The 56,602-nt window shown below is 70.8% G+C and carries 51 protein-coding genes (1 of these 51 cut by a window edge); 22 read left to right on the top strand and 29 right to left on the bottom strand.

The features are described 5' to 3' along the window. Positions 1–415: 415 nt before the first annotated feature. The gene (locus tag ACIBG7_RS29745; RefSeq protein WP_397338365.1) at positions 416–868 is read right to left on the bottom strand and encodes a hypothetical protein; all 453 of its coding nucleotides are present in this window, start codon (positions 866–868) and stop codon (positions 416–418) included. 745 nt (positions 869–1,613) lie between these two features. Beyond that, positions 1,614–3,239, bottom strand: a complete 1,626-nt coding sequence (locus ACIBG7_RS29750; protein WP_397338366.1) for an RICIN domain-containing protein — start codon at positions 3,237–3,239, stop codon at positions 1,614–1,616. Between the two features lie 459 nt (positions 3,240–3,698). On the opposite strand from ACIBG7_RS29750, the gene ACIBG7_RS29755 reads away from it, so the two are divergent. Then, entirely contained in the window at positions 3,699–5,513 is a 1,815-nt protein-coding gene (locus ACIBG7_RS29755; RefSeq protein WP_397338367.1) for a M4 family metallopeptidase, read from the top strand. Positions 5,514–5,524: 11 nt separating this feature from the next. Here ACIBG7_RS29755 and ACIBG7_RS29760 read toward each other — a convergent pair whose 3' ends face one another. From ACIBG7_RS29760 to ACIBG7_RS29770, 3 genes are all read right to left on the bottom strand, one after another. Then, complete coding sequence (locus ACIBG7_RS29760; protein ID WP_397338368.1) at positions 5,525–6,073, bottom strand: YbhB/YbcL family Raf kinase inhibitor-like protein; 549 nt, start codon at positions 6,071–6,073, stop codon at positions 5,525–5,527. Positions 6,074–6,349: 276 nt separating this feature from the next. Further along, entirely contained in the window at positions 6,350–6,514 is a 165-nt protein-coding gene (locus ACIBG7_RS29765; protein WP_357919183.1) for a hypothetical protein, read from the bottom strand. Positions 6,515–6,588: 74 nt separating this feature from the next. Then, entirely contained in the window at positions 6,589–6,954 is a 366-nt protein-coding gene (locus ACIBG7_RS29770; protein WP_357919186.1) for an STAS domain-containing protein, read from the bottom strand. A gap of 214 nt (positions 6,955–7,168) precedes the next feature. Between ACIBG7_RS29770 and ACIBG7_RS29775 the strand changes: the two genes are divergently transcribed. Further along, on the top strand, positions 7,169–7,426 hold the full coding sequence (locus ACIBG7_RS29775) for a helix-turn-helix domain-containing protein (protein WP_357919189.1): 258 nt from the start codon (positions 7,169–7,171) through the stop codon (positions 7,424–7,426). 3 nt (positions 7,427–7,429) lie between these two features. On the opposite strand, the gene ACIBG7_RS29780 is transcribed toward ACIBG7_RS29775, so the two are convergent. Further along, positions 7,430–8,233, bottom strand: a complete 804-nt coding sequence (locus ACIBG7_RS29780; RefSeq protein WP_397338369.1) for a hypothetical protein — start codon at positions 8,231–8,233, stop codon at positions 7,430–7,432. A gap of 43 nt (positions 8,234–8,276) precedes the next feature. Here ACIBG7_RS29780 and ACIBG7_RS29785 point away from each other — a divergent pair, with 43 nt between their 5' ends. Next, positions 8,277–9,209 (top strand): hypothetical protein, encoded by a 933-nt coding sequence (locus ACIBG7_RS29785; protein WP_397338370.1) that lies wholly within the window; start codon positions 8,277–8,279, stop codon positions 9,207–9,209. On the opposite strand, the gene ACIBG7_RS29790 is transcribed toward ACIBG7_RS29785, so the two are convergent. Next, positions 9,199–9,738 (bottom strand): TetR/AcrR family transcriptional regulator, encoded by a 540-nt coding sequence (locus ACIBG7_RS29790; protein ID WP_397338371.1) that lies wholly within the window; start codon positions 9,736–9,738, stop codon positions 9,199–9,201. The genes ACIBG7_RS29785 and ACIBG7_RS29790 overlap by 11 nt on opposite strands. A gap of 74 nt (positions 9,739–9,812) precedes the next feature. Between ACIBG7_RS29790 and ACIBG7_RS29795 the strand changes: the two genes are divergently transcribed. The 5 genes from ACIBG7_RS29795 (at position 9,813) to ACIBG7_RS29815 (ending at position 15,031) form a co-directional block, all read left to right on the top strand. Next, on the top strand, positions 9,813–11,348 hold the full coding sequence (locus ACIBG7_RS29795) for an MDR family MFS transporter (protein WP_397338372.1): 1,536 nt from the start codon (positions 9,813–9,815) through the stop codon (positions 11,346–11,348). A 73-nt stretch (positions 11,349–11,421) separates the two neighbouring features. Continuing rightward, a complete protein-coding gene (locus ACIBG7_RS29800; protein WP_357919201.1) occupies positions 11,422–11,859 on the top strand; it encodes a hypothetical protein in 438 nt (145 codons plus the stop codon). A 79-nt stretch (positions 11,860–11,938) separates the two neighbouring features. Then, entirely contained in the window at positions 11,939–12,505 is a 567-nt protein-coding gene (locus tag ACIBG7_RS29805) for a DUF998 domain-containing protein (protein WP_357919203.1), read from the top strand. 76 nt (positions 12,506–12,581) lie between these two features. Beyond that, positions 12,582–14,681: a nitrate- and nitrite sensing domain-containing protein gene (locus ACIBG7_RS29810; protein ID WP_397338373.1), complete on the top strand. Its 2,100-nt coding sequence runs from the start codon at positions 12,582–12,584 to the stop codon at positions 14,679–14,681. Next, the gene (locus ACIBG7_RS29815) at positions 14,678–15,031 is read left to right on the top strand and encodes a DUF742 domain-containing protein (protein WP_357919208.1); all 354 of its coding nucleotides are present in this window, start codon (positions 14,678–14,680) and stop codon (positions 15,029–15,031) included. Before ACIBG7_RS29810 ends, ACIBG7_RS29815 begins: the two co-directional genes overlap by 4 nt. Here the strand turns inward: ACIBG7_RS29815 and ACIBG7_RS29820 are convergent. The 6 genes from ACIBG7_RS29820 to ACIBG7_RS29845 form a co-directional block, all read right to left on the bottom strand. Beyond that, positions 15,028–15,600 (bottom strand): ATP/GTP-binding protein, encoded by a 573-nt coding sequence (locus ACIBG7_RS29820; protein WP_357919211.1) that lies wholly within the window; start codon positions 15,598–15,600, stop codon positions 15,028–15,030. The two genes, ACIBG7_RS29815 and ACIBG7_RS29820, sit on opposite strands and share 4 nt — an antisense overlap. After that, positions 15,581–15,928 (bottom strand): DUF742 domain-containing protein, encoded by a 348-nt coding sequence (locus ACIBG7_RS29825; protein ID WP_397338374.1) that lies wholly within the window; start codon positions 15,926–15,928, stop codon positions 15,581–15,583. Before ACIBG7_RS29825 ends, ACIBG7_RS29820 begins: the two co-directional genes overlap by 20 nt. Then, positions 15,925–16,329 (bottom strand): roadblock/LC7 domain-containing protein, encoded by a 405-nt coding sequence (locus tag ACIBG7_RS29830; protein ID WP_357919217.1) that lies wholly within the window; start codon positions 16,327–16,329, stop codon positions 15,925–15,927. The genes ACIBG7_RS29825 and ACIBG7_RS29830 overlap by 4 nt, the downstream gene beginning before the upstream one ends. After that, on the bottom strand, positions 16,326–18,410 hold the full coding sequence (locus ACIBG7_RS29835) for a nitrate- and nitrite sensing domain-containing protein (RefSeq protein WP_397338375.1): 2,085 nt from the start codon (positions 18,408–18,410) through the stop codon (positions 16,326–16,328). Before ACIBG7_RS29835 ends, ACIBG7_RS29830 begins: the two co-directional genes overlap by 4 nt. Positions 18,411–18,548: 138 nt before the next feature. Continuing rightward, positions 18,549–19,385: a PrsW family glutamic-type intramembrane protease gene (locus ACIBG7_RS29840; protein ID WP_357919221.1), complete on the bottom strand. Its 837-nt coding sequence runs from the start codon at positions 19,383–19,385 to the stop codon at positions 18,549–18,551. Then, entirely contained in the window at positions 19,382–21,346 is a 1,965-nt protein-coding gene (locus ACIBG7_RS29845; RefSeq protein WP_357919223.1) for an NAD(P)-binding protein, read from the bottom strand. Before ACIBG7_RS29845 ends, ACIBG7_RS29840 begins: the two co-directional genes overlap by 4 nt. 201 nt (positions 21,347–21,547) lie before the next feature. Here ACIBG7_RS29845 and ACIBG7_RS29850 point away from each other — a divergent pair, with 201 nt between their 5' ends. Beyond that, complete coding sequence (locus ACIBG7_RS29850) at positions 21,548–22,246, top strand: hypothetical protein (RefSeq protein WP_357919225.1); 699 nt, start codon at positions 21,548–21,550, stop codon at positions 22,244–22,246. Between the two features lie 13 nt (positions 22,247–22,259). Here the strand turns inward: ACIBG7_RS29850 and ACIBG7_RS29855 are convergent, their stop codons facing one another. Both ACIBG7_RS29855 and wecB read right to left on the bottom strand, forming a co-directional pair. Beyond that, the gene (locus ACIBG7_RS29855; RefSeq protein ID WP_357919228.1) at positions 22,260–24,296 is read right to left on the bottom strand and encodes a glycosyltransferase; all 2,037 of its coding nucleotides are present in this window, start codon (positions 24,294–24,296) and stop codon (positions 22,260–22,262) included. A 44-nt stretch (positions 24,297–24,340) separates the two neighbouring features. After that, positions 24,341–25,471 carry a non-hydrolyzing UDP-N-acetylglucosamine 2-epimerase gene (gene wecB / locus ACIBG7_RS29860; RefSeq protein ID WP_397338376.1) on the bottom strand — a complete coding sequence of 377 codons (1,131 nt, stop codon included), beginning with the start codon at positions 25,469–25,471 and terminating at the stop codon, positions 24,341–24,343. Positions 25,472–25,588: 117 nt separating this feature from the next. On the opposite strand from wecB, the gene ACIBG7_RS29865 reads away from it, so the two are divergent. The 5 genes from ACIBG7_RS29865 (at position 25,589) to ACIBG7_RS29885 (ending at position 32,128) form a co-directional block, all read left to right on the top strand. After that, positions 25,589–27,193: a glycosyltransferase family 4 protein gene (locus ACIBG7_RS29865; protein WP_397338377.1), complete on the top strand. Its 1,605-nt coding sequence runs from the start codon at positions 25,589–25,591 to the stop codon at positions 27,191–27,193. Between the two features lie 108 nt (positions 27,194–27,301). Beyond that, positions 27,302–28,564: a nucleotide sugar dehydrogenase gene (locus tag ACIBG7_RS29870; RefSeq protein WP_357919239.1), complete on the top strand. Its 1,263-nt coding sequence runs from the start codon at positions 27,302–27,304 to the stop codon at positions 28,562–28,564. 20 nt (positions 28,565–28,584) lie between these two features. Beyond that, complete coding sequence (locus ACIBG7_RS29875) at positions 28,585–29,670, top strand: glycosyltransferase (protein ID WP_397338378.1); 1,086 nt, start codon at positions 28,585–28,587, stop codon at positions 29,668–29,670. Positions 29,671–29,673: 3 nt separating this feature from the next. After that, positions 29,674–31,449 carry a DUF4434 domain-containing protein gene (locus tag ACIBG7_RS29880; protein WP_397338379.1) on the top strand — a complete coding sequence of 592 codons (1,776 nt, stop codon included), beginning with the start codon at positions 29,674–29,676 and terminating at the stop codon, positions 31,447–31,449. Between the two features lie 10 nt (positions 31,450–31,459). Continuing rightward, positions 31,460–32,128 (top strand): NUDIX hydrolase, encoded by a 669-nt coding sequence (locus tag ACIBG7_RS29885; protein ID WP_397338380.1) that lies wholly within the window; start codon positions 31,460–31,462, stop codon positions 32,126–32,128. Here the strand turns inward: ACIBG7_RS29885 and ACIBG7_RS29890 are convergent. Then, positions 32,115–33,059: a helix-turn-helix transcriptional regulator gene (locus ACIBG7_RS29890; protein WP_397338381.1), complete on the bottom strand. Its 945-nt coding sequence runs from the start codon at positions 33,057–33,059 to the stop codon at positions 32,115–32,117. The genes ACIBG7_RS29885 and ACIBG7_RS29890 overlap by 14 nt on opposite strands. A gap of 56 nt (positions 33,060–33,115) precedes the next feature. Here ACIBG7_RS29890 and ACIBG7_RS29895 point away from each other — a divergent pair, with 56 nt between their 5' ends. Continuing rightward, complete coding sequence (locus tag ACIBG7_RS29895) at positions 33,116–35,332, top strand: ATP-binding cassette domain-containing protein (RefSeq protein ID WP_397338382.1); 2,217 nt, start codon at positions 33,116–33,118, stop codon at positions 35,330–35,332. On the opposite strand, the gene ACIBG7_RS29900 is transcribed toward ACIBG7_RS29895, so the two are convergent. Next, on the bottom strand, positions 35,322–35,963 hold the full coding sequence (locus ACIBG7_RS29900) for an SAM-dependent methyltransferase (RefSeq protein ID WP_357919256.1): 642 nt from the start codon (positions 35,961–35,963) through the stop codon (positions 35,322–35,324). The genes ACIBG7_RS29895 and ACIBG7_RS29900 overlap by 11 nt on opposite strands. Before the next feature lie 10 nt (positions 35,964–35,973). Then, positions 35,974–36,558 (bottom strand): helix-turn-helix domain-containing protein, encoded by a 585-nt coding sequence (locus ACIBG7_RS29905; RefSeq protein WP_357919259.1) that lies wholly within the window; start codon positions 36,556–36,558, stop codon positions 35,974–35,976. A gap of 56 nt (positions 36,559–36,614) precedes the next feature. Here ACIBG7_RS29905 and ACIBG7_RS29910 point away from each other — a divergent pair, with 56 nt between their 5' ends. Next, complete coding sequence (locus ACIBG7_RS29910; RefSeq protein WP_397338383.1) at positions 36,615–37,409, top strand: alpha/beta hydrolase family protein; 795 nt, start codon at positions 36,615–36,617, stop codon at positions 37,407–37,409. 118 nt (positions 37,410–37,527) lie between these two features. After that, positions 37,528–38,589 (top strand): histidinol-phosphate transaminase, encoded by a 1,062-nt coding sequence (hisC, locus tag ACIBG7_RS29915; protein WP_357919265.1) that lies wholly within the window; start codon positions 37,528–37,530, stop codon positions 38,587–38,589. A 3-nt stretch (positions 38,590–38,592) separates the two neighbouring features. Here the strand turns inward: hisC and ACIBG7_RS29920 are convergent, their stop codons facing one another. From ACIBG7_RS29920 to purD, 5 genes are all read right to left on the bottom strand, one after another. After that, positions 38,593–39,525 carry an EamA family transporter gene (locus ACIBG7_RS29920; RefSeq protein ID WP_357919268.1) on the bottom strand — a complete coding sequence of 311 codons (933 nt, stop codon included), beginning with the start codon at positions 39,523–39,525 and terminating at the stop codon, positions 38,593–38,595. A gap of 101 nt (positions 39,526–39,626) precedes the next feature. Next, positions 39,627–40,916, bottom strand: coding sequence for a GTP cyclohydrolase IIa (locus ACIBG7_RS29925; RefSeq protein ID WP_357919271.1), 1,290 nt, complete (start codon positions 40,914–40,916; stop codon positions 39,627–39,629). Between the two features lie 234 nt (positions 40,917–41,150). Continuing rightward, entirely contained in the window at positions 41,151–42,416 is a 1,266-nt protein-coding gene (murA, locus tag ACIBG7_RS29930; protein ID WP_357919274.1) for a UDP-N-acetylglucosamine 1-carboxyvinyltransferase, read from the bottom strand. Positions 42,417–42,489: 73 nt separating this feature from the next. Further along, the gene (locus ACIBG7_RS29935) at positions 42,490–43,326 is read right to left on the bottom strand and encodes a phosphoribosylaminoimidazolesuccinocarboxamide synthase (RefSeq protein ID WP_357919277.1); all 837 of its coding nucleotides are present in this window, start codon (positions 43,324–43,326) and stop codon (positions 42,490–42,492) included. Further along, positions 43,323–44,537 carry a phosphoribosylamine--glycine ligase gene (gene purD / locus ACIBG7_RS29940; protein WP_357919280.1) on the bottom strand — a complete coding sequence of 405 codons (1,215 nt, stop codon included), beginning with the start codon at positions 44,535–44,537 and terminating at the stop codon, positions 43,323–43,325. Before purD ends, ACIBG7_RS29935 begins: the two co-directional genes overlap by 4 nt. A gap of 400 nt (positions 44,538–44,937) precedes the next feature. On the opposite strand from purD, the gene corA reads away from it, so the two are divergent. Further along, positions 44,938–45,975, top strand: a complete 1,038-nt coding sequence (gene corA / locus ACIBG7_RS29945; protein WP_397338384.1) for a magnesium/cobalt transporter CorA — start codon at positions 44,938–44,940, stop codon at positions 45,973–45,975. On the opposite strand, the gene ACIBG7_RS29950 is transcribed toward corA, so the two are convergent. From ACIBG7_RS29950 to fbaA, 4 genes are all read right to left on the bottom strand, one after another. Continuing rightward, positions 45,972–46,871 (bottom strand): glycerophosphodiester phosphodiesterase family protein, encoded by a 900-nt coding sequence (locus ACIBG7_RS29950; protein WP_397338385.1) that lies wholly within the window; start codon positions 46,869–46,871, stop codon positions 45,972–45,974. The two genes, corA and ACIBG7_RS29950, sit on opposite strands and share 4 nt — an antisense overlap. A 50-nt stretch (positions 46,872–46,921) precedes the next feature. Beyond that, positions 46,922–48,208 carry an adenylosuccinate synthase gene (locus tag ACIBG7_RS29955; RefSeq protein ID WP_397338386.1) on the bottom strand — a complete coding sequence of 429 codons (1,287 nt, stop codon included), beginning with the start codon at positions 48,206–48,208 and terminating at the stop codon, positions 46,922–46,924. Between the two features lie 77 nt (positions 48,209–48,285). Then, positions 48,286–48,696 carry a DUF3151 domain-containing protein gene (locus ACIBG7_RS29960; protein WP_357919291.1) on the bottom strand — a complete coding sequence of 137 codons (411 nt, stop codon included), beginning with the start codon at positions 48,694–48,696 and terminating at the stop codon, positions 48,286–48,288. Between the two features lie 34 nt (positions 48,697–48,730). After that, a complete protein-coding gene (gene fbaA, locus ACIBG7_RS29965) occupies positions 48,731–49,750 on the bottom strand; it encodes a class II fructose-bisphosphate aldolase (RefSeq protein WP_357919294.1) in 1,020 nt (339 codons plus the stop codon). Between the two features lie 84 nt (positions 49,751–49,834). Here fbaA and ACIBG7_RS29970 point away from each other — a divergent pair, with 84 nt between their 5' ends. Next, positions 49,835–50,545 (top strand): DedA family protein, encoded by a 711-nt coding sequence (locus tag ACIBG7_RS29970; protein WP_357919297.1) that lies wholly within the window; start codon positions 49,835–49,837, stop codon positions 50,543–50,545. 467 nt (positions 50,546–51,012) lie between these two features. On the opposite strand, the gene ACIBG7_RS29975 is transcribed toward ACIBG7_RS29970, so the two are convergent. Continuing rightward, positions 51,013–51,978 carry an ABC transporter substrate-binding protein gene (locus ACIBG7_RS29975; protein ID WP_397338387.1) on the bottom strand — a complete coding sequence of 322 codons (966 nt, stop codon included), beginning with the start codon at positions 51,976–51,978 and terminating at the stop codon, positions 51,013–51,015. A gap of 51 nt (positions 51,979–52,029) precedes the next feature. On the opposite strand from ACIBG7_RS29975, the gene ACIBG7_RS29980 reads away from it, so the two are divergent. The 3 genes from ACIBG7_RS29980 to ACIBG7_RS29990 are packed head-to-tail and all read left to right on the top strand — an operon-like array spanning position 52,030 to position 56,435. Next, positions 52,030–54,162, top strand: a complete 2,133-nt coding sequence (locus tag ACIBG7_RS29980) for an iron chelate uptake ABC transporter family permease subunit (protein ID WP_357919303.1) — start codon at positions 52,030–52,032, stop codon at positions 54,160–54,162. After that, positions 54,163–55,302 (top strand): alpha/beta hydrolase-fold protein, encoded by a 1,140-nt coding sequence (locus ACIBG7_RS29985; RefSeq protein WP_397338388.1) that lies wholly within the window; start codon positions 54,163–54,165, stop codon positions 55,300–55,302. Next, positions 55,293–56,435 (top strand): amidohydrolase, encoded by a 1,143-nt coding sequence (locus ACIBG7_RS29990; RefSeq protein ID WP_397338389.1) that lies wholly within the window; start codon positions 55,293–55,295, stop codon positions 56,433–56,435. The genes ACIBG7_RS29985 and ACIBG7_RS29990 overlap by 10 nt, the downstream gene beginning before the upstream one ends. An 18-nt stretch (positions 56,436–56,453) precedes the next feature. On the opposite strand, the gene ACIBG7_RS29995 is transcribed toward ACIBG7_RS29990, so the two are convergent. Next, positions 56,454–56,602: the 3' portion of an MFS transporter gene (locus ACIBG7_RS29995; protein ID WP_397338390.1), read on the bottom strand. 1,018 nt of this gene lie beyond the right edge of the window; the window shows 149 of its 1,167 coding nt (coding positions 1,019–1,167); the start codon falls outside the window, past its right edge; the stop codon is at positions 56,454–56,456.

A 56,602-nucleotide genomic window follows, 5' to 3' on the forward strand; every position in this document is an offset into this window, starting at 1 on the left:
TGGTCGATGGCAATCGATCACATGCCTCAGGGGACTGCTAATGCGGTTTGGGTTTACCGCCCATCCGGGGTTCAAATCCCCGAGCCTCCGCAGGACAGAGGCCCTCTCCTTCATTGAAGGGGAGGGCCTTTTTGATGTCTGAGAAGTGGCGTGGTTGCAGACCCAGTTGCCATGGCCCCGGCTGCAGAAGCGGTGGGCGAACCCGCTGCCGAAAACCAGCCAGGTCGTGAAAGTCAGTGCCCCTGGCGTAGTGGTAGAGGGAGTTGGCTTCCCTTCCGGGAGGGGGCTAACGGGTCTGCTATCCGGAGCTGCCGGTTGCCTCGGCAAGCGCTTCGGTCGCCCGCCGAAGGAGCCACGGCCGCCCGGACGGTAAGGCCACCCGGCGGCCAGGTTCGGGCACCCTACGTTGGAGGGTCTATTGCTCTTCGATCTCGATCACCTTGGCCTTGAGCGTGCTTCCGGATGATGGCGTGCTCGCGAACTCCTCTTCCTGGCGGGTGACGTCAGTGCCCTGAACTGTGAAGGTATTGATGATCGGGTCGTCAGCTCCGGTCACCTTGTAGGTCACCTGGTAGGCGACGTCCGGGTCCAACTCGGGACCGTCGTAGCCGACCTTGATCGAGTAGGTGACGTTGCAGCCGGCGCTCCCGAAGCACTGCTTCTTGAGGGTTTTCACCCGCAACTCGAACTGGGTGGGCTCCGGGGCCTGGGCCGGAGTCTCTGGCTGGCTCGTGCCGGACGCTGCCGCACGCGAGGGCGCGACCGGCCCTGCGGCGTCAGGTCGGGTGATGGTTGTCGTGGAGGGGGCAGTGCAGCCAGCCATGAAGGCGACGGCGAGCATGAGGGTGGGGATCTGCAGGGGGCGCATGCTGGCTCCTTGATGTGTTCTGAGTACGGAGCGTGAGCCACGACGCCTGCGGGCCGCTTACGTGCACCTTTCCGAGCGGACAAGCCGGGCAATTGGGGTGACCTGCGGGGAAAGGCCGGGCTGGGCGAGACTGACGAGAATCGTGGAAGGCGGATTGCACTGCTACCTGGTTCGGTGCCGCGAGGGACACTGTTCGCAGAGCTTTCTTGTTTCTGAACGCCGTGGCTGAGAGCGTCCGCGCCGGTCGTCTCGCGCTCGCTAATCCTCGGGCCGGAGGCCGCGTCGTGCGGTTCGCAGCCTGCTCGGCCGGAATGTGGCACGGTCACGGTTCATGAGGCGTCCGATCTGATGATTTTGGTCAGCGACAGCACTACGGGGTCCCGCTTCTGCGAACAGTGGGGCGGCCGGTGGAAGCTTTGGCCGCCTCACGGGCCGACGGAACCCTCACGCCTCCACGCACCGACCGGTTCTGGGCACTGGGCCTCGCCGGTCCGATGTCGTGTCCAAGGCCCCGGCCTCCGAAGTGAGGCTCACCTCGGAGCCTGGCACGTTGGACGTCGTGGAGCGGTTCGCTTCGCCGGCGGATGGCTGCCGTGTTTACGCCGATCTCGCCCGAGTGTGATTCGCCTAAGCCAGTCGCAGCGGGTCGCTTGTCCGGTGTTGGAAGCCTCGAGCCTCCGCAGAGCAGAGGCCCTCTCCTTCGTCCGAAGGAGAGGGCCTTCTTGCCGTCCGGAACCGGGTGGAGTCAGCCGATCTGGTGGTTGGTCCAGCGCTGGGATGGGGTTGAGGTGTTGCAGGGGGCGAGGACGAGTGGGGTGCCGCCGCTGGTTCCGCCGCCGCTGGACTGGATGCACTGGTTGGTGCCCACGCCGGCCTTGATCTGGTAGGTGACGCCGGTGATCAAGGGGAAGGTCCACTTCTGGGAGGCGGCGCCGGTGCACGGGAGTTGGACGATGGCCGTGCCGGGGGTGGCGGAGCCGCCCAGCGTGGACAGGCATTTGCGGCTGTGGACGGAGGAGATGGTGAACGCGCCGCCGCCGGCGTCGGCGATGCGCCAGCGCTGGTTGCGGACGCTGTTCTGCGGCCACTGCACGATGGGGGCGTTGTCGGCGCCGGAGAAGGAGTAGAGGTCGAGGGCCTGGTTGGGGCCGGTGGAGTCGACGACGTCGTTGGTGAAGACGGAGGTGGTGCCGGCCTCGACGGTGCCGGCGGTGGCGCCGCCGACGGGGTCGGTCAGCACGATGAGGTTGGGGGACCAGGCGGTGGTCCGGGTGACGCCGCCCTGGGTGACGTGCTCGCGGAAGGTGTAGTAGGCACTGCTGTTGGCCGGCAGGCCGGTGACGCGGATGGACTGCTTCCAGGTGGGGACGGTCGCGATGGTGACGCCGTCACGGGCGAGCTCGACCTGGTGGGTGATGCCGCTGCCGTACGTCTTGGTGCTGGGGGTGTAGGTGAAGACGATCTCGGTGCCTTCGACGTCCACGGCCTGGAGCACCTGCGGGGTGAGGGGCGGGATGGTCGTCATCGTGGGTACGGCGGAGCCGTGCTCGATGTACTTGCTGTCCTTGGCGGCGTTCCAGCGGGTGTTGAGGTAGGTGCCCACGGGGACGACGCCGAAGTAGTCGTCCTTGCCGCAGTCCATGAGGCGGACGGCGAGCGGGTCGGGGCAGACGACGGTGGAGCCGCCCTGGCAGACGGCCTCGTTGGTGTCGCTGCAGTGGCCGACGGCGACGTAGTTGGGGGCGTTCGGCATGACGCCGCCGAGGGCGTGGGCGAGTTCGTGGGTCATCTCGTGACCGGTGGCGCAGTGCGGGGCGAGGCTGACCCACGAGGGGTACAGGTTGTGGCGGTTGGTGACGCCGGCGGAGTCGTCGTCGGCGATGTCGTCGTGGGTCACTGCTCCGCCGCAGTTGGTGGCGCTCTCGAAGTAGCCGATGTAGATGCGGTCGGAGGCGGTGTAGCCGAGCGCCTTCAGGGCTCCGACGCCGTCGTTGGAGGTGCCGCTCGGGATCACGCGCACGTCGATGTCGAGGTCGCAGCCGGTGGAGCCGGTGGTGGCGTAGCGGATCCAGCGCTCGGCGCCGTCGCGGCGGGCGCTGTCGTTGACGTTCTGCTGGGTGACCCAGGCGGCGGCGCGGATGAGGGGTTCGGCCTCGTCGTAGCGGTAGTTGTCCGCCTCGTAGGCATAGACGAACTTGACGCGGTGGCCGCTGGAGCCGTCGCCCACGCAGGTGACCTGCGGGACGATCGGCACCGTCGAGGTGGCGGTGGCGGGCACGGCAGACGTGAGGCCGAGCAGGACGAGTGCCGGTAAGACGAGGGTGAGCGTGCGGGCCCAGACCCCTCCGCGGCTACGGGTGATGAATGGCATCGGACAATGACCTCCCCGTTGCTTCCGGAATTCCGCGCATGCCGAATACGGCTCGGGAGAATGGGATTCGGCTGGCGGTCGGCCGGAACTGGCTTGTCGGTCCCCACCCTAAGCAGAAAAGTATGTTCCGTGGAATGTATCGAATGTCACAGTAAAGAAAACTTACTGAAGGGAATTGGAGAACATATTCCAGGGTGGATGTCAACTCATTTTCTGGCGCAGAGGGTTTGTTCGGGGTGGCCGATAAGTGGTTCTGCTGCCGGGTTTAATTGGCTGGTCGGACGTCTTCGCAGGTGGCCGGGGGATAGCAGGGTGATATAGGGAAACGGGTGCTACTTGAACGGCCATTTCCGGTGCAGGGTGGGGGCACTGTATGGCTGAGAGGAACCACGAATGCACAGCGTGTTCAAATCCCTTGCTCTCGCGCTGTTACCCGTCCTGGTGATGGTCCCTCCGCCCATGCCACCCGCCCTTGCGGGGCCCCAGGAGAGCTTCACCCTCGCCAAGACCGTCGAGGGCGCGCACGGCCTGCAGTACCTCAGCTACGAACGCGAGTACGCCGGGCTCCCGGTGTACGGCGGCGACGTAGTGGTCAACACCGACGGCGCCACCGTCCTCGACGTGGTCACCGGCCAGCGCGGCACCATCACCGTCGGCACCGACCCCACCCTGTCCGCCGCCGATGCACTCACCAGGGCCAAGACGCAGGTGGCCAGTGTCGAGGAGGTCGCCGAGCCGGTCCTCGCGGTGCACGCCGCCACCCTCACCCCACGCCTGGCCTGGGACGTCACCGTCACCGGTCGCACCAGGGACGGCAAGCCGACCGCCTTACGGGTCTTCGTCGACGCCGAGGACGGGAGCATCGTCGACGTCATCCAGAACGTCAGAAACCTCCAGGTCGAGGCCGAAGGCGAACACAACGGCCGCGTCCTCATCGACGTGACCGGCACCCCCGAGGACTACACCCTCGTCGACCCCACCCGTCCCGGCGTCGCCTGCGGCGGCCAGGACGGCCGGCCGTACCGCATCCTCCCCGAGCAGCCGCCCGCCCTCGTCCGCGCCTGCGTCGACGTCATGTACGGCCAGCAGCGCCAATGGGACATGTTGCGCACCTGGCTCGGCCGACACGGCATCGACGGCCAGGGCCGCGGCTTCCCGGGACGGGTCGGCTTCGTCGCCCCCGGCGCCTGGTGGGCCACCAAGTACGCGCTGTTCGGCGCCAACACCGACGGCACCTTTCAGATGACCTCGATGGACGTCGTCGCCCACGAGTACGGCCACGCCATCTTCCAGACCACCCCCGGCGGCCCCGGCAGCGGCGAGGAGACCGCCGCGCTCAACGAGTCCACGGGCGACATCTTCGGCGCTCTCACCGAGCACTACGCCGGCAACCCGGTCGACCCGCCCGACTACGAGGTCGGCGAGAAGGTGGACTTCGAGGGCAAGGGGCCGCTGCGCTACATGTACGACCCGTCCAAGGCCGGCGACCCCAACTGCTACACCGGCGAGCACCCGGAGCCGCACGCCGGGGCCGGGGTGCAGAACCACTGGTTCTACCTGCTGGCCGAGGGCACCAACCCGCCCGGCAAGCCGGCCAGCCCGGTCTGCCAGGGGCGGCCGAGCTTGAACGGCATCGGCATCCAGAACGCCGGCAAGATCTACATGGCCGCGCTCAACATGAAGACGCTGCCGTGGACGCACCAAAAGGCCAGGGCGGCGACGATCCAGGCGGCCCGCGCCCTGTTCCCGCAGAACTGCTCCATGATCTCGGCGGTGCAGGACGCGTGGAACGCGGTGAGCGTCCCGGCCGCGGCGGGCGAGCCGGCCTGCTTCGACCTGTGGCTCGAACCCGCCTCGCGCAGCGTCGAGCAGGGCGCGGTCGCGGTCGCCCGGGTCGACACCTCCACCACCTCAACCCCGGCCCCGGCTGTGCTCCTGTCGGCGGGGGCGTTGCCGCCAGGTGTGAGCGCGGCGCTCTCGCCTTCGACCGTGCAGGGCGGGCAGTCGGCGACGCTGACGTTAGCCACCTCTGCCGCGACTCCGGCGGGGACGCACGTCATCGAGGTGCGGGCCGTCTCGGGGGCGATCACCCGGACCAGGACCTTCAGCCTCACCGTGACCGTGCCGCAGGGGCCGTCCGCCTGGGTGCCGTGGAAGCGGTACTCGGTGGGCGACCAGGTCACCTATCGGAGCACCGTGTACACCTGCCGCATCGCGCACACCTCGCAGCCGGACTGGGTGCCGCCTGCCGTACCGGCTCTGTGGAGACGATGACCTTTCAGGGGTTACGACTCGCCGGATACGCGGGCCGTGCCCAGGGTCGCTGCGGTGATCACCCGTGCGGCGGTCGAGGTGGATGAGCTGGAGGTCAGCTCGGAGAGCGTCGCACGGTTGAGGGCGTGGACGGTGAACTCGTAGGTGTTGACCGTGCGTGGCGAGCAGGGGCCCTGGTAGCCGTACAGGCTGGCGCTGCCTCGGTAATACACCTGCCGTGCCCCCGCGGGGACGGATGGGCGGTAGGTGTGGTCGACGTTCTGCGGCAGGGACGTGACGCCGGCGGGAATGTCGTAGATGACCCAGTGGATGAGCTGGGAATTGTCGAGGTCGCGCATGACGACGGCGTAACTGCGGGCGCCGGTGGGGGCGCCTGACCAGGACAATGGAACGGATTCGTTCTTTTGGCGGGGGTCGTTGGTGCCGCTGCTAGTGCATTCGTGCACCTTCGGTATTAACCCGCCGGGGGCGAAGGCGCTGCTGGTCACGGTGAATGCTGCGGACGGGCTTGCGGCTGATCCGGCGAGAAGTGCGGTCAGCACGAAGTGCTTGACGGCCATCAGGCCTCCTGAACGGTTTTCGTCTGCTCGTTTCTGCTGGAGGTCCTCTAATGGCACCGTACGAAGCGGTCCTTTTGTCGGCTACCGTTCACTTCTCCATAACATCGGCTTATCCCTGTTGGTGGTGGCGGGGGATTGCCAGAGGTAGGCGTCGAAGTCCATCACCATGCCGTGGAGGTCGGTGCCCGCGCTGGGGCGGGCCTCGGCCATCAGGCGGTGCTTGGTGGTGAGGAACGGGGGCTTCAGTCTGCCGCCGGGGTTCCCCAGCGCAGGGGGTCAGGAGGGCTTCTTGCCCATGGTCATGGCCAGGGCGACGCCGAAGCAGACGGCCAGCGAGATGCCCAGGGCCAGGTTGCCGAGGGCCAGGCCGACGGCGATGCCGATGGCGAGTCCGGCGGGGAGGCCGACGGTCCAGTTGGGGGTGGTGTCGTTGTTCGTCATGGTTAGATCATCGGCCCGAACACAGGGGCCGAGGTAGACGCCGCTGTCACGGGGTGCGGATGACAGAAGTCATGTCAGGGGGCGGTGCTGTTCACCAGACCGGCGGCGTGGAGCGCTTCCTCGGGGGTGGCGTACACGGTGAGCCGCGGCAGGACACCGGTGATCTCCAGGACCCGGGCGGCACGCGGGTGGAGGTCGGCGAGGAGCAGGGGGCAGCCGCTACGCCGCGCGAGCTCGTGCAGGCGGAGCAGGAGCTGCAGACCGGAGCTGTCCATGAAGGTCATGCCGCCGAGATCGAGGACGAGCGGCCGGGTCAAGTCGGGGTGGACCTCGGCGCGGTAGGCCTCGAGGAGCTGAGCGTTGGTGGAGTCGAGCTCACCGGTCACCGTGATCATGGTGCCGCCGGTGAACTGCGAGCAGCTCAGGAGCAACGGGGTCATCGGGCGTCCGCCACCTCGCCCCGAGCTCGTGGGAAAGACACTGGACACGCACCCCCGGACGATCCGCTGACTACCGAAGGACAATACCTGAAATATAGTTCAACCAATGGCTGCTGCATAAGGCTACGCCCCCGCAGACATGAGAGTGTGAGTCGCCGTGCGCCGAGATGACCCGGAAACACCGACGTGGACGTTCCTCACGCACCATGCCCGGGTGCTTCTGGAGATCGCTCGAGATCCGGAGGTCCGGCTGCGTGACATCGCCGCGAGCATCGGGGTGACCGAGCGGACCGTGCAGGGGATCGTCAACGACCTGCACGAAGCCGGTTATCTGACGCGGGAGCGCGTGGGGCGCCGCAATCGGTACGGGCTCAACCCGGACCTGAGTTTCCGCTATCCGACGGAGGCGGGGACGCCGGTGCGGCACTTGATCGAGATCTTCGCCGACCGGCACCTGGCCGGTGAACGCTGACCGTCAGCCGCGGAGCCGTGGGTGGTCCGGGCAGAGGAGCCGGGCGGCGGGGTCCTGTTCGATGTCCCGGGTGAGCTGGGCGCAGACGAGGTAGAGCCAGTCGACATCCACGTCGCTGGGCGGGGCGGCTCGCAGGGCCGTGACTTCGGTACGGCTCAGCGAGGCCACGCGGCGCACGTCGTCGCACTCTTTGGGCTTCGCCGCCCAGGCGGCGCGGAAGTCCGGGCGGCCGTCGGTGACCCGTACGGTGACCCGCCGGGGCGAGCACTCCACGACCACGGTGTACGAGGGCGGCGGTGCGAGGTCGTCGAGGGTGTAGGCGTCCTTGCGCACGACGGTGCGCCAAAAGCCGCGGAAGGGATGGTCCGGGCACAACCGCAGCGCGGCGGCGAGGGAGTCGGGCGGGGGCGGCCGCCGTTCGCCGGTGGCGGTTTCGAACTCCTCCAGCGTGTCGGTGCTCCCGCAGCGGGCGTAGAGCTCGCCCAGCGTCTCCAGGTGGTTGCCCTGCCAGGGGTGGCCGCCGGTGTAGGCGTAGAACTCGAAGGGAGAGATCGGCACGCCCAGGTGGCTGAGCTCGTTACAGTCCGTGGCCCCGGCCTCCCACAGCGCCGTGAAGTCCGGCCGGCCGGCGCGGTCGAGGGACAGCTCGAAGGTCTCGTCGCAGTCCAGGGAGATCGTCGGTGGCGCGGTGAGCGACGTGGTCATCGCGGTCGGGGTGGCGATGGCTCGCGGCTGCGCGGTGGCGCAGCCGGACAGGACGGCGACCACGGCGCCCGCCGCCAGGACCACTCGCAGGAGATGTCGCACGAGATCTCGCCTCCGGTGGCCGATCTTATGGTGAGATTCGCGTATGTGGCGGGCCTTGATCGCCTTCGTGCTGATTTTCCTGTTCTGCGGCTGGTTCACCGCGCTCGCGGTCGCCGCCGAGACGGTCGATCTCTCCACGCGCGAACAGACGGCGCTGCAGTATGGCGCGGCCGACGCGGTGGTCGCAGACCGCGGCAGCGTGGGCGCGGAGCCGAAAATGCGGCCCTTCCTCACCGCCGCTCAGGTCACCGCGCTGCTGCCTGAGGGCAGCCGGGTGATGTGGCTGGACAGCCGGACATGGGACGGCGAGATGGTGATCGACATGCGAGATCGGCTGACCCGCGGCATGTTCACCCTGGTGAGCGGCCGGTTTCCGGAGAAGGAGGGGGAGGCGGTCGTCCAGGAGGGCGTCGGGCCGGAGGTGCTGGAGCGGGCCAGGGAGCAGTGGACGGTCGTGGGCACGATGGCGGCCGTCGAGCGGTCCTGGTATCCGCAGGTGGTGGTCCTCGGGTGGTTGCCCACGGAGCCGGACGAGATGGACTGGCTGGTGGAGGCGGGACCCGCCGGGATCGGGCCGGACGTGGTGCGACGGCTCGAACAGGCCGGACTGGACGTGCGGACCCGGGCGGCGCTCCTGGCCGATGACGAGGGGCTCGAATGGCGGGCGCTGCCCTCACCCGGGTTCCTGGGCGGGGCGCTGGTGTTGTTCGTCGCCGTACTCGTGCTCCAGCCGCACGCGTCGGGCCGAAAGGGGCGGGTCTGGGTGGTGCGCGGGATGGTCTGTGCCGCGGTGCCGCTCGGGGTGGGGGCGGGGATCGCGGTGGCCGCGTGGGGGCCGGTCGGGTGGCTGGCGGGGTCGGAGCAGACGCCGGGGGCGTTCGACGTGCCGGTCCCGCAGGTGCTGACGGTCGCCGCGGTGTCCTTCCTGGTCGCCCTCCTGGTCCTGTTGCCGACCTACCGACGTGTCACGGAGTGAGGGCCTGTTCGAACACCGCGGTCAGGCGGTCCACCTCGGCGGTGCTGGGGACGTGTGGGCCGACCATGCGGCGGACCGTCCCGATGCCGAGGAAGATCGCGGTGACCAGCCGGGCGCGCTCCACCGCGTGAGCCCCGCCGAGGTGCCGCGCCAGCGGCTCCATGATCGCGTTGCGCAGCCGCTCGCGGATGATCGCCTGCACCTCGGGGTGTCCGGCCGAGCGTTCGAGTGAGCGCAGGATCGGGCTCTCGGGCTCCAGGTGCATCCGGGTGGCCGCGTACTCCGCCACCCGGCGGGACAGCGTGGCGGGGTCGCCGCCGAAGACCCGGCGGATGCCCGGTTCGCCCATGACGACCTCGCCGAACAGTTCGGCCTTGGAGCCGAAGTAGCGGGCCACGAGGGCGACGTTAGCGTCCGCGGCGGTGGCGATCATCCGGACGGTGACCTGCTCGTAGCCGTGCTCGGCGAAGAGCGTGCGGGCGGCGTCGAGCAGGCGCTGCCGCGTCGCCTCGCGGTCACGTGTCTTCACCGGCCCATTCTATCTGGATGTAAACGGGCGTATACTTAGCTGCTCTAACCATTTGTCCGAGGATGAGGGGCTTAGTGGAGACCCGGACCGAGCAGCAGTCAGACCAGCAGTCCGAACAGCGGCACTACACCCACCGGCAGATCCTGGAGATCCTCTCCGGGCTCATGATCGCCATGCTGACGTCGATGATCTCGATGTCCGTGGTGGGCACCGCGCTGCCGACCATCGTCGGTGAGCTCGGCGGCCAGGATCAGTACTCGTGGGTGGCGACCGCCAGCATGCTCACGATGACGGTCTCGACGCCGCTCTGGGGCAAGCTGTCCGACCTGTACGGCCGCAAGCTGCTCTTCCAGATCTCCATGGCGATCTTCGTGCTCTCCTCGATCGCCGCCGGGCTGTCGCAGGACATGGGCCAGCTCATCGCGGCGCGTGCCGTACAGGGGCTGGGTGTCGGCGGGCTCGGCGCGCTCGCGCAGGTCATCCTGGCCGACATCGTGCCCCCGCGCGAGCGGGGCCGCTACTCGGGGTACATGGGCGCGGTCTTCGGCATCTCGACCGTCGCCGGGCCGCTGATCGGCGGCTTCATCGTCGACACCGACTGGCTCGGCTGGCGCTGGTGCTTCTACGTCTGCGTGCCGTTCGCGCTGGTCTCCTTCGTGGTGATCCAGAAGGTGCTGCGCATCCCGCGGATCCGCCGGGACGCCAGCATCGACATCTGGGGCGCCTTCACCATCACGGCCAGCGCCAGCGCGCTGATGCTGCTGCTGTCCTTCGGCGGCCACGAGTTCGAGTGGAACTCGCCCTGGACCTACATCCTCGGCGCGGTGACCGTGGTCATGCTGCTGCTCGCCGTCGTGGCCGAGCGGCGGGCCAAGGAGCCGATCCTGCCGCCGCGGCTGTTCGGGAACCGGACCTTCGTGCTCACCAGCCTCGCCTCGCTCTTCGTCGGCGTCGCGCTCTTCGGGGCGATGATCTTCCTGCCGCAGTACCTGCAGATCGTCAAGGGCATGAGCCCCACGGCCTCCGGTCTGATGACGCTGCCCATGGTCATCGCGATGTTCCTGTCCGGCGTCATCTCCGGGAAGGTCGTCACTTCGACCGGGCGGTGGAAACTCTTCCCGGTCGTCGGCCTGGTGCTGGTCGCCGTGGCGCTCTATCTGCTGTCGCGGCTGCAGGTCGACTCCTCGCCCTGGCTGATCGGGCTCGACGTCGGCATCCTCGGTGTCGGACTCGGCCTGACCATGCAGATGCTCATCCTCGCCGCCCAGAACGGCTCCGAGCTGCGCGACCTGGCGGCCACCACCTCGGGCGTCTCCTTCTTCCGTTCGCTCGGCGGCGCGGTCGGCGTGGCCGCCTTCGGTGCGATCCTCACCAACCGGCTGAAGGACGAGCTGCTGTCACGGCTGCCCGCCGGGGCCGGTGGCGGGGCGGCCAATCTGCAGCTCGGCAGCCCCGAGGCCATCCAGCGGCTGCCGGAGCCGATCCGCGGCGTGATCCTGGAGTCCTTCACCCGGGCGCTGGAGACCGTCTTCCTGGTCGGCGTCCCGATCGCCGTGCTCGGCTTCCTGGCCGTCCTCTTCCTGAAGGAGTTGCCCCTGAGAGGGCGCTGACCCTGACAGGCGGCGGTCGCGGGGTTACCGTGGAGATGTCGACTCGGAGTGCGCCAGTCGATTGGAGAAGGCCATGCCCAACGACCCGGACCACGTCCTCGACGCCATCGACGGCGCCGTAGAGGACTGGGAGACAGTGAGCGCGGACGCCATGCGGTGGGCTCCTCCCGAGGAGAAACCGGCGCCGCCGTCACCCGCCGGCGACCTGCTGAAGGACCTCGGCGAGATCTTCGCCCCGCTCACGGCCGTCTTCAGGACGCTGGGCGCCACGGTCCTGGAGGCGCCGCCGGTGCGGCGGTTCATCGAGCTGGTGGAGGAGCCGCTGTCCGCCGAGCCCGCCCTCGAGGTGGACGAGGAGCAGACCAGTTGCCACTGCCTGTGCTTCCGGCACGCCGACCGCCCGGGCATCTGCACCGGCCAGGTCGACGGCAGGCTGGCCGGCGTGCAGATGTGCGAACCCTGCCTGGACGCGGCCGCCGAGCCGGCCACCCGCCTCGCGCATAAGGAGTAGCGGCCCTCAGGGGGCTCTCAGGGTCGTCTAGGGGACGGCACCGGATGTCCGGGCGGGCCTGACGCGGGACCCTCGGAGTATGCCGGTCTTCGTGTCCTTCGCCAAGAGATGCTTCCCGCTGGCCGCCATCGGCGGCGCCGCGGTGGCGGCGCTCGCGCAGCTCGCCTCCGCCCCCGATCTCGGGTGGATGGACGAGTACTCGGCGGCGAGCTGGGTGCTGGCCGTGCTGGGCGTGGGTTCTTTCGCCCTGGTCGGCGGGCTGAAGCAGGCCGGGGCGCCGATCCAGGGCGCGCCGGAGCGGTTGCTCCTCGGCTGGAGCGGCGCGCTGGTGCTGGCCGCGGTGAGCCCGGTGACCGAGCTGGCGCTGGCGGCCGAGGCGGCGGCCTTCGTGAGCCTGCTGGTGGCCGCGGTGCTGATGGTCCCCAGGCTGGCCGCCGACGAGACCTGGCGCGCGGTGGCGAGGCCGGTGGAGTGGCTGGCGCTGGCGGCCGGATTCGGCCTGCTGGCCCTGACCTACGTGGCCCTTCCGGGTGAGCAGGTGCTGATCGGGCTGGTGGAGCGACTGCTGCTCGGAGCCGAGGTGGCCTTGGTCGCGGTGCTCGCCGGGTGGCTGGTGAGGCTGACGCGACCCCTGTCGGTTTCTTGACATCTGGCGTTCGACAGTCAATTGCTGTGATTTATGGTGCTATTCTCTGCCGCGATCTTCTATCCGGGAGCAGGGTATGGCATCGGGCAGATCCATCAGGTTCAAGATCACAGTTCTGCTCGTCCTCCCCCTCGTCTCCCTCGTCGTGCTCTGGATCTTCGCGGCGAGCGCGACCACGGGCGAGGCGCTCAACCTGCTGCGCGTCGAATCGGTCTGGCGCGGTCTCATCGACCCCTCCGACGGTCTCGTCTCGGCGCTCCAGAAGGAGCGGCTGGCTTCCGCCGAGCGCAAGAACCTGCCCGCGCGGCGCGCCGAGACCGAGAAGGCCCGCGCCACCCTCAGCCGGAGCGTCAAGGAGCTCGACGACCTCAGGCCGGAGACGCGGGAGCGGCTGGCCGACGTCTTCACCGCGCTCGACCGGCTGCCGGAGATCCGCCAGGGCGTCGACGAGCGCACCCTCGACCCGGCCGACATGGTCGCCCAGTACGCGACCGTCTCCGACGCCGTGCACACGCTCTACTCCACCGTCGCGCTCAGCACCGACCTGGAGCTCTACCGCCGAGCCAACGCCGTGATCGCCACCGACCAGGTGCGTGAGCTGCTCAGCCGCGAGCACGCCCTGGTCGTCGCCGCGGGCGCGCGGCTGAGCGACGCCGACCGGCGGGCGCTGGCCAAGCTCGACGGGTCGCGCACCTGGTTGCAGCGCCGGGCGTTCGGCGACCTCGACGAGGCGTTGCGCCTGCCGTACGACAAGGTGGACTTCGGGCCCTTCGACCGCGCGGTGACCACCCTCCTGGAGGAGCAGGCGCTGACCGCCGACACCTGGCGGCGCATCGCCGACCCGCTGGTCGAGGACTACACCAAGGCGGTCTGGGCGTCCAGCGACGTGCTGCTGAGCCGGATGGAGCCCGCCGGCCGGCTGATCATCGTGCGCGCGGGCCTGGCCGGCGTGCTGGGCCTGATCGCCGTGCTGGCCTCGCTCTTCCTGGCCCTGCGGATGGGCCGCCGGCTCACCCGCGAGCTGGCCGGGCTGCGCGCCGCCGCCATCGAACTGGCGTCGGTACGGCTGCCGCAGCTCGTCGCCCGGCTGAAGAAGGGCGAGCAGGCCGAGATCCTGCCCGTCTCCATCCCGACCGGCGGCACCACCGAGATCGCCGACGTCGCCGCCGCCTTCGAGAGCGTCCAGAACACCGCCGTCGACGCCGCGGTCGGCCAGGCCGAGCTGCGCGAGGGCATCGCCGAGGCGCTGCGCAACCTCGCCCGCCGCACCCAGGGGCTGGTGCAGCGCCAGCTCAAGCTCCTGGAGGACATGCAGGGACAGACCGAGGACCCGGACGCGCTGTCCAGGCTCTTCAAGCTCGACCACCTCACCACCCGGATGCGCCGGCACGCCGAGGGCCTGGTGCTGCTCTCCGGCGGCTCCGGCGGCCGAGTCTGGCGGCGTACGGTCGCCGTCGAGGAGGTCCTCACCGGCGCCGCGGCGCAGGTCGAGGAGTACACCCGGGTGCGCATCTACCCGATGCCCGAGATCGGGGTGGTCGGCGCGGCCGTGGCCGACCTGATGCACCTGTTCGCCGAGCTGGTGGAGAACGCCACCACCTTCTCCGCCAACGAGGTCTCGGTCCGGGGCGAGTGCGTGGGCCGCGGCTTCGTCATCGAGGTCGAGGACCGCGGCTTCGGGATGAGCCCGGAGGAGCGCGAGGAGGTCAACGCGCGCTTCGCCGGACCGGCCGACTTCGACCCCGCCAACTCCGAACGGCTGGGCTTCGCCGTCGTCGCCATGCTGGCGGCCCGGCACCGGGTGCAGGTGACGTTGAAGGCTTCGCCGTACGGGGGGACCACGGCGATCGTGTTGCTCCCCTCCGAGCTGGTCGAGCCGATGGCGCCGCCGCCGGAGCCCGACGGGGACCTGCTGCCGCGGCGCACCCGCAAGGCCGGTCTGGAATCCGTCCCGGCCGTCCGGGACACCGCCCCCGAGACCCCAGCCGTGCCGGCCGTCTCGGCCGTGCCCCTCGGCCTGGCGTCCGTCCCCGACGTGCCGGCCCCGAACCTGACGCCGGCCCCCAACCTGGCCCCGAACCTGACGCCGGTGCCGGACGGGGCGCCGGCGCCCGACCTGCCACGCCGCGTCCGGCCCGGCCGGCTCCAGCAGGGCCGCATCGAGGAGAAGGCATGAGCGAGCCGCACGAGTGGGTGGACGAGCCGGTCGTGCGGCCCTACGCGCTCACGCGCGGCCGCACCCGGCCCACCGCCGAACTGGACCTGCTGGCCACGGTCGCCCGCACCGGCCGGCCGGTGCCCGAGCGCGCCGAACTCGGCGTCTCGCACCGCCGCCTGCTGGCCGCGCTGGCCCTGCCGCGCCCGGTCGCCGAGCTCGCCTCGGAGCTGGGCCTGCCGGTCGGCGTCGCCCGCGTGCTGCTGGCCGACCTCATGGACCAGGACCTCGTGCAGGTACGGCAGGCCGCCCCCGCCTCGGCCATGGAAGGCCTGCTGCGCGAGGTGATCGACGGCCTGCGAGCGCTCTAGGAGGCCGTGGTGAGCGTCCGGAGCGAGTGCTCGACCAGCGCGATCAGCACCTCCTTGGCCGACGCGCGCCGCCGGACGTCGCACATCAGCACCGGCACGTGGTCCTCCAGGTCGAGCGCGATCTTCACGTCCTGGATGCTGTGCGTCGGCTCGCCGTCGAAGCAGTTGACCGCGACCACGAACGGCGTCCCGCGCTGCTCGAAGTAGTCGATCGAGGGGAAGCAGTCGGTCAGCCGCCGGGTGTCGGCGATCACGACCGCGCCGAGCGCCCCGTAGGACAGCTCGTCCCACATGAACCAGAACCGCTCCTGGCCGGGCGTGCCGAACAGGTACACCACCAGGCCCTCGCGGATGGTGATGCGGCCGAAGTCCATGGCGACCGTGGTCGTCGTCTTGCCCTCGACCCCGTCGAGGTCGTCCACCCCGATCCCGCGGTCGGACAGCACCTCCTCGGTCTTCAACGGCTTGATCTCGCTGATCGAGCCCACGAGGGTGGTCTTGCCCACGCCAAAGCCCCCGGCAATGAGGATCTTGAGCGCGACGGGGTCTTCAGAGAGCCCGGAGTCCATTGATCACTTCCTTGAGAATGCGCTCGCTCGAGCGCGGCCCCACCTGGGACGTCACCGTGAGGAGTCCGTGGTCACGCAGGTCGCCGAGCAGCACCCGGACGACGCCCACGGGCAGGTCTAGCTCGACGGCCAGGTCGGCCACCGAGATGGGCGAGCGTGAGGCGCGCAGGATCGCCTCGTGCTCCGGCCCCACGCCGGAGGCGGGCTCGCCCGTGGCCCTGACCATGGCGACCAGGTCCAGGGTCTCGCCCGCGGCCCGCGTCCGGCCCTTGGTCAGTGCGTAAGGCCGGACTATGGGCCCGGCCTCCTCGTCCATCCATTCGGTCACAGGTTCACCGCCCTCCGTGGATTGGTGGTGATGTGCTGGCCGACCCGCTTGACGAGCATCGCCATCTCGTAGGCGATGTGGCCGACGTCGGCGTCGCCGTCGGCCAGCACGGCCAGGCAGGTGCCCTGGCCGGCGGCGGTGACGAACAGGAAGGCGGAGTCCAGTTCGACGATGGTCTGCCGGACGTCGCCGCCGCCGAAGTGGCGTCCGGCGCCTCTGGCCAGGCTCTGGAACCCGGCCGCGAGCGCGGACAGGTGCTCGGCGTCCTCGCGGATCAGGCCCTTGGAGTAGCCGACCGCCAGGCCGTCCGTGGACAGGATCACCGCCTGCCGTACCGAGCCGACCCGGCTGGTCAGATCATCGAGAAGCCAGTTCAGCTCTCCCACGTTCGTCGGGTTCATGAGTCCCCCTCTTCCTGCCTGCCACGTTGGGTACCGCGCTGGAACGCGGAGAAAAGGTCCCGTACCTGCTCGGGAGAGCGTTCCGGTTCCGGCTCTGGGTCCGGCGCCCGGAGCTGGGGCGCCAGGTTCGCCTGCCGTACACGCCGGGGCAAACCGGCGTGGGAGTCGGCGCTGACGACGGCGATCGGCTTGCGAGGCGCCTCGGGCAGGGCCCGGGGCCGGTCGACGCGCTCCACCACCACCGGCTCCGCCGCGGGCTCCTCCGGCTCGGCGATGAGGCGGCTGGGCACGAGCACGATCGCAGTGGTCCCGCCGTACGGCGAGGCGCGCAGCACGACCTGCACCCCGTGCCGCTGGGCCAGGGTGGCGACCACGAACAGGCCGAGCCGGTCGCTGTCGGCCAGGTCGAACTCGGGCGGCTCGGCCAGCAACGCGTTGATCGCCGCGTACCGGTCGGTGGGCAGGCCGAGCCCGCGGTCCTCGACCTCGATCGCGTAGCCGTTGGCCACCGAGTCGCCGCCGATCCGCACGGCGGTGGACGGGGCGGAGTAGAGGGTGGCGTTCTCCACCAGCTCGGCGAGCAGGTGGGTGAGGTCGGCCGCGGCGGAGCCGTCGACGGCGGCGAGCGGCATCGACTCGACGTCCACGCGCGTGTAGTCCTCGACCTCGGCGACCGCGGCGCGGACGATGTCCAGCACCGGCACCGGCCGCCGCCAGATGCGGCCGGGGGTCGCCCCGGACAGCGTGATCAGGCCCTCGGCGTGCCGCCGCATGCGGGTGGTCAGGTGGTCCAGCCGGAAGAGCTCCTCCAGCCGGTCAGGATCGTGCGTACGGCGCTGCAAGCCGTCCAGGAGCCCGAGCTGGCGGTGCAGCAGCCCCTGCTTGCGCCGCGCGAGGTTGAGGAAGACCTGGGCGACGCCGCGCCGGATGGCCGCCTGGCCGACCGCCGCCTCGACCGCGGTGCGCTGCACCGAGGCGAAGGCCCGGCCCACGTCGATGATCTCGGTCGAGCCGCTCACGTTGAGGGTGCGGGTCTCGGCCTTGACGTCGACCTCCTCGCCCAGGCGCAACCGCTCGACCAGCCGCGGCAGCCGTACCTCGGCCAGTTCGAGGGCGTTGGTGCGCAGGTCGGCCAGCTCGCGCGACAGGCGGCGGCCGAAGCGGACGGAGATCACGATGGAGGCGAGCACGGCGAGCAGTCCCGCGCCGCCGGCGACGGCGATGCGGGTGGCGACGCCGGTCGCGGCGTCGGAGGTGCGCTGGGCCAGCAGCCGGGAGGAGGCCGCGCCGAGCTGGTCGAACTGCGCCATGGCCGCGTTGACCGCGGCGCCCCATTCGGGGGCGGGCGTCCCGCTCTCGCGCACCCGGGCCTCGACGATGGCGAAGTCGAGGAAGGTGCGGCTGCCGAAGGCCAGCTCGTACGGCTGGCGCAGCTCCAGGTCGAGCGCGGCCAGCGCGCGGGCCTGGAGGAACTTGCGGGTGGTGACGTACTCGGCCAGCGCCGCGACCTCGAGGGTGGTGAGCCGGCCGTCGAGGTGCGCCGCGCCCACCAGGGCCTGCTCGCGGGCGAGGAAGTCGCGCGCCTTGGCCATGGTCTGCAGCGCGGAGGCCTGCTGGAAGAGCGAGAGGTCGGGCAGCGCGATGAGCTGGTCGTAGACCGGGAAGAGCGCGTCGATCACCCGGTCGTACTCGGTCAGCCCGTCGAGCCGGGAGCGGAACCCGCTGTCCACGGTGTCACGGATGAACCCGAGCCGCCCGGTGTGCGTCGCGAGCTGGCCGAGCGCGGCCCGCAGGTCGGCGCCGACCAGGTCGCCGGCCTCGGCGACGGAGGCGTTGAGCTCGTTGATCGCCTGGTCGGTGCGGACGCGCTGGGCGCCGAGCTCGGCGGTGGGCTTGCGGGTGGTGAGCGCCTCGGCCGAGCGGCTGCGCTCGGCCTGGAGCTGCACGCCCAGCTCGGTGGAGGTGACACCGATGGTGTCGTAGAGGTCTTCGGCCCGCCGCAGCGCCTGCCCCTCGGACACGGTGAGGTTGAGTACGAATCCCCACAGCGCGCTGAGGGAAACGAGCGGCAGAAGCAGCAATAAGAAGATCTTTCGCCGAATCGACCGGTTTCTCGAGCTCATGTCCCAACCTCGGAGTCCTGGGCGCTCGTGCGAAGACACCTCCGGAAGATCGCACAGGAGACTAGCACTTTTGTACCTTCCTGTGCATTGGGATGCCTATGGGGATACGGGTTTCTTCAACAGCCTGCTGAGGCAGAAGATCGCGATTATCGAGATCAATGCGAGGCCGCCCCAGTTCAGGATGGTGTAGAGGTGGGTCTGGGCGTCGGTGACGCCGGGGAGCTCGCCGAGTTCGAGTTGGTGGAACTGCCACTGCTTGCCGGTCAGGATGAGCGTGATGGCGACCGCGAGGCCGCTCATCGAGTCCCAGAGGCCGTGCAGGAGCGAGACGCCGAGGTAGGCCAGCAGGAACCGGGCGGTGAGCCGGCCGCCCTGGGAGAAGAGCACCGCGCCCAGGATGGCCGACCACAGGCCGTGCCCGACCGGGGCCAGCACGCCGCGCAGGATCTCGGTCTCGACCATCTGGATCAGCGACAGGCCGTCGTCGGTGAACAGCGCGTTGAAGGCGTACCCGGCGCTCTCGAAGGAGGCGAAGCCGAAGCCGACCGTGGCGCCGAGCACCGCGCCGTCGCGCAGCCGGTTCTTGACGATGCCCCGGGCGACCAGCAGCAGCGCGGCGACCTTGACGCCCTCCTCGATCAATCCGACCGCGAAGTACATCCACAGGCTCTGGCCGAGGTAGCTCTCCAGGACCGAGGCGCCGAGCACGCCCAGCACGCCGCCGATGACGAAGCACTTGAACAGCAGCTCGACGGTGACCACGTTGTCGCGGCCGTGCTCGTAGGCCCAGACCACGAAGGTGACCGGGACCAGGAAGCTGCCCAGGAGCACGATGGTCGGGATCAGGTTGGAGTTGGCGGTCACGACCGTGACCACGACCGTGGCCGCCCAGAGCGCGGCGCCGGTGAGGAAGACCTTCCAGTGCGGTCTCACTTGCGCAGCTCTCCCACGGCTCGGTAGGCGGCCGTGATGGCCGCGTCGGCGTAGGCGGCCGGCACGGAGTCGGAGTTGGCGATGGCGATCCGGCCGAACGGCTTCCTGGCGGTCTCGGCCGGGAACGGGCCGTCGGGGTAGAACTTGTTCCACGGCCGGCAGTACTCGGGCGCGTAGCCGTGGCCCCAGCGGTTGACGGTGATCGCCTCGATGTCGCGCCCGGGGTCGAAGCCGCCCGGCCCGAGCAGGCGGGTGAGCTGGTCCCTGATGGAGTACTCCATGTACCCGTAGTCGGTCTTGATCAGCGTGTGCCGGCCCGCGACCGCGCCCTCGGCGGGGCCGGCGTCCGACTGGCAGGGCGTGGCGATCATGTGCACGTTGATCGGCTGGCTCGGGTCGCTGGGGAACTCGTAGCCGGGCATGCTGACCGGGTAGTCCAGCTCGGAGACGCACCAGTAGGCGCCGGTCCAGCGGACGTGGTTGATCCCCACCTTCTTCCAGGCCTGCCAGTCGCGAAGCTGCACCATCGCGTAGAGCAGCGGCATCTTGATCGCCTGGTGCATCGCCTGCTGCTGGGGCCCGGGCAGCGACGGGATCAGGTAGGGGATGACCATGTTCCAGCAGGCCATCACCACCGCGCCGGCCCGGACCGTGCGGATCTTGTTGCCGTCGTAGTAGCCGACCGTGGCGGTGCGGGCGGTGTCGGGGCTGCCGTCGTTGGCGACCGAGACCACCGGGCTCGACAGCCGGAAGCGGACCCGGTTGGTGGGCAGGTCGAGGCGGCTGTAGTCGAACCGCGCGGTGGTGATCCCGTCCATGTCGGTGGCGCTGGCGAAGCCCGGGATCATCCGGCCCACCATCATCCGCACGATCGCCTGGTTGCCCTCGGGGAAGTGGTAGATGTACGGGTCCTCGGCCGTCCACTCCTTCTTCATCGACGGCGAGTTGTACTTCGAGGGCCGGTCGCTGTTGAGCTTCAGGCCCTGGAAGCCGGGGTAGTCCCAGCCGTCGGCGCTGCCCCAGGCGTCGATCGCGCCGAAGGCCCGGGTGTCGTAGGCCCACTCGTCGCTCGACATCGTCCGGCAGAAGCGCTCCACGTCCGGGTGGACCTTGCAGACCTCCAGCAGGAACTGCGAGTAGGTCATGCCCGCCAGGCGCTCCTCCTTCTGCGCCTGGCTGAGCCCCGCGAACCAGTCGGGCGGGCTGGTGTAGAGCCTGAGCAGGTCCTTCTTGGCCTGCTCGGCGATCGGGAGCTGGGCGACGAACTGCGGGGCCTTCAGATTGGGCATCAGGCGCACCAGCCGGTCGGCGGCGAAGGTCTCCTTGTCGCACATCACGCTGTCGGTCAGGCCGAGGCGCTCGTAGAGCTTCTGGTCGAAGTACTTCTCGAACTTCTGCACCTCGACGCCGAGCTGCTTGAGCAGGTCCTTGCCCTCGGCGGTCCAGACGCTCGGCGCCTCCAGCGACTGGGAGCCGCCGTAGCCGATCAGGCCGCCCTGACGGCCCTTGGGATAGAACTCGTTGCGCCGGGCGTGGCCGCCGAGCTCGTCGTGGTTGTCCAGGATCAGGACGCGGGCCGACGGGTCGCGGCGCAGCCACTCGTGGGCCGCGCTCACCCCGCTGATCCCGCCGCCGACCACGACCAGGTCGTAGTTCTCGCCGGTCGCCTCGGGCGAGCCCGCGTACTGCCAGAAGCGGTCGTCGCGCAGCGCATGCGCCACGCTCAGCGCCTGCGGGGTGTTGCCCTGGAGACCGGTGAGGGCGGGCGGGAACTTCGCGTCCCCGGGCACCTCCAGGTGATCGGTGCCGATCAGGCTCGGACCGCTGCCCAGCCCGCCGCAGCCGGCCAGCGAGCCGAGCGCCGCGGCCCCGGCGGCCATCGCCACCCCGTCGAAGAAGTCCCGGCGCGAGATGCGGCGGTCCATCCCGAGTTCGCGCGCCCGGCGCGGATCGATCTCCATGGCGCGATCATGGGGAGGGGTGGCAATTGTCGCTGTACGGCACGCAGTGTTTCGGCGAACATTTGCGCGAGGTATTACGCATACGGGGAAGGGCCTCTCGCGGTGGCGAAGAATCGTCTAGCGTTTTGGCGAATTGCCGCCGGACGGGGGAGCATTATGCGCCACGCAATTGTCCCGATTTCCCGCATTATCGCGGGACTTATGGTGATCGCCGGAACGGCCGGGTGCGGCGGGGATGCCGTGCCGCCCGCCGCCGCCTCCCGGACGGGCCACGCCACACCCCGGCAGGAGGCTTCCGGGCAGCCGTCGCCCTCGCCGCGCGTCACCTCGGCCGCCGCCGCGCGCCTCAGCCGGGCCCTGCTGGCCACCCCGCGCGGCATGCAGGTGGCCTACGGCCCCGAAGTCGGCCCGTACGGCGGGCTGGAGGCCACCCGGCGGGGCCTGGAGGCCATGCGCCAGGCCAGGCTGAGCAAGCCCCAGTGCGCCGGCGCCGGCCAGCTCGACGCCGCCGCCCCGGCCGTCGCCTCGGCGCCCGCGGCGGTGGTCGCCTTCGCCTCCGACGCCGGCTCGCTCACCGAGGCGCTGGTCACGCTGCCGCCCGGCCAGGCCGCCCTGCCCGCCGAGCCGCCGGCCGCCTGCCGTACCTACACCGCGACGGTGGGCGGCTCGACGATCTCCTACCTCACCCGGCGGCTGCCCGCGCCGATGCTGGGGCAGGAGTCGCGGGCCTCGCTCACCACGACCACCTCCAGCGGGCAGACGGTGCAGATCGCCACCGGGACCGTTCGCCATGGAAATGTCATCATGAGCATTCTCATGGTGGGGTCGAAGATAAAGCCTGCGGATTTGCGGGCAAACGTGAAGCGCGCCTACAAGAGGCTTACTTCGACCCTTTCGTGAACGTCGGCCCCGCTCAGATGAGCACGTGGTCGGCCGGGTGGCCGACGAAGGAGAACTGCGCGTTCCTCGTCAGCTTGATGTGGTCGGCCTGCCAGGTGTGCATCGCGGTGTCGGCGCTGCGCCAGTAGACGAAGTTGAACCGGTCGGCCGAGTAGATCTTGACGCCCTCCTCGCGGAGGCGGCGGACCAGCGTGGTGTCCTCGCCGCGGGTGAGGTCCTCGAAGGGGTAGGTCCGGAAGAGTCCGGCCTTACCGAGGAACGTCCCGCCCTGGACCAGCCACGAGTAGCGGTGCTCCAGGCCGGGCAGCCGGAGCATCGTGGTGTTGCGGCCCTCGAAGTAGGCGTAGTGCGCGCCCTTGCCGACCAGTTCGGCGTCGGTGTAGTCGAAGGAGCGCACCAGGTCCGACAGGTAGTGCGCGCCGTACAGGTTGTCGTCGTCCATCTTGGCGATCAGCTCGCCGTCGGCGTGTGCGATGCCGTGGTTGAGGCACGCGCCCAGCGACCACTCGGCCGGGGTGGGCAGCACCACCACGTCGCTGATGCCCGCGGCCCGCGCCTTGTCGCCCACCACGACGGGGTCGATCTCCACACCGTTCAGCACCATCACGAGCTGGACGGGCTTGTGGATCTGCTTGGCGACCGAGCCGATCGCGTGCTCGATCTGGCCCGCGCGGTTGGTCGGCAGGATGACCGAGATGCTCCGCGAGCGGTTCTCCACCGGCCGGCCCAGCAGCCGCAACACCTGGTCCACGCGGTGCGAGAACAGGTGCTTGTCGAAGACCTCGCGCATGGCCAGGTGGCCCATCCGGGCGCGCAGCTCCGGCGAGTTGATCAGGTGCAGCACCTGGTTGTACGACTCGACCGGCTCCTTGGCGATCGGGACCAGGTCCCCGAAGGTCTCCTCGATCGCCCGCGACCAGCCGCTCACCACCGGGGTCGAGCAGGCGCTCAGCTCGAAGACGCGCCGGGCGCACATCGTCGGCGAGTCCAGCACGCTGTTGACGTTCAGGAAGACCTTGTACATCCGGTAGGCGGCCAGCATCTGGTCGTAGGGCAGCTCGCCCACGATGTGCGGGCGGTACTTCTCCGGCCAGGCGTACTTGTCGTCCACCGAGTCGTTGCGGGCGAAGATGTGCAGGCCGAGCTCGCGGACCGGGTCGATGACCGTCTCCATCTGCTCGCGGCGCTCGGGGTGCTTGTCGCGGAAGTACATCCCCGCGAACACCACGTCGTGCAGCCGGCCGGCCTTCTGCTGGATCGGGTTGTGCACCCGCGGCTGGGCCGCGAACTGCAGCACGTCCACCCGGTCATGCCCCAGCACTTCCCGATATTTCGGGATCATGTCGCCGTCGCAGGTGAACACGTAGTCGAACAGCTTGGCCGTGTCGATGAAGAAGTCGAAGTTCGGCGGGTCCTCCTTGTTCCAGAAGACCGTCGGGATGCCCTCCTGCTTGCACCAGGCCACCAGCTCCTGCAGCGGCTCCTTCGGCGCGTTGGTCCCGGTCATCTGGTAGCGCCAGCGGCCCTGGTTGCCGTGCCAGGCCGACTCGCAGAACAGCAGGTCAGGCCGCTTGTCGGCGAAGATCTCCGGCCAGTCCTTCAGCCCGAACTCGATCTGGTCCCACTCGTAGCGGAAGGCCATCCTGGAGAAGTCGTCCAGGATCACCGCCACCTTGAGGTCGGGGCGGTTGATCGGCCCGGCCGGCCACTTCACCGGCGGCACCTCCACCAGCGGCCCGCGCCCGTCGACCTCCGCGATCACCTCGCCGACCGTCCGCGGCGCCTTCGGCGCCCGTCCCCGCTCCTTCAGCGCCTTCAGCGTCCGGCCCGGGCTCTTGGCCACTATCGCCTCACCCAGCTTGAACGCGCGCTTGGCCTGCGTCGCCTCCAGCTTCCAGGTGGCGTACTCCGCCTTCGCCTCGGCGATCTCCAGCCGCCTGCGCAACTCGGCCACCTCGGCCTCGTACCGCTCGACCAGCTTGCGCTCCTCGGGCAGCCAGTTGATCGGTCCCAGACGCTGGAAGGTCGGCTCTTCGGGGGTTTCGGCCATGGTGCTCGCCTTATCGAGAGGTGGGGGATCCGGTGCGTGGATCGTCAGGGCTGGACGGAGGCGTGGGCCGCCGGGGCGAGGTTGTCGCCCTTGAGCCAGGCCGACACGACGCGGGCGATGCGGGGACCGGCCTGGCCGTCCCAGAGGACGGGCAGTTCCTCGGCCGGGATGGCGGCGCCGTCGGCCAGGGCCTTGGCGGCGGCGGCGGGCAGCGAGGCCGGGGTGACCAGGCGGTTGGTGCCGTGGGTGACGGTGATCGGCCGCTCGGTGTTGGGCCGGACGGTGAGGCAGGGCACGCCGAGGATGGTGCTCTCCTCCTGGACGCCGCCGGAGTCGGTGACGACGAGCGAGGCGCCGCGCACCAGGGAGAGGAAGTCCACGTAGCCGAGCGGGTCGACGACGAGGACCGACTCGGAGGAGACCAGGCCGGCCTCGGCCAGGCGGGTACGGCCACGCGGGTGGATCGGGATGACCAGCGGGATCTGCTCGGCCACGGCCAGGACGGCGTCGACGAGCTCGCGGGCGGCCTCGGGGGAGTCGACGTTGGCCGGCCGGTGCAGGGTGGCGACGGCGTACCGCGCGGGCAGGCCGAGCCGCCCCACGACGGGCGCGGGGTCGAGCTTGGGCAGCGCGGTGTAGAGGCTGTCGATCATCGGGTTGCCGACGAGGTGGACGCGGCGCGGGTCGACGCCCTCGGCGGCCAGGTAGGACAGCGCGTCGGGGGAGGTGGCGAACAGCAGGTCCGACAGGGAGTCGGTGACGATGCGGTTGACCTCCTCGGGCATGCTCCGGTCGAAGGAGCGCAGGCCCGCCTCCACGTGCGCGGTCGGCACGCCCAGCTTGGCGCAGACGAGGATCGCGGCGAGCGTGGAGTTGACGTCGCCGTAGACCATGACCAGGTCGGGGGCGTGCTCCTCGACGACCTCCTCCAGCCCGACGAGCAGGGCGGCGGTCTGCTTGGCGTGGGTGCCGGAGCCGACGCCGAGGTTCGCCACCGGCTCGGGCAGCCCGAGGTCGGCGAAGAAGACGTCGGACATCAGGGCGTCGTAGTGCTGCCCGGTGTGGACGATGCCCTGACGGATGCCGAGGGAGTCCAGGGCACGCACGACCGGGGCGGCCTTCGGGAAGTTGGGCCGGGCACCCAGCACGTGCAGGACCAGGGGGTTCTCCCTCATCTACCTTGCCTTTCAGGTTTGCTGAGCAGGGCTGGTCAAATCGGTGCCTATGGTACGGTCACCGACGTGGTATCCGACCCCAGACGTCCAATTTCCGCCAAGTCGGCCAAGGCCGGAGTGGGCGGACTCGTCAAGGGCTTCCTCCAGCACCCCGTGATCGTCGGCCGGGTCGTCGTCGCCAAGGTGAAGTCCGACCCCGTCCGCGTGGCCCAGGCGGCCGCGGACGCGCTCCCGCCGAGGCTGCGCCCCATCGTGGGCAAGGTCGCCTGGCCGGCCGCGCGCGGCGTGCGCCGGCTGGTCCGCAAGGTCGGCATGCGCATGATCAAGGCGCCTTGGAACGAGGCGAAGCAGCACTGGGACAAGGGCCGGGTGACCCTGGCCGCCGAGACCCTGGAGCCGCACGCCAAGTTCCCGTTCATCAAGCGCCGCGCGGAGTACTACCGGGGCGAGCTGGAGGCGATCAGCCCGAACCCGATCCCGCCCGGTGCGCGGATCGAGGTCGGCGAGCGCGTCCAGGGCCGGGTGCTGCACCTGGTCACGAACGCTCTGCCGTACACGCAGGCGGGCTACACCGTGCGCACGCACCGGATCGTCACCTCGCAGCAGGCCAAGGGGCTCGACCCGCACGTGGTCACGAGCTGGGGCTGGCCCATGATGCAGGGCCACGCCACGGCGGAGCCGTACGAGGAGATCGACGGGATCCCCTACCACCGGCTGCTGCCGGACGGCGGCGACGTGCCCTTCGAGACGCGCGGCCGGATGCTCAGGGGCGCCGACGCGGTCACCAAGCTCGTGGCCTCGCTGCGCCCGCAGGTGCTGCACGCCGCGACCGACCACCGCAACGGCTCGGTGGCGCACGCGGTCCGCGAGCGCACCGGCACGCCCTTCGTCTACGAGGTCCGCGGCTTCCTGGAGGAGACCTGGGCCTCGCGCGACGCCGAGCGCATCGGCAGCGAGCGGCACCTGCTGCAGCGCGACCGTGAGGCCTTCCTCATGCGCGAGGCGGACGCGGTCGTGACGCTGGCCGAGACGATGGCGGTCGAGATCGTCGAGCGCGGCGTCCCCAGGGAGCGGATCTTCCTGGCCCCGAACGCGGTGGACGACACGCTGCTGACCGCCGAGTACGACGGCGAGACCTTCCGCAACCAGATGGGCATCAGTCCCGGCGAGGTCGTCGTGGGCTCGGTGTCCAGCATCGTGGCCTACGAGGGCTTCGCGACGTTGCTGCGCGCGGCGGCGCTCCTGCGTGACCAGGGCAGCGCGGTGCGCGTCCTGATCGTGGGCGACGGCGCCGAGCGCGAGAACCTGCTCCAGCTCGTCGAGGAGCTCAGGCTCACCGACGCGATCCTGCCCGGCCGGGTCGGCCCCGAGGAGGCGCTGCAGGCCCAGGCGGCGATCGACATCTTCGCCTGCCCGCGCGAGGACCTCCGGGTCTGCCGGCTCGTTACGCCATTGAAACCCGTCGAGGCGATGGCGCTCGGCAAGCCGGTCGTGCTCAGCGATCTGCCCGCGCTCTCCGAGCTCGTGGGCTCGGACGGGGCCGGTGCGCTGGTGCCGCCTGGCGATCCGGCGGAGCTCGCCAAGGTGCTGGCCGCCCTGCGCGAGGACCCCGCTCGCCGTGCCGAAATGGGCGCGGCCGGAAAGGCGGAAGTCGCGGCGAAGCGCACGTGGAGCCGCGTTGCCGAAACCTATAGAGGTCTCTATGAGTCGCTTGCCCATTGATCACCCTGTCGGTTCTGACGGTTTCCGTAGCATTAGGCGTGAGCTAGGTGGACTTGAGATAACCTTTGCGACCATGAAGTGTTGTTTCCGGCTTGCTAGGGCAGCGCAGTGACTGAATTCGACTTGGCCGTCATCGGACTGGGCTACGTCGGCATGCCGCTGGCCAAGGAGGCCGTCGCGGCCGGGCTGCGGGTCGTCGGCTTCGAGGTCGACTCCCGCAAGGTCGACGCGCTCAACTCCGGTCAGTCCTACATCGACGACCTCACCGACGCCGACCTCCAGCACATGCTGGCCAACGGCTTCACGGCCACGCTGGACGACTCGGTCCTGGCGCGCAGCGCCACCGTCGTCATCTGCGTGCCGACCCCGCTCGACGAGGACCACCGCCCCGACCTGTCCGCCGTCGAAGGCGCGACGAAGACCGTGGCGAAGAACCTGACCGCGGGCACCCTGGTCGTCCTGGAGTCCACCACCTGGCCCGGCACCACCGACGAGGTGGCCAGGCCGCTCCTGGAGGCCTCCGGCCTGACCGCGGGCGCCGAGTTCCACCTGGCCTTCTCGCCCGAGCGCATCGACCCGGGCAACCCCAAGTACGGCCTGCGCAACACGCCCAAGGTCGTCGGCGGCTACACCGCGGCCTGCCGCGACCGCGCGACGGCGTTCTACGCGCAGTTCATCGAGCAGGTCGTCCCGGTCAGCGGCACCCGCGAGGCCGAGATGGCCAAGCTGCTGGAGAACACCTACCGGCACGTCAACATCGCCCTCGTCAACGAGATGGCGATCTTCTGCGACGAGCTCGGCATCAACCTGTGGGAAGCGATCGAGGCCGCGGCGACCAAGCCGTTCGGCTTCCAGAAGTTCCTGCCCGGCCCCGGCGTCGGCGGGCACTGCATCCCGGTGGACCCGAGCTACCTGTCCTACACCGTGCGCAAGCTGGGCTACCCGTTCCGGTTCGTGGAGCTGGCCCAGGAGATCAACGAGCGCATGCCGTCGTACGTGGTCAACCGCGTGCAGCGACTGCTCAACCGGCACAAGAAGGCCGTCAACGGCTCCAAGGTCGTGCTCCTCGGCGTGACCTACAAGGCCGACATCGCCGACGAGCGCGAGACGCCGGCCCTGCCGGTCGCCCGCGCCCTGCTGGAGCTCGGCGCCGACCTGGCGTTCGTGGACCCGCACGTCCGGCAGTGGTCGGTGGACGGCACCGCGGTGCCGCGTGAGGAGGACCTGGCCCAGGCGGTGGCCGACGCGGACGTTACGCTGCTGCTCGTGCAGCACGCCGCTTTCGATCTGGACCTGGTCGAGGCCAAGGCCCGGCTCGTGCTCGACACCCGCGGTGTGCTCACCGAGGGTGAACGCATCGAGCGGCTCTAGCGACAGGAGGGCTGCGCTCAGTGCACGTGCTCGTCATGACGGTGGTGCATCACCCCGAGGACGCGCGGATCCTGCACCGGCAGATCCGCGCGCTCGTGGATGCCGGTCATGAGGTCACGTACGCGGCGCCGTACACCGCTCGCGGAGTCGTTCCGCGACCCTGGGTGACCGGGATCGACCTGCCACGGGCGGCCGAGCGCAAGCGCTTCGCCGCCGTGCTGGCCGCGCGCAAGGTGTTCAAGCAGCTCCGCGACAAGGTCGACCTCGTCCTCATCCACGATCCCGAGCTGCTCTTCGCCGTCTGGGGGGTGCGCCGCCGTCCCCCGGTGATCTGGGACGTGCACGAGGACAACCCCGCGACGCTCTCGCTCAAGCCGTGGCTGCCGGCGCTGTTCCGGCCGCCCGTCCGCTTCCTGGTCCGGCTGCTGGAGGGCACGGCGGAGCGCAAGCTCCACCTGCTGCTCGCCGAGACCGCCTACGCCGGGCGGTTCAAGGAAGCGCACCTCATCGTGCCGAACGAGACCTGGGTGCCCGACTCGGTCACCCCGCCCGGCGACGACCGCGTGGTCTACCTGGGCTGGATGTCCTGGGCTCGTGGCGTGCAGGAGGCGGTCGAGGTGGCCCGGCTGCTTCAGCCGTACGGTGTGACGGTCGAGCTGATCGGCTACGCCGACCCGCAGTCCCGGCCCGTGCTCACCCAGGCCGTCGCCGACGGCGTGCTGGAGTGGCGCGACTTCATGCCGAACGACGAGGCGCTCAAGCGGCTCGACGGCGCGCTGGCCGGCCTGTCGCTGCTGCACGACGAGCCGAACTACCGGCACTCCATGCCGACGAAGATCGTCGAGTATATGGCGCACGGCATCCCCGTCATCACCACGCCCTCCCCGCGCGCGGTGGAGCTGGTGGAGCGCTACGACAGCGGCGTGGTCGTGCCGTGGCAGGACCCCAAGGCGGTCGCCCAGGCCGTCCTCCACCTCCGTGACGACGAGCGTGAGCGCAAGGCGCAGGGTGCGCGGGGCTATACAGCGGCCCGCACGAACCACCACTGGCCCAACTCGGCCCGCCGGTTCGTCGCCCAGCTCGAAGCGTGGGCGGGAATCAAGTAGACCGTGCGCTGGCTACTCGGGCTGCTCGCAGCGGCCATCATCGCCGCCGTGGTGGCCGTGGTGATGGTCCTGCCGGGCGACCCCCGGCCGGTCGCCGAGCGCACCCCGGTCACGCCGTCGAGCTCGGCGACCGGCTCGCCGAGCGCCACGCCGTCGAAGATCGTCGATGAGTGCGGCACCTTCGACACCCGCCAGCGCGTCTCGTACGCGGTGACCGGCTACTGGATCACGCCCTCCACCAACCCCTGCACCTGGCGCCACCAGATGGAGGAGATCCACCGGGTGGGCGGCGACACCGTGATCCGGATCGGGTACGGCCTGCAGTACCGCGCGGTCAAGAACGGCCGGGTGATGAAGAACGGCGAGCCGGACCCGCAGTTCGCCGAGTGCGTCGACAACGGCCGCCCGTGCGTCGAGGCCGCCGAGGCCGACCTCGCCCAGGCCGCGCCGGGCAGCCGGATCAACCGGGTCTACGCCTACCGCACCGACGAGCACTTCGGGCCGGACCTGTTCCGCTGCCCGAAGGTCGAGAAGATCATCGAGACCGGCGGCAAGCGCGTCTACTACCGGCTGCTCGCCCCCTCCGACGGCTCCGACCCGGACTCCTGCGACTTCACCCGGCCGCAGGACTACGACCTGATCCTGATCGCCGCCTCGGCCAAGGACAGCCTCACCCAGCTTCTGGAGCTGGGCGAGCGGTTCCAGGTCGCGGTCTTCCCCGCGCTGCCGCTGGCCCCCCGCGACCCGGACCGGCCGATCCGCGCCGACCCGGAGCACCTGGGCGCGCTGACCACGCTGACCCGGCGCATCCTGCACGACTACGGCCAGCGCTTCCGCGACAACGAGTGGCTCGGCGGGGTCTACCAGCCCTTCGAGGTCCAGATGACCGAGGCGCTGAAGAGCAACCCCACGCTGGAGATCTTCCGCGAGCAGCACACCATCGTGCAGCAGGAGCTGCCCGACAAGCAGGTGCTGATCTCGCCGTACATCGACGCGCGCAAGCGGGTCGCGCACGGGCAGAAGCCGGGCCAGGTCGCCCAGGGCTTCCAGGCGCTGGCGGAGACCGGCGTCGGCATCATCGTGCCGCAGGACGGCCGCGGCACCGGCAAGGGCGCGCTGTTCTGGCCGGACGAGGCCGGGGAGGAGGTCGACGCCCGGCTGCGGCCCGTGGTGGGCGAGACGACCTACGGCTCGGCCTACCACGGCTCCACCCGCGACTACTTCCGGGCGATGGCCGCGGTGCGCGACAAGCTGATCGAGCAGGGCGACGACGTCGAGCTCTGGGCCAACGTCGAGGCGTTCGAGCCCTCCGGCCGCGAGCCGTGCGCGGCGCAGGGCACCCGCGGCAAGACCGACAAGCGCCGCCTCGACCAGGCCGTCGCGATGACCGGCCGGTATGTGCAGAAGGTCGTCTCCTACATGTGGAGCGACTTCATGACCTGCGGCTCGCCGTCGATGCAGGACGACCTGCTGACCGACGCCGACCGGCCCATCGCGGTGGACGCCATCCGGCAGGGCGGCGACACCGGCGACGGCCTGCGGATCCGCGCCTACCAGTTGGAGACCGGCGGCACGGTGACCGTCACCTGGTCCGGCGGCAACCGCTCGATGAGCATTACCTCGGTCGAGGAGGCGCTGGAGGACCAGGCGGAGGGTCTGCTGGAGGCGTGGGTGCCCTTCGACTGGGGGCAGGTGCCGGCCGGCGAGTGGGTGCGGGTCGGCGTGACCAGGGCGTCCGGAAAGGAAGCAACGGAGCCGTTGCACGTCCGCATCCAGTAACGTGCCTGGCATGGTCCCCAGGATTCCGGTCAGCGTGGACCTCGTCGTGCTCACCGTCCGCTGCAACGCGCTCTCCGCCCTGGTGTGGCGGCGGGACAATCCGCCGTTTCTGCGCCGGTGGTCGCTTTCCGGTGGGTTCATCCAGCTCGACGAGGACCTGCCGGACGCGGCGCGGCGCATCCTGGCCGAGCGGGCCGGCCTGCCGGGCGCTCCGGTGCACCTGGAGCAGCTCCAGACCTACGGCTACCCCGACCGTGACCCGCGCCAGCGGGTGCTGAGCGTGGCCTACCTCGGGCTCGCCCCCGACCTGCCCGCCTCCGAGCAGGCGCACATGGCCTGGGTGCCGGTCGACGACCTGACCGCGATGGCCTTCGACCATCGCCGGATCATGCTGGACGCCATCGAGCGGGCCCGCGCCAAGCTGGAGTACACCCCGCTCGGCGCGGCCTTCTGCCCGCCCGAGTTCACCGTGGCCGAGCTGCGCCGCGTCTACGAGATCGTCTGGGGGCGGCAGCTCGACCCGCGCAACTTCCACCGCAAGGTGACCAAGGCCGAGGGCTTCCTGGTCGAGACCGGCGCCACCACCACCCGCGACGGCGGCCGCCCGGCCAAGCTCTACCGGCGCGGCCCCGCCGAGCTTCTGCACCCGCCGATGCTCCGCTCGCTCAAAGAGGCCTGAGCAGCCGTTCTCCGAAGGCACGGCAGCCCGCCCGGAACGCGGCCGGTGCTTCGTCGAGGGTGAAGTCGGCGTCCAGGAAGGCCAGGCTCAGCAGGAGCCACTGCCACGCGTCGAGCCTGAGCACCACCTCGGTGCGCCCGTCGCCGAGGTCGGTCAGCTCGGCGTCCTGGTGCCGTAGCGCGTCGGCGACCGCCTGGATCGGCGCCGCGACGGTGAGCACGACCCGCTCGCGGTCGCGGTTGAGCCCCTGCCGCAGGTAGTCCACGGCCGAGCCGGCCGGCAGCGGCCTGGGGATGAACCCCGTGGTCGAGATCCGCAGCCCGGAGATGCGGTCGGCGCGGAAGACCCGCCAGTCGGCCCGCCCGGTGTCCCAGGCCAGCAGGTACCAGCGCTGCAGGTGCAGCACCTGCCGGTGCGGCTCCACCCGGCGGGCGGTGCGGCCGGCGTAGTCGAAGGTGACCTGGAGCCGGCGCTGGATGGCCTCGGCGAGCGTGGCCAGGTCCTCGGCGCTGGTGCTCGGCGCGATCGAGGTGCTGGTCTCCAGGCTGGCTCGCAGGTGGGCGGCGCGGTGCCGTAGCCGCCTGGGCAGGTACTGGTCCACCTTGCCGTAGGCGCGGGTGGCCGCCTCGTCGACGCTCCCCTCGGTGGCGCTGCCGGTCGCGGCCAGGGTGGCCAGGCCGAGCAGGGTGGCGATGGCCTCGTCGTCGTCGAGCACGAGCGGCGGCATCGCGTTGCCCGCGGTCAGCCGGTAGTACCCGCCCGGTCCTGGCTGCGCCTCGACCGGGTAGCCGTAGCCGCGCAGCCGGTCCACGTCGCGGCGCAGCGTCCGCGGGCTCACGCCGAGCCGGGCGGCCAGCTCGTCGCCGCCGAACGAGCGCCCCGACTGCAGCGTGGTCAGCAGGGCGAGGACGCGCTGGGTGACATCGGCCATGCCCTCCAGCGTATTGCGGCCAGGATCCGTCCGCATCTGCGCCTAGCCTCGACGTCATGGACATCCGTATCAGGGGAGCTCGGACCAACAACCTCAAGGCCGTGGACGTGGACATCCCGCGCGGGCGGCTGGTCGTGTTCGCGGGCGTGTCCGGATCGGGGAAATCGTCACTGGTCTTCGACACCATCGCGGCCGAGGCCGGGCACCAGCTCAACGAGACCTTCCCGCCGTTCACCCGCAACCGGCTGCCGAAGTGGAGCCGGCCCGAGGTGGAGGAGATCAAGGGGCTGTCACCGGTGGTGGTGATCGACCAGCGCCGGCTCGGCGGCAACGCCCGCTCGACCGTCGGAACCATCACCGACGCCTGGACCTACCTGCGGCTGCTTTTCTCCCGCATCGGGACGCCGCACGTGGGCGAGTCCAACCACTTCTCCTTCAACGACCCGGCCGGCATGTGCCCGACCTGCTCCGGACTCGGCGAGGTCGTGGTGAGCGCGGTCGAGCGCTTCCTCGACCTCGACCGCTCGCTGGCCGAGGGCGCCATCCTGCTGCCCGGCTTCGGCAACGGCGGCTACTGGTACGCCCAGTACGCCGACATCGGCAGCTTCACCGCCGACACCCCGCTGCGCGAGTGGACGCCGCAGGAGCGCGAAGCCCTGCTGTACGGCGGAGCCGCCGCCGCGGCGCTCGGCGTTCGCCCCCCGGCCGACTACGAGGGCATCGTCGCCCGGTTCGAGCGCATCTACCTGCACACCTCCGACAACCTGTCCGACCGCAAGCAGGAGGCCATCGCCCGCTTCACCCGCTCGCAGAGCTGCCCCGACTGCCACGGCGACCGGCTCAACGAGGCCAGCCGGGGCGTGACGGTGCTCGGGCACACCATCGGCGAGCTGTCCCGTATGGAGGTGACCGAGCTCGCCGACCTGGTCGGGCGGGTGACCGAGCCGGCCGTGGCCCCGGTGCGGGGGGCGTTGCTCGACCGCCTGGGCGCGATGGTCACCATGGGTCTCGGCTACCTGCACCTGGGCCGGGCGACCACGACGTTGTCCGGCGGGGAGTCGCAGCGCATCAAGACCGTCAAGCACCTGGGCAGCAGCCTCGTCGAGATGCTCTACGTGTTCGACGAGCCCACCGTCGGCCTGCACCCGCACGACGTGCAGTCGATGATCACCCTGCTGCGGCAACTGCGCGACCAGGGCAACACCGTGCTGGTCGTCGAGCACGACCCGGCCGTGATGGCGGTCGCCGACCAGATCGTCGAGATCGGCCCCGACGCCGGGGCCGGAGGCGGCGAGCTGGTCTTCCAGGGCCGGTTCGAGGACCTCAAGGCGGCTCGCACCGCGACCGCGCTGGCCCTGGCCGCCCAGGCGCCGGCCAAGGCGGCCCCCCGCGCCGCGACCGGCGTGATCACCGTCGCCGGAGCCACCCGCAACAACCTCAAGGACCTCACCGTGGACTTCCCGGCCCAGGTGCTGACCGTGCTGACCGGTGTCGCCGGCTCCGGCAAGTCGAGCCTGGCCGCCGAGCTGGTCGCCCAGCAGGGGGCCGTGGTGATCGACCAGCGGGCGCTGAGCACGAACCGCCGCTCCACGCCCATCACCTACACCGGCATCGCCGCGCCGATCCGCAAGCTGTTCGCCCAGGCCAGCGGGCTGCCGGCGGGCCACTTCAGCGCCAACTCCGCGGGCGCCTGCCCCGACTGCAACGGGCTGGGCGTGATCTACACCGACCTGGCCTTCATGGACGGCCAGGAGACCGTCTGCCAGACCTGCCAGGGCCGCCGCTTCACCCCCGAGGTGCTGGCGCACCGGGTCAACGGGCTGTCCATCGCCGACGTGGACGACCTGACCATCCACGACGCCCTGGACCTGCTGCCCGACGCCGCCATCCGGCGCGGGCTCGGCCACCTCGACCGGGTCGGGCTCGGCTACCTGCGCCTGGGCCAGCCGCTGACCACGCTGTCGGGTGGCGAGTGCCAGCGCGTCAAGATCGCCAAGGAGCTGCGCGACAGCGCGGAGCCCACGCTGTACGTCATGGACGAGCCCACCACCGGCCTGCACCTGCGTGACATCGCCACGCTGCTGCGCATCCTGGACCAGCTCGTCGAGCAGGGGCACACGGCCGTCGTCATCGAGCACAACGTCCAGGTGATCCGGCACGCCGACTGGGTGATCGACCTCGGTCCCGGGCCCGGCAAGCACGGCGGCCAGGTGCTCTACGAGGGGCCGGTCGCCGGGCTCAGGGACACCGCCACCGCCGACGCTATCGGGTGAAGCGGTCGTAGCCCACGAAGGTGAACAGCCGCTCGCCCGGCGCGAGCGGCTCGGGCTTGCCCTCGAACCGGTGCACGCCGACCCCGAAACCGAGGCCGGGGTCGGAGGTCCAGACCCGCTCGAAGCCCAGCTCCTCGAACCACCGGCAGATCAGCGGCACCCGGTCGGGCTCGCCCCGGTGCCGCGTCCAGATCACCGTGCCGCCCGGCGCGCAGAGCTGCGGGACGAAGCCGACCGTGCGCCGGATGTCCTCGTCGGAGATGTTGCCGAAGACGCCGCAGATCAGCACCACGTCGGCCGGGGCGGTCACCAGGTAGTGGTCGGTCAGCGCGGCGTCGCCGGTCACCACCTCGACCCCGCGCAGCCGCGCCGATTCGGCCGCCGACCGGGCGCGCGCGGTGTTCTCCGGGTCGAGCTCGACCAGCAGGGCCCGCACGTCGTCGCGGCGCGGATGGTCGGGCAGCACCCCGAGCAGGTCGCGGCCCTGACCCGCGCAGAGGCTGATCACCCGCAGCGGGCCCGGCGGCGCCTCGTCGAGCGCCAGGCGCAGCCGCTCGCGCACCACCTCCAGCCGTGCCGCCAGCACGGAGCCGGGCCGGTCGTACTCGTGATGCCAGCCGTGCCAATCCATGATCAAGAGATTAGGCCGGAGGCGGGGGCAAATCCATGCCTGCGCCGAGGATTCCGGTGAGGAGCCAGTCGAGGCCGAGCGCGAAGTTGCGGGCGATGTGCTCCTGCGGCACCACCGCCCCCTCGCCCGGGTTGAACGCGGCGAAGCCGATCGTGTAGACGATCAGCACCCGGCGGGCCTCCACCGCCTGCTCGCCGTGCACCCCGCCTTTGGCCAGCAGGTCGAGCATGATCTCGCCCAGACGTTGCGCCTGCGGGCCGCGGGCGCCCTGGCGGCTCAAGTAGAGCGGCACCAGCTCGGCGTGCTCCAGCAACACCCGGTAGGTCGCCGTCATCAGCTCGCGCACGCCCTGCTCGGGCCGCGGGTCCTCCGGGGCGGGGATGCCGCCGAGGACGTCGTCGAGCAGCTCGTCCACCAGGGCGGTCTTGCTCGGCACGTGCGAGTAGAGCGTGTTGGGCCGCACGCCCAGCCGGTCGGCCAGGGCCCGCATGGTGAGCGCGTCGAGGCCGTCGCGGGCGAGCAGGTCGCGGGCCGCGGCGAGGACGGTCTCCCGGTCGAGACCGGCGCGCTGGCCTCGGGCTCTTGGTGGGGTCATGAGGGTAATGTACAGTGTCCAATTGAATTGGACGCTGTACAACTTGGAGTCTGGACATGACGCTCACCGGAACCGCGGCCGGCGTGCCGTACCTCGCCGTGCCGCCCGCCACGCCGAACCCTGACGCGCCCGTCGTCCTGGCCTGGCACCTGCTCGACTCGCCGCGCACCCCGGCCGCACTCGCCGCCGCCCTGCCGCTGGACGGCCTCGACGCCTGGCGCGTCTACCTGGGCCTGCCTATGACGGGCGACCGGCTGCCCGAGGGCGGCTGGCCGGAGGTCATCCGGCTGGCGAGCGAGGACGCCGTGCGCAACATGCACCGGCCCGTCGTGTACGGCGGAGCCGAGGAGTTCGCCGCCGCCTGGCCGGAGCTGAAGCAGGCACTCCAGGTCGAGCCGCGCTCGCTCGGCGTCGTGGGCGGCTCGATGGGCGCGGCGGTCGCCCAGCTCGTGGCCCTGGAAAGCGGCCTCGACATCGAGGCGGCCGTGCTGGTCAGCCCGGTCGTCCAGCTCCGGGCCGCCGTCGCCGCGGTCGGCAGGCGGTACGGCATCGCCTACCCCTGGACGGCCGAGACCGACGCGGTGGCCGAACGGCTCGACTTCGTGGCCAGGGCCGCCGAGTTCGGGCCGACCCAGGTGCTGCTCGTCGTGGGCGAGGAGGACGACCGGGAAGGCTTCCTCGACCCGTCGGCGGCGCTGGCCGAGGCGCTGGGCGGGCGGGGCCGGCTGGCCACGATCCCGGACATGGGGCACGCGCTCGCCGACGAGCCCGGCACCGACCCCGCGCCGCAGACGCCGCACGCCGCCGCGGTGGACCGCCTCGCCACCGGCTGGCTCCGCGAACGCCTGTAGGTTGACCGGCTGCGGGGGTGCGACCACGGGGCACATGCCGTACCTGCCGGCTGGACTGACGGCCTGTCCAGGGGACTCTGAGTGTGCCGAGCCGAAGACGGCCTCATAAGGTAAGGCCATGCCTCGTTTCCGCTCCATCCTGGACACAATGCCCGGCTACGTGCCGGGCAAGGCCGTCGTCGGGCCGGACGGCCGGTCCTTCAAGCTCTCCTCGAACGAGTCCCCCGACGAGCCGCTGCCCTCGGTGGTCGAGGCGATCGCGGCCGGCGCCCGCCAGGTCAACCGCTACCCCGACCCGGCGGCGACCAAGCTGACCGAGGCCATCGCGGCCAAGTACGGCGTGCCGGCCGAGCACGTCGCGCTCGGCCCCGGCTCGGTGACCGTCGCCCAGGAGCTGTTCGAGACGATCAGCGAACCGGGCGCCGAGGTCATCTACGCCTGGCGCTCCTTCGAGGCCTACCCGCTGCTCGCCGACCTGGCCGGGGTGACCTCGGTGAAGGTGCCGCTGAAGGGTGAGGACCACGACCTCGACGCGATGGCCGCGGCGATCACCGACCGCACGCGCATGATCTTCGTCTGCAACCCGAACAACCCGACCGGCACCGCGATCCGCCGCGACGACCTGCTCGCCTTCCTCGACAAGGTGCCGCAGGACGTCCTGGTCGTGCTGGACGAGGCCTACCGGGAGTACGTGCGCGACCCCGAGATCCTCGACGGCCTCACGGTCTACCGGGAGCGGCCCAACGTGGCGGTGCTCCGTACCTTCTCCAAGGCGTACGGCCTGGCCGGCCTCCGCCTGGGCTACCTGATCGCCCCCGAGCCGGTCGCGGCGGCGGTGCGCAAGGTGATCGTGCCGTTCGCGGTCAACCACCTGGCCCAGGTGGCGGGCATCGCCTCGCTCCAGGCCGGCGACGAGCTCCAGGAGCGCGTGGACTACGTGGTCAAGGAGCGCAGCCGGGTGCGCGACAGCCTGATCGCCCAGGGCTGGACGGTGCCGGTGAGCGAGGCGAACTTCGTCTGGCTGCGCCTGGGCGAGGCCAGCGCCGAGTTCGCCGCCGCCTGCGCGGCGGAGGGCGTGGCCGTGCGGCCTTACGGCACCGACGGCGTGCGCATCTCGATCGGCACCCAGGAGGAGAACGACGCCTTCCTGGCCGCCGCCGAGCACTACCTCAAGCGCTGACCTTCACGCGCTGACCTTTTCTGGGTCCGGTGCCGGTTTCGGGCGTCGCTCGGTCGAGATGACCAGGGCGACGCCCACCACGATCACCAGGCCGCCCAGCAACACCTTCGGGGTGACCGGCTCGCTGAGCACCAGCGCGCCGAGGACGACCGCCACGACCGGGTTGACGTAGGCGTAGGTGGACACCAGCGAGATCGGCGCGTTGCCCAGCAGCCACACGTACGAGGTGAAGCCGACCAGAGAGCCGACGACGATCAGGTAGGCCAGCCCGATCCAGGAGCGGCCGGAGACCGCCGCCAGGTCGAGCCGCTCGCCCAGGCCGCTCCCGAGCACCAGCAGGCCCAGCCCGCCGACGAACATCTCGACCGCGCTGGCCGCGAACGGGTTGGCCGGCATCGCGATCCGGCCGGACAGGAACGAGCCGATCGACCACGACAACGAGGCGAGCAGGATGATCACGATGCCGAAGGTCGACCCCTCGCCGCTGCCGGTCATCGAGAGCGCCGCCACGCCGGCGAAGCCGATCAGCACGCCGGCCAGCGTTACCAGGCCGGGCCGGTCCCGCACCAGCAGCCGGAAGACGACCAGCCACAGCGGCACCGAGGCGACCAGCAGGGCCGCCAGCCCGGAGGAGATGTGCTGCTCGGCGACGGCGACCATGCCGTTGCCCGCGGTCAGCAGGAGCAGGCCCACCACGGCGGCCCCGACGAACTCGCGCCTGGTCATCCGGAAGGCCTGCCGGCCCTTGGTGGCGAGCACGACCGCGCCCAGGATGAGCGAGGCGGCCACGAACCGCATGGCCCCGTGCAGCATCGGCGGCAGGGTCTCGATCGCCACCGCGATGCCGAGATACGTCGAGCCCCACACCACGTAGACCAGGCCCAGGGCCACCCAGATCAGGAGGCGCTTGCGGCTGTCACTGGTGTTGGCATTCATAGCTCATGACAATAGCTTTGCCCGCTGACAAAGCCGCAAATGGGGCGGCCCGCCGGCCCTGGGAAAGGGGAAGGGGGACGGCGGGCCTGTTCAGTGGGTCATCACCGGGGACCCAGCTTCTCCACAATGAGCCGGTAAAGCTGCCTCGGCCGACCGGGCTGAGGGGTGCGGTTGGGCGGAAGCGGCCACGCGAGTCCCTCGTCAACCAACGTGCGCAGCAACCGCCGAGCCGTGCGCGGCGTGACGCCTAGCATCCGGCCCGCTCCCTCGGCGTCGACCACCGTGTCCCCGCCCTCCAGCTTCGCGGCCAGCCGGGCGAGCACCTCGATGCCCTTGGGCTTGAGCGCCGTGGAACCGCTCGGTGGCATCCGCGGCGCCGGAACCAGCGCCCTGCCCTCCCGGTCCACGGCGAAGCCCTGCGCCTGTTTGCCCGCCTGGGTGCGCGCCAGCGCGGCCCGTGCGTGCGACTCGGCGTCGTGCGTGGTGCGGCCCATCCCGACCCCGACCTCCACCGCGAGGCCGAGCTCGTCCCGGATGCGCGCGGCGAAGGGCAGGACGCGGAAACCGTCCGTCGCCCCCGCGATGCTGCCGCGCGTGGCCGTCACCAGATAGCTGTGATCGTCGATCGGCCACACCGTCGCGTTGATCCGGTTGGCCTCCTGCACCAGCAGGCGCTGGAGGGACAGCCGGAGCTCGTCACGCCAGTAGCGGGGGGAGGCCCGCCGTACCGGCTCGCGGAGCGTGGGCACCTCGACCAGCACCACGGTGAGCTGCGACTCCTCCAGCCGGTGGTGCGCGCCGAGCAACGCCGCGGTGTGCAGCGCCGTACGCACGGCCGCGGAGGTGGGTTTCACCCTGATCACCGGCACGCCGGAGCTCTGCAGCCGATCGGCCACCATCGGCAGGCAGGTCAGCGCACCGGTGGTGACCCCCTGCCGAGCCAGCCGCTCGTGGTAGGCCGCGATCGTGCCGGTGGCGCCCGGCTCGTCACGGCTGTGGACGTCTGTCGTGGGTATTCCCAGATCTGTATAGGCCTCCTCGACCTCTGACCTGCTGATCACGTCGACGCTGACCCTTGTGGGGTCGAACCGAGTGTCCAGCGCAGCCTTGCCCAGCGCAGCGACGAGCGCTCCGCCGCCCAGTTGCACGTAGGTCGCCGGCATGGTCAACACACCGGACCGCCTGGCCAGCTCGTAGGGAACCGGGCTGGCGAACAGGCACGCGTCCACTCCGGGACCGAGCCTGGTGACCTTGTCTGCTGCCTCCTGCTCGTCGCGATACGCGGCGGCTACCAGTCGGCAGGGGAGGGGCGCGGCTGCGTGGCCCATGAGCATGACTCTCTCGACGAGGTCATGGGGACCCACCACACCGATGGTGAGGTCCGGTGTCATGGCGCCCGGGCGTGACACTCGGGGAGGTTCTTCGGTCCGCTCGACCAATGTTCGTCCCATCCTGCCGTCCGTTGCAGTCCTTGAATGGCGGGGAAGCTCCGGAGTGAAGCTTCCTCCTTTTGGAACGATCGCTTGCGGGGGCCGTAATGTCACGCCCGACTTTTCCGGAAAGCCGTTCTGGTTGACCGCCCGGAAGGGTGTCAGGGCAGCTCAGGGGCTATATCAACGGGTTCTTTATGACCCAGAAATCTCTCGCGTAATGTCCGCGCCCAGTGCCCGCATTCGCTCGGCCAGTTGGGCGTGGCCGCGGTCGATGAGGTAACCCTGCTCGATTACCGTCTCACCGTCGGCCGCCAGTCCCGCCAGCACCAGAGCGATCCCGGAGCGCAGATCGTGCGCGGTGACCCGCGCGCCGGTGAGCGGGGTGGCGCCGTGCACGATGGCCCGGCCGCCGTCCACCTCGATCTGGGCGCCCATCTCGCGCAGCTCCTTGGCCAGCTCGAAGCGGCCGTCGAAGATGCGCTCGTGGATGTAGCTGTCGCCGGCGGCCTGCGTGGCGACGGTCATCATCGGCGACTGCAGGTCGGTGGCGAAGCCGGGGTAGGGGGCGGTGATGATGTTGATCGGCCGCAGCGCGCCGGTGCAGGTCACGTGCTGCACCGCGCCCTGGCGGGTGAACTCGACGCCCATCTGCTCCAGCTTGTAGCGCACGACACCCAGATCGAGGCCGGTGCCGACGAGCGAGACCTCGCCGCGGGTGAGCGCGGCGGCCATGGCGAAGACGCCGGCGTCGAGCCGGTCGGGCATCACGGTGTGCTCGACGGCGTGCAGCTCCTCCACGCCCTCGACGGTGATGAAGCCGGTGCCGCCGCCGCTGATCCGGGCGCCCATCTTGGTGAGCATGTCGATGACGTCGAGGACCTCGGGCTCCTGCGCCGCGTTCTCGATCACCGTGACGCCCTTGGCCAGCGCGGCGGCCATGATCAGGTTCTCCGTGCCGGTGTGGCTCGGGGTGTCCAGGTAGAGGGTGGCGCCGGTCAGGCCGGAGGCCTTGACGTGGATGACCGTCTCGCCCTCGTCGACGATGGCGCCCAGGCGCTTGTAGCCGAGGTAGTGGAAGTCGAGGTTGCGGCTGCCGAGGTTGCAGCCGCCGACGCCCTCGACGATCGCCTCGCCCAGGCGGTGCATCAGCGCCGGGGTGAACAGCACCGAGCCGCGGAAGCGGCGCGCGATCTCGGCGGGGAGCACCGCGCTGGTCAGCCGCGAGGCGTCGATGACCAGCGTGCGCTCGGCCTCGTGCAGCTCGACCTGCGCGCCGATCGTCTCGGCGAGCTCGACCGCGCGGCGGACGTCCTCGATGATCGGGACGTTGCGCAGGACCGTCCGCCCCTTCGGCGCCAGCAGGGCCGCACCGATCATGGGCAGCACGGCGTTCTTCGCGCCCTGGATGAACGCGGTTCCACGCAGTGCGTTGCCTCCGCGCACGCGGTAACGGACCATTTCCTGCCGCTCCCCTGGGTAGTTATCGGTCAGGGGCTAACAGTAACCGTTGATAACCCGTGGGATTGCCGAACTACGCGGTAAAGGAGTGACCTGTGAGGCGTTCGTACGCATCCAGGTAGCGTTGCCGGGTCTGTTCGACGATCGCGTCCGGGAGCCGGGGCGGCGGGTTGCCCGACGACTTGTCCCAGCCGGAGTCCGGCGAGGTCAGCCAGTCGCGGACGAACTGCTTGTCGAAGGAGGGCTGGGGCCGCCCGGGCTGCCATTGGTCGGCCGGCCAGAAACGGGAGGAGTCCGGGGTGAGCACCTCGTCGGCCAGGGTCAGCACGCCGTCGGAGTCGTGGCCCAGCTCGATCTTGGTGTCGGCGACGATGATCCCGCGCTCGGCCGCCAGCTCCGCACCCCTTTTGTAAACATTTAGCGTGATTTGGCGGAGCTTTTCAGCGGTTTCCGCGCCCACGATCTCCACCACCTGCGCGAAACTGATCGGCTCGTCGTGCTCGCCGATCGGCGCCTTCGTCGACGGCGTGAAGATCGGCTCCGGCAGCCTGGACCCGTCCTCCAGCCCCGGCGGCAGCTCCACGCCCGAGACCTTGCCGGTGGCGCGGTACTCCGCCAGCCCGCCGCCGGTCAGGTAACCGCGTGCCACGCACTCGACCTGGACCATCTGCAGCGGCTTGCACACCACGCTGCGCGCGTCCGGCCCGTGCGCCACGATGTGGTTCGGCAGCAGGTCCTCGAGCTGCTCGAACCACCACAGCGAGAGCTGGGTGAGGATCGCTCCCTTGTCGGGGATGCCCGGTTCGAGCACGTGGTCGAAGGCCGAGACGCGGTCGGAGGCGACCATGAGGAGGTTGCCCTCGTCGGTTAGGTAGAGGTCGCGTACCTTGCCGGAGTGCAGGTGCTTCATCGGGCGATGTCCGTCCTGTGGTGCGAGCCGCGCAACTCGATGCGCCCGGCCAGGTCGTAGGCGTTGCGGCGGGCGGTCTCCTGGTCCGGGCCGTTGCCCAGTACGGCGAGCACCCGGCCCCCGTCGGCGACCAGCCGGCCGCCGTCGAGCTTCGTCCCGCAGTGCAGGACGTAGGAGTGGTCGGTGGCGTCGATCCCGGTGATCGGGTCGCCCTTGACCGGCGTCCCCGGGTAGTTCTCGGCCGCGATGATCACCACGACCGCCGAGCCGTCGCGGAAGGCCGGGACGGTGCGCAGCTCGCCGGTGGCGCACTCCAGCAGCAGCCCGGCCAGCGGCGTCTCCAGCCGGTCGAGCAGCACCTCGGTCTCGGGGTCGCCGAAGCGGGCGTTGAACTCGATGACCTTCGGCCCCTTCGAGGTGAGCGCCAGCCCGACGAACAGCACTCCCTGGTACGGCAGGCCGCGCCGGGCCAGCTCGGCGATGGTGGGCCGCACGACCTCGCTCATCACCTGCTCGGTCAGCCCCTCGGGCGCCCAGGGCAGCGGCGTGTAGGCGCCCATCCCGCCGGTGTTGGGCCCCTCGTCGCCGTCGTAGGCGCGCTTGAAGTCCTGGGCCGGCTGGAGCGGCACGGCGGTCGTGCCGTCGCACAGCGCGAAGAGCGAGACCTCCGGGCCGTCGAGGAACTCCTCGATGACCACCCGCTCGCACGAGGCGGCGTGCGCCAGCGCCTGCTCCCGGTCATCGGTGACGACGACGCCCTTGCCCGCGGCCAGTCCGTCGTCCTTCACCACGTACGGCGCGCCGAACTCGTCGAGCGCCCGCTCGGCCTCGGCCCGCGTCGTGCAGGTGCGCGAGCGCGCGGTCGGGACGCCCGCGGCGGTCATGACCTGCTTGGCGAAGTCCTTCGAGCCCTCGATCCTGGCCGCCTCCTTCGAGGGGCCGAACACGGGGATGCCCGCCTGCCGTACCGCGTCGGCGACGCCGGCCACCAGCGGCGCCTCGGGGCCGACGACCACGAGGTCGGCGGCCAGGCGGGTGGCCAGCGCGGTCACCTCGGCGGGGTCGAGGGCGTCCACCGGGTGCAGCGTCGCCACCTCGGCGATGCCGGCGTTGCCGGGGGCGCAGTGGAGCTCGGTCACCTGGGGGTCGAGCCGCAGCGAGCGGCACAGGGCGTGCTCACGGCCGCCGGATCCAATCACAAGAACGCGCACGTGCCTCATTGTCGCAGGCCCGGCGGAGGTGGCCGGATGCGGTCACATTCTTTGGCCGGTTTTACCTGATCGCTGGGGGTCGGGGGAGTATCGTCAGGGTGGTCTAGTCCGCCTGTGGTAGATTAGGGCAGCTTTGCGCCGTCTTTGCGATTGGAGGTGGTCCGGGATGAAACCTGGTGATCCCAGCAGTACGCGCTCGCACGCGTACGCCGTGCATAGCCCCGACCACTCCAATCCGGCAGCCTGATCGTTCCTCCACGCATTCGTGTTGTGAGGTGATGACGTCTTTCGTCACGCGTGGAGCGTGTAATAGGTCGGGCGGAAAGGGACTGCCATGCGCTCGTCCACCCTCTTCCGTCGCAGCAACCGCCACCCCGTGCCCCGGGCACGGTCGATCGTCGTGCCTGAGCGCACGCCCTGCATCCCGCCGGTCGACTCGATCGTCGAATACGGCGCCTACATCGACGGCAAGCGCGTCTACGCCGAAGGCATCACCGCCTCGCTCGGCCTGGTCCGCGAGCACAACCTGACCGAGGACGGCCCCAAGGCGTTCGTCTGGGTCGGCCTGCACGAGCCGGCCGCGCCCGAGGTGGAGTGGCTGGCCGAGGTCTTCGGACTGCACCCGCTGTCGGTCGAGGACGCCGTCAAAGCGCACCAGCGGCCGAAAGTGGAGCGGTACGGCGACTCGCTGTTCATGGTGCTGAAGACCATCGCCTACCTCGACCACGACGAGCTGACCGCGACCAGCGACATCATCGCCACCGGCGAGATCATGGTCTTCCTCGGCGCCGACTTCGTGGTGACCGTGCGGCACGGCTCGCACTGCCCGCTCGCCGAGGTGCGCGAGCGGCTGGAGGACAACCCCGAGCTGATGAACCGCGGCCCGGCGGGCGTGCTCCACGCCATCTCCGACCACGTCGTCGACCGCTACCTCCAGGTCGCCGACCTCATGCAGCTCGAGCTCGAAGAGGTCGAGGCGACCGTCTTCGCCGACGTCTCCTCCCGCGACATCAACCGGATCTACCAGCTCAAGCGCGAGATGCTGGAGATGAAGCGCGCCATAACGCCGCTGCAGCCGCCCATGGCCGCGCTGCCGCAGCGCCGCGTCATCCCCAACGAGATGCGCGAGTACTTCCGCGACGTCTCCGACCACCTCTCGCGGGTGTGCGAGCAGGTCGAGTCGTCCAACGAACTGTCCAACTCGATCCTGCAGGCCGCGCTGGCCCGCTCGAACACGATGGCCAACGAGGACATGCGCAAGATCTCCTCGTGGGTCGCGCTGCTGACGGTGCCCACGATGATCGCCGGCGTCTACGGAATGAACTTCGACTACATGCCCGGCCTGAAGGACGTGTGGGGCTATCCGGCGGTGCTGGCGGTCATGGTGACCGCCTGCACGCTCCTCTACCGGGGCTTCCGCCGCAACGGCTGGCTCTAGACCGCCACCGGGCGCAGGGGACGCACCGGCGTGGGGAGCGGGAGACCCCGCTCCCGCCACAACTCGCGCATCCGGTCGGGATAGTCGGTGACGATCCCGGCCACGCCCAGGTCGAGCAGCTCCGCCGCCCGCTCGGGCGTGTTGACCGTCCAGGCCGCCACCGGCAGGTCCGCGGCCTGGGCCATGAACTCCGGCGTGACCATGACGTGCTCCGGCGAGATGGTCGTGGCTCCCGCCGCCCGCGCCGCCGCCGGGAGGCCGTCGCCCAGGCAGCCGTGCCAGTGCAGCGTGTCCTCCTCGATCAGCGCGAAACGCTGGGTGCCCGGCGCGAGCTCGGCCGCCGCCGCGATCACCCGCCAGTCGAAGCTGAGGATCGCCGCGTTGTCCAGCCGGCCGTGCCGGTCGAGCTCCTCGACGACCAGCTCGGTGAAGTCCGCCGGGTCCGGGCACAGCTCCGGCCGGGTCGGGTCCGACTTCAGCTCCACGTGCAACCGCACCCCGTCCGCGCCGTAGGCGCCGACCAGGCCGAGGACCGCGCCGAGCGTCGGCATGCGGGTGTCGGGCAGCGGCGCCTGGGTGAGCGCGAACGGGTCGTCGGGGTGGCGCGGCAGCCGTACGCCCACGTCGAGCGTGCGGAGCTGCGCCAGGGTGAGGCTGTTGATCGCCTTGCCGACGTACGGGAACTGCTCGTCGCCGGGATGGGCCGGCCGCGTGTCCGCGCTGGTGATCGCGGACACGTGCAGGTCGTGCGTCAGCACGAGGCGCCGGTCGGCGCTCAGTGCGACGTCCAGCTCCAGGGCGTGGACCCCCAGTTCGAGGGTACGGCTCAGCCCCGGAAGGGTGTTCTCGGGCCACAGGCCCCTGGCTCCCCGATGACCGTGGATCTCTACACGCACACCGGGGACCCTACCCCCTCATCCTGGAGGCCCCGCGCAGGCACGCCCGCTCAGCCGACCAGGGAATTGATCTCGATTGTCTGGGTACGGCCCGGCCCCACGCCGACCGCCGAGATCGGGGCCTCGCTGAGCTCCTCCAACTTGCGCACGTACGCCTGGGCGTTCGGCGGCAGGTCGGCGAAGCTCTTCGCGTCGGAGATGTCCTCCTGCCAGCCCGGGAACTCCTCGTAGATCGGCTTGGCGTGGTGGAACTCGGTCTGCGTCATCGGGATCTCGTCGTGCCGCACCCCGTCGACGTCGTAGGCCACGCAGACCGGGATCTTCTCCAGGCCGGACAGGATGTCCAGCTTGGTGAGGAAGAAGTCGGTGACGCCGTTGACGCGGGTGGCGTACCGCGCGATGACCGCGTCGAACCAGCCGGTGCGGCGGTTGCGGCCGGTGGTCACGCCGTACTCGTGGCCGGTCGTGCGCAGCCAGTCGCCCATCTCGTCGGTCAGCTCGGTCGGGAACGGGCCCGAGCCCACGCGCGTGGTGTACGCCTTGAGGATGCCGATCACCTTGGTCAGGCGGTTCGGCGGGATGCCCGCGCCCGAGCACGCCCCGCCGCTGGTCGGCGAGGAGGAGGTGACGAACGGGTAGGTGCCGTGGTCGATGTCGAGCAGCGTGCCCTGACCACCCTCCAGCACCACGAACTTGCCGGCGTCGAGCGCCTGCTTCAGCACCAGCGAGGTGTCGGCGATGTGCGGCTTGAGGCGCTCGGCGTAACCGAGGTACTCCTCCAGCACCTGGCCGGCGTCGATGCCGCGACGGTTGTAGATCTTGGTGAGGACCTGGTTGCGCTCGCCGAGCACGACCTCGATCTTCTGCTGCAGGATGCCCGGGTCGAGCAGGTCCTGGACCCGGATGCCCATCCGGTAGATCTTGTCGCCGTAGGCCGGGCCGATGCCGCGGCCGGTGGTGCCGATCTTGTTCTTGCCGAGGTAGCGCTCGGTCACCTTGTCGATGGCCTTGTGGTGCGGCATGATCAGGTGCGCGTTCGCCGAGATCAGCAGCTTCTCCGCGGACACGCCGCGCTCGGCCAGACCGTCGATCTCCTTGAGTAGCACGCCCGGGTCGATGACCACGCCGTTGCCGATCACCGGGACCACATGCGGCGAGAGCACGCCGGTCGGTACGAGGTGGAGCGCGTACTTCTGATCGCCGATGACGATCGTGTGGCCGGCGTTGTTGCCGCCCTGGTAGCGCACCACGTACTCGACGCTGTCACCGAGCAGGTCGGTGACCTTTCCCTTGCCCTCGTCGCCCCACTGGGCACCGACGATCACAACAGCCGGCATTGCCTTGTCTCCCAACACAAACGAAAACCCCTGGCGCAACAGCGACAGGGGCTCTTGCGAAGAGAGACTACCCGAATTCAACTTCGGGACAAAGCGTCGTACCCCTCCGGACTGCTTTCCTTCAGGAAGGTCAGGCAGCGCTCGGCCTCGTCTTTCTCGCCGATGGACTGGGCGGCGCGACCGAGGGCGTAGAGGCTGCGGAGGAAACCACGGTTGGGCTCGTGGTCCCAGGGGATGGGGCCGTGACCCTTCCAGCCCGCGCGGCGGAGCTGGTCGAGACCACGGTGGTAGCCCGTGCGGGCGAACGCGTAGGAGGTCACCGCGTGCCCCTGCGCGAAGTACTCTTCGGCCAGCGTCGCCCAGGCCGCCGAGTTGGCGGGGAAGCGGGCGGCGACGTCGGCGGCCTTGGCGCCCGATTCGAGCGCCTCCCTGGCCTCGGGCGTGTCCGGCAGGTAGGTCGGCGGCGGCCCGGCGAGAAGGTTGTCCATAAGACAAGTCATACCCGCCGGGCCGTATGTGTGGCTACGAGATCTTCGTCCCAGTCGACTTCAGATCCGTGCACGCCTGCACGACGCGGGCCGCCATCGCGCCCTCGGCGGCCTTGCCGTACGAGCGGGGGTCGTAGGTCTTCTTGTTGCCGACCTCGCCGTCCACCTTCAGCACGCCGTCGTAGTTGCGGAACATGTGGTCGGCGATCGGGCGGGTGTAGGCGTACTGCGTGTCGGTGTCGATGTTCATCTTGACCACGCCGTAGGAGATCGCCTCGTGGATCTCCTCCATCGCCGAGCCCGAACCGCCGTGGAAGACCAGGTCGAACGGGCGCTCGACGCCGTACTTGGCGCCCACGACGTCCTGGATCTCCTTGAGCACCGGCGGGCGCAGCTTCACGTGACCGGGCTTGTAGACGCCGTGCACGTTGCCGAAGGTCGCGGCCAGCATGTACCGGCCCTGCTCGCCGATGCCGACCGCCTCAGCCGTGGCCAGCGCGTCCTCGGCGGTCGTGTAGAGCTTCTCGTTGATCTCGTTGGCGACGCCGTCCTCCTCGCCGCCGACGACGCCGATCTCCATCTCCATGATGATCCGGGCGCGGCGGCACTTCTCCAGGAGCTCCTTGGCGATCTCCAGGTTCTCCTCCAGCGGTACGGCGGAGCCGTCCCACATGTGCGACTGGAAGATCGGGTCGCCGCCCTTGGCCAGCGACGCCTCGATCAGCGGGCGCATGAAGCCGTCGAGCTTGTCCTTCGGGCAGTGGTCGGTGTGCAGCGCCACGGTCACCGGGTACTTCTTCGCCACCACGCGGGCGTACTCGGCCAGGGCCAGCGCACCCGAGACCATGTCCTTCACCGACGCGCCGGACAGGAACTCCGCGCCGCCGGTGGACACCTGGATGATGCCGTCGCTCTCCGCCTCGGCGAAACCGCGCAAAGCGGCGTTCAACGTCTCCGAGGAGGTCACGTTGATGGCCGGGTAGGCGAATCCGCGGGATTTTGCCCGGTCGAGCATCTCGGCGTAGACCTCTGGGGTGGCGATAGCCATGATCATCTCCTGGTCGATACGGGATGGCGGTGCCTAGTATCCCGGCTCTGTTCCCTCCTTGGTAGTGAACAAGCCGGGTAGGCTCAGCGCGTGGATTGGCTCTTGAATCTCCTGGACCCGACCTGGTGGCTCACCATTCTCGGGGCCTTCGCGACAGTCGGCGTTCTGGCGATCATCTTCGCCGAGACCGGCCTGCTGCTCGGCTTCTTCCTGCCGGGCGACTCGCTCCTCGTGGCGGCCGGAATCTTCAGCTCCGCCTCCGTGGCCGCCGGCATGGGCGGCGAGATCGAACCGCTGTCGCTGCCGGTCCTGCTCATCGGGACCCCCTTGTGCGCCATCGCCGGCGCGCAACTCGGACACTTCCTCGGGTTCCGGTTCGGGCGCAAGATGTTCGACAAGCCCGACTCCAAGCTGTTCAAGCGGGAACACGTGCTTCGGGCGGAGGAGTTCTTCGAGAAGTTCGGGCCCGCGCGGGCGGTCGTCCTGGCGCGCTTCGTCCCGATCGTGCGCACCTTCATGAACCCCGTCGCGGGGGTGCTGGAGATGCAGCCCCGGCGGTTCTTCCTGTGGAACGTCATCGGCGGCGTCGTCTGGACCGAGAGCCTTTTGCTGCTCGGGCACTGGCTGGGCAACCGCGTCGACCCCAAGCAGATCGACCGCTACATCCTGCCCGGGGTTTTTCTCATCGTGGCGATCTCGTTGATCCCCATCGTGGTGGAGGCGGTCAAGGCGCGGCGGATCAAGAAGGCCCTCCCGCCGCCGGTCGGCAAACACCACCGCCTTCCCACCGACGCCCCCTGACCTGTCCTTTTTGTCTCGGCGGGCAGGCCCACCCTCCCCGCCGCCGCACGGGGGCCTTGCTCGCCGCCTTCCCCACCCACCGCCCAGGATCACACCCCGCCGCGCCCCCTTCTCGCCGCATAGATGCGCGGGGGCGTGGGCGGGCACGCGGCCACGCGGCCCTTCCCTCCACCCCCCACCGCCCCCTCAACCAATGCGGCGAGAAGTCCGTACGGCGGGGCGTGATCCTGTGCGGCGGGAAAGCCGCCCCCTACCTCAAACCGGTGCGGCGAGAAGCCCGTACGGCGGGGCGTGATCCTGTGCGGCGGGAAAGCCGCCCCCTACCTCAAACCGGTGCGGTGAGAAGTCCGTACGGCGGGGCGTGATCCTGTGCGGTGGGGAAAGCCGCGACCCACCTCTCAACCGATGCGGTGAGAAGCCCGTACGGCGGGGCGTGATCCTGTCCGGTGAGGGCGAGAGAGGCCCCCTCAGGACCCAGACCCGCCCAAAGCCTTGACCAGATCCCCCAACACCACCCGAGCCGCCAACGGCGCCCCCCGGGTGCTCCAGACCGACCCGTCCACCGCCACAACCTGCCCCGCCCGAACCGCCCGAAGCTGCTTGAACGCCGGCGTCCCGCGGATCTCGTCCAACGCCTTCTGCCCGTCCGCGGTAAGGGTCGACACGAACAGCCACTCCCCGTCGATGTCCGAAAGGGCCTCAAGGCTGAGCGGAAGGGAGTGCGCCGTGCCGTCCTTGTTCTGCGCCGCAGGCCGGGTAAGCCCAAGGTCGGTGGCGACGAAGCCGGCGAACTGCCGCTTCTCCATCCAGCTGGGCCCCTGCGGGTTCCACCGCACGATGCTGACCTCGGCCGGCTTGATCCCGGCCTTGGCCGAAGCGACCGCGGCGTCGTAGTCGGCCAGCACCTTCTTGGCCCCGTCGAGCCGGTTGAGCGCGTTGCCGATGCCCATGAACGACAGCTTCCAGTCGTCGCTGGGCGCCATGGTGAGCACGGTGGCGGGGGTGATCTTGCGGAGCTGGTCGATGACCTGCTGGTCCTGGAGGTCGCCGGCGAGGATGAGGTCGGGCTTGACCTCGACGACCTTGTCGATCACCGGCTGGAGCAGGTTGCCGACGACCGGGATGCCCTGCACCCGGTCGGCGAGGTAGGCCGGGGGCTTGTCGAGTCCCTGGCCGTTGGTGATGCCGACGGGGGTGACGCCCAGGGCGAGGGCGGCGTCGAGGTCCTCCTGGGTCAGCGTCACGACGCGCTTGGGGTCGGCGGGGACCTTGATGAGGGTGCCCGTGGCGTCCTTGATCTCCCGCGTCGCCGCGGCCGGGGTGGTGGCCGCGGGGTCGCCGGCGGCGGTGGTGCCGGTTGCGCCGCACGCCACCACGGTGATGAGGGCGAGTGCGGCGGCGATGAGGCCGCTCACTCGGGGGAGGGAGGTCATGCCAGCTCCAAAGTTAGGTAAGGCTGTCCTAATTTAGGGTAGCCTTACTCCATGGCTTTGCAACCCCGCACTGGGACAGCGCTGCCCCTCCTGGTGTTCGGGGTCGTGATCGTGCTGCTCGGTGGCTCGATGCTGGCCGGAGCCGGGCGGGTCGCGCCCGGCCAAGTGATCGACTACGTGCTCGGCGCGCGAGGTGATGATCACCTGGAGATGGTGGTGACCACGCTGCGCCTGCCCCGGACGCTCGCCGGACTGCTGGTCGGGGCGGCGCTCGGGGTGGCGGGGCTGCTCATGCAGGCGGTCACCCGCAACCCGCTGGCCGAGCCGGGGCTGCTCGGCGTCAACGCGGGTGCGGCGCTCGGGGTGGTGGCCGGGATCGTGTTCGTCGGGGCGCAGACCGGCGGGGCGTACCTGGCCTGGGCGCTCGGCGGTGCGCTGGCGGCGACCGCGTTGGTGTTGCTGCTCGGGGCGCGGCTGGCGCCGCTCAAGCTGGTGCTGGCCGGGGCGGCGTTGTCGGCCACGTTGACCGGGCTGACTACCGCGCTGCTGGTCGCCGATCCGCTCACCTTCGACCGGTACCGGTTCTGGGTGCTGGGCTCGTTGTCCGGGCTGCCGATGGAGCGGGTGCTGGCCATCGCGCCCGCGGTGGTCGGGGGGCTGGTGATGGCGGGGCTTGCCGCCCGGCCGCTGGCTGCCCTGGCCTTGGGCGACGACGTGGCCGTCTCCCTCGGGTACCGGCCTGGCCGTACCCGCTGGTGGGTGACGGTCGCCGTGACCCTGCTCGGGGCGGCGGCGGTGGCCATGGCGGGGCCGATCGGGTTCCTCGGCTTGCTGGCGGGCTTCGTGGCGCGCGGGGTCTGCCGGGGGCGGGTGGGGGCGCAACTTCTCCTGGCGGCCGGGACGGGGGCGGCGGTGCTGCTCGGGGCGGACATCCTCGCCCGGGTGGTGGCGCAGCCGTACGAGGCGCCGGTGTCTTTGCTGGTGGCGGTCCTTGGGGCGCCGGTGCTCATCGTCGTGGCCCGGTCTCGCGCGGTCGCCGCGGGTGCCCCCGACCTGTCCGCCACCTCCCGGCCCGCGCGGCGACTGTGGAGGGGGAGGAGCGGCGGCCACCCACAGGCCGCCGGCCTCGGCACCGGTCGGGTGGGCGGGCTTCGGCCTGCCGACACCCTTCCCGTACGGCTGGGCGGTCTGTCCGTGCTGGTGCCGGTGCGGGGATCGGTGGTGGCGGTGGGGCTCGCGCTACTGGCCGCGGGGCTGGCGCTCGGAGCGATCGTGGCCGGGCAGTCGGCGATGACGGCCGCACAGGCGCTCGACGCGCTGTACGGGCTGGGGGAGAGCGGTCAGCGCCTGCTGGTCCAGGAGATCAGGCTGCCGCGCATCGTCGCCGGTCTGGTCGCCGGGGCCGCCCTGGGGCTGTCCGGCGCGCTCACCCAGGCGCTGGCCCGCAACCGGCTGGCCACGCCCGACCTGCTCGGCATCAACCAGGGCGCGATCATCGCCATCCTGCTCGCCGGCCTGATCGCCCCCACCGGGACGCTCTTCGGCCACTGGTGGATCGGCCCGCTCGGCGCGGCGGCGGCCGGGGTGGCGGTGTTCGCGGTCGCCGGCGGGACCGGACGGCAGGGCTACCGCTTCCTGGTCACCGGCCTGGCGCTCAGCACGATCGCCGGTTCGCTCACCCAGGCGCTGCTGGCCTGGCAGGGGCTCAGCGCGGCGACGGCGGTGCACGCGTGGAGCGTCGGCAGCCTGGCGGGCCGCGACTACGCGGTGGCGCTGCCGGTGGCCGCCGGGCTGGCCGTGCTGACGCCTGCCGCGGTGCTGCTGTCCAGGCGGCTGGCGGTGCTGCGCTTCGGCGAGGACGTCAGCGCGGCGCTCGGCGCGCGTCCCGCCCGCACCCGGGTGTGGCTCCTCTGCCTGGCCGTCGCGCTGGCCGGGCTCGCGGTCGGGGTGGGCGGGCCGATCGCCTTCGTCGCCCTGGCCGCACCGGTCATCGCCGCCCAGCTCGCCGGGCCGGCGCGGGTGCCGCTGCTGGGCTCGGCCCTGGCCGGGGCGGCGCTGGTCGTGGCGGCCGACACCGCCGGGCGGGTGGCGGCCGGCGGGATCGAGATCCCGGTCGGCGTCGTCACCAGCATCCTCGGCGGGCCGTTCCTGCTGTGGGCCCTTCTCACCGATCGGAGATCCTGAATGTCCCTGCTGGTGGAGCCGGCGAGCACGCCCGGCCGTTACCGGGTCACCTTCCGCTGGCGGCCCGGGGCGGCCGGTGAGCTGGCTGTGGTGCTCATCAACACGCTGACCGACCGGGACCGGCATGCCGGTGACATCAGTGGGCACGTCATGCGGCCCGCCGCTGGTGGTGAGGTGCTGGAGGCGGTCTACGAGCTGGACGGGGATCTGCGGGCCAGCTACCAGATCCTGCCGTGCGCCGAGGTGCCGGGGACCGACCGTGCGTCGTGGTTGCGGGCGCTGGAGACGGCGGGGCCGGACCCGGACAACCCGGTGCTCGTCCCGGCCTCACCGGGGCGGCGGCCCTCGTCGTTGCTCGAACTGCCCGGCGCGCCGGCCCAGCCGTACCGGGAGGCCCGTCCCGGGGTGGCGCGTGGCCGGATGACGGAACACACAGTGGCCGGCCGCCGCCTCTGGACCTACACCCCGCCCAACGGTCCGATCACCACCCCGGCCCCCGGCCCAGCCTTCACCCCGTCCTCCACCTCAGCCGGGCACGGTGGCGGGCCGTACCCCGTGGTGGTGTTCCTGGACGGGGACGTGTGGGCCGAGCGGATCGGGCCGACGCTGGACAACCTGATCGCCGCAGGCCGGATCCCGCCGGTGGTGGCGGTGCTGCCGGACGCGGTGGACCGGCCGACGCGGCTGCGGGAGCTGGCCTGCCACGAGCCGTTCGTGCGGCACCTGGCCGAGGAGGTGCTCCCGTGGGCCGAGCGGGAACTGAACGCCTCGCCGGACCCGCAGTTGACCGTGATCGCCGGGCAGAGCCTCGGCGGGCTGGCCGCCTCCTACGCCGCCTACCTGGCCCCCGAGCGGTTCGGGGCGGTGGTGTCGCAGTCGGGCTCGTACTGGTGGAGCGACGCCGACCCGGAGTGGCTCACCCGGCAGTACGCCCGCTCGCCCCGCCGTATGGTCCGCTTCTACGTGGAGGTGGGCCGCCTGGAGTGGATGCTGCTCGGCGAGAACCGCCGCTTCGCCGAGACGCTGGCCGCGCAGGGCTACGAGGTGGCCTTCAGCGAGTTCGCCGGCGGCCACGACCCGGCCTGCTGGCTCGGCGGGCTGGCCCGCGGGCTGGAGACGGTGGGCGCGGGATGGCTGTGAACGTCGAGGCGGCCAAGCGGGCCGCCCACCACACCGTACGGCAGGCGGCCCAGGAGCTGACCGGCCTCAGCCACCGCATCCACGCCCACCCCGAGACCGCCTTCGAGGAGCACCGGGCCGCCGCCTGGACCGCCCAGACCTTGGCCGACGGCGGTTTCGCCGTCGAGCCGGGGGTCGCCGGCCTGCCCACCGCGTTCGTCGCCCGCGCCGGGTCGGGCCCGGTCACCGTGGCGTTCTGCGCGGAGTACGACGCCTTGCCGGGGCTGGGGCATGCCTGCGGCCACAACGTGATCGCCGCCGCCTCGGCCGGGGCCGGGCTCGCCCTCGCCCCGCTCGCCGACGAGCTGGGTCTGACCGTGCTGGTCGTCGGCACCCCGGCGGAGGAACGCGGCGGCGGCAAGGCGCTGCTGCTGGAGGCCGGCGTGTTCGAGGGGGTGGACGCGGCGATGATGGTGCATCCCGGACCCTTCGAGACCGTGCGGTTCCGCTCCTTCGCCCTCGGGACCCTGGACGTCGAGTACACCGGCCGGGCCGCGCACGCCACGCTCGCTCCGTGGGAGGGGCGCAACGCCGCTGACGCGATGACCGTGGCTCAGGTGGCGCTCGGCCTGTTGCGCGCGCAGTTGCCGCCCGGGCGGCACGCGCACGGCGTGGTCGCCGAGGCGGGGCTGGCGCCGAACGTCATCCCCGACCGTGCCCTTGCGAGCTACGAGATCCGGGCCGGGGCTGCGGCCGACCTCGGCGAGCTGCGGTCCCGGGTGCAGGCGTGCTTCGAGGGGGCGGCGGTGGCCACCGGGTGCGAGGTGCGGCTGACCCGGCCCGAGCCAGACTATCTCGACTTCCGCGACGACGAGCGGCTGGCCGGTTGGTACGCGGCCAACGCGGCGGTGGCCGGGCGGCCGGTTCCGGTGGAGCGTGGGCCGTTCGCGATGACCGACATGGGCAACGTGTCGCACGCCGTGCCCGCGATCCACCCGATGCTGGACATCGGCGCGGGCGGCGCCGCGCCGCACGAGGCCGCCTTCGCCGCGGCGGCGGTGACCCCGGCGGCCGACGAGGCCATGCTGGCGGCGGCAGTCGTCCTGGCCTCGACCGCCGCCGACCTCGCCGCATCGGCTACCGACTCCCGCTGACCGCCGCCGACCTCGCCGCTACGGGTGCCGGGTCTCGCTGACGGCGTGGGCGCCGGCTCGGGCGGTCAGGGCGGCGGCCACGAGAGCCGCCGACACCAGCAGGGCCGCCCGGTAGCCGAGGCCGATGGCCAGCGCGCACAGGCCGACGCCGAGGCCGCCGCCGAGCA

The organism is Nonomuraea sp. NPDC050328 (genome assembly GCF_044459405.1).
Lineage (GTDB): Bacteria > Actinomycetota > Actinomycetes > Streptosporangiales > Streptosporangiaceae > Nonomuraea.

Coding starts and splice junctions, on each gene's coding strand:
- ACIBG7_RS29745 (WP_397338365.1), bottom strand. CDS start 868: ATGCGCCCCCTGCAGATCCCCACCCTCATGCTCGCCGTCGCCTTCATG.
- ACIBG7_RS29750 (WP_397338366.1), bottom strand. CDS start 3,239: ATGCCATTCATCACCCGTAGCCGCGGAGGGGTCTGGGCCCGCACGCTC.
- ACIBG7_RS29755 (WP_397338367.1), top strand. CDS start 3,699: ATGCCACCCGCCCTTGCGGGGCCCCAGGAGAGCTTCACCCTCGCCAAG.
- ACIBG7_RS29760 (WP_397338368.1), bottom strand. CDS start 6,073: ATGGCCGTCAAGCACTTCGTGCTGACCGCACTTCTCGCCGGATCAGCC.
- ACIBG7_RS29765 (WP_357919183.1), bottom strand. CDS start 6,514: ATGACGAACAACGACACCACCCCCAACTGGACCGTCGGCCTCCCCGCC.
- ACIBG7_RS29770 (WP_357919186.1), bottom strand. CDS start 6,954: ATGACCCCGTTGCTCCTGAGCTGCTCGCAGTTCACCGGCGGCACCATG.
- ACIBG7_RS29785 (WP_397338370.1), top strand. CDS start 8,277: ATGTGGCGGGCCTTGATCGCCTTCGTGCTGATTTTCCTGTTCTGCGGC.
- ACIBG7_RS29800 (WP_357919201.1), top strand. CDS start 11,422: ATGCCCAACGACCCGGACCACGTCCTCGACGCCATCGACGGCGCCGTA.
- ACIBG7_RS29805 (WP_357919203.1), top strand. CDS start 11,939: ATGCCGGTCTTCGTGTCCTTCGCCAAGAGATGCTTCCCGCTGGCCGCC.
- ACIBG7_RS29810 (WP_397338373.1), top strand. CDS start 12,582: ATGGCATCGGGCAGATCCATCAGGTTCAAGATCACAGTTCTGCTCGTC.
- ACIBG7_RS29815 (WP_357919208.1), top strand. CDS start 14,678: ATGAGCGAGCCGCACGAGTGGGTGGACGAGCCGGTCGTGCGGCCCTAC.
- ACIBG7_RS29820 (WP_357919211.1), bottom strand. CDS start 15,600: ATGGACTCCGGGCTCTCTGAAGACCCCGTCGCGCTCAAGATCCTCATT.
- ACIBG7_RS29830 (WP_357919217.1), bottom strand. CDS start 16,329: ATGAACCCGACGAACGTGGGAGAGCTGAACTGGCTTCTCGATGATCTG.
- ACIBG7_RS29845 (WP_357919223.1), bottom strand. CDS start 21,346: ATGGAGATCGATCCGCGCCGGGCGCGCGAACTCGGGATGGACCGCCGC.
- ACIBG7_RS29850 (WP_357919225.1), top strand. CDS start 21,548: ATGGTGATCGCCGGAACGGCCGGGTGCGGCGGGGATGCCGTGCCGCCC.
- ACIBG7_RS29855 (WP_357919228.1), bottom strand. CDS start 24,296: ATGGCCGAAACCCCCGAAGAGCCGACCTTCCAGCGTCTGGGACCGATC.
- wecB (WP_397338376.1), bottom strand. CDS start 25,471: ATGAGGGAGAACCCCCTGGTCCTGCACGTGCTGGGTGCCCGGCCCAAC.
- ACIBG7_RS29885 (WP_397338380.1), top strand. CDS start 31,460: ATGGTCCCCAGGATTCCGGTCAGCGTGGACCTCGTCGTGCTCACCGTC.
- ACIBG7_RS29890 (WP_397338381.1), bottom strand. CDS start 33,059: ATGGCCGATGTCACCCAGCGCGTCCTCGCCCTGCTGACCACGCTGCAG.
- ACIBG7_RS29895 (WP_397338382.1), top strand. CDS start 33,116: ATGGACATCCGTATCAGGGGAGCTCGGACCAACAACCTCAAGGCCGTG.
- ACIBG7_RS29900 (WP_357919256.1), bottom strand. CDS start 35,963: ATGGATTGGCACGGCTGGCATCACGAGTACGACCGGCCCGGCTCCGTG.
- ACIBG7_RS29905 (WP_357919259.1), bottom strand. CDS start 36,558: ATGACCCCACCAAGAGCCCGAGGCCAGCGCGCCGGTCTCGACCGGGAG.
- ACIBG7_RS29910 (WP_397338383.1), top strand. CDS start 36,615: ATGACGCTCACCGGAACCGCGGCCGGCGTGCCGTACCTCGCCGTGCCG.
- hisC (WP_357919265.1), top strand. CDS start 37,528: ATGCCTCGTTTCCGCTCCATCCTGGACACAATGCCCGGCTACGTGCCG.
- ACIBG7_RS29920 (WP_357919268.1), bottom strand. CDS start 39,525: ATGAATGCCAACACCAGTGACAGCCGCAAGCGCCTCCTGATCTGGGTG.
- ACIBG7_RS29925 (WP_357919271.1), bottom strand. CDS start 40,916: ATGACACCGGACCTCACCATCGGTGTGGTGGGTCCCCATGACCTCGTC.
- murA (WP_357919274.1), bottom strand. CDS start 42,416: ATGGTCCGTTACCGCGTGCGCGGAGGCAACGCACTGCGTGGAACCGCG.
- ACIBG7_RS29935 (WP_357919277.1), bottom strand. CDS start 43,326: ATGAAGCACCTGCACTCCGGCAAGGTACGCGACCTCTACCTAACCGAC.
- ACIBG7_RS29955 (WP_397338386.1), bottom strand. CDS start 48,208: ATGCCGGCTGTTGTGATCGTCGGTGCCCAGTGGGGCGACGAGGGCAAG.
- ACIBG7_RS29960 (WP_357919291.1), bottom strand. CDS start 48,696: ATGGACAACCTTCTCGCCGGGCCGCCGCCGACCTACCTGCCGGACACG.
- fbaA (WP_357919294.1), bottom strand. CDS start 49,750: ATGATCATGGCTATCGCCACCCCAGAGGTCTACGCCGAGATGCTCGAC.
- ACIBG7_RS29975 (WP_397338387.1), bottom strand. CDS start 51,978: ATGACCTCCCTCCCCCGAGTGAGCGGCCTCATCGCCGCCGCACTCGCC.
- ACIBG7_RS29980 (WP_357919303.1), top strand. CDS start 52,030: ATGGCTTTGCAACCCCGCACTGGGACAGCGCTGCCCCTCCTGGTGTTC.
- ACIBG7_RS29985 (WP_397338388.1), top strand. CDS start 54,163: ATGTCCCTGCTGGTGGAGCCGGCGAGCACGCCCGGCCGTTACCGGGTC.
- ACIBG7_RS29990 (WP_397338389.1), top strand. CDS start 55,293: ATGGCTGTGAACGTCGAGGCGGCCAAGCGGGCCGCCCACCACACCGTA.